General features: G+C 41.0%; 50 protein-coding genes and 1 other annotated feature. Of the genes, 31 read left to right on the top strand and 19 right to left on the bottom strand.

Annotation, left to right across the window (positions count from 1 at the left end):
* The first annotated feature begins 188 nt into the window (after positions 1-188).
* On the top strand, positions 189-644 hold the full coding sequence (locus tag J2Z81_RS08565; RefSeq protein ID WP_029269988.1) for a MarR family winged helix-turn-helix transcriptional regulator: 456 nt from the start codon (positions 189-191) through the stop codon (positions 642-644).
* 124 nt (positions 645-768) lie between these two features.
* On the opposite strand, the gene J2Z81_RS08560 is transcribed toward J2Z81_RS08565, so the two are convergent.
* The 3 genes from J2Z81_RS08560 to J2Z81_RS08550 all read right to left on the bottom strand — a co-directional run bounded on the left by J2Z81_RS08560 (position 769) and on the right by J2Z81_RS08550 (position 5,793).
* Positions 769-1,740, bottom strand: coding sequence for a ring-cleaving dioxygenase (locus tag J2Z81_RS08560; protein WP_226371152.1), 972 nt, complete (start codon positions 1,738-1,740; stop codon positions 769-771).
* Between the two features lie 75 nt (positions 1,741-1,815).
* Positions 1,816-2,793: a ring-cleaving dioxygenase gene (locus tag J2Z81_RS08555; RefSeq protein ID WP_226371151.1), complete on the bottom strand. Its 978-nt coding sequence runs from the start codon at positions 2,791-2,793 to the stop codon at positions 1,816-1,818.
* Between the two features lie 1,362 nt (positions 2,794-4,155).
* On the bottom strand, positions 4,156-5,793 hold the full coding sequence (locus J2Z81_RS08550) for a ribulokinase (RefSeq protein WP_226371150.1): 1,638 nt from the start codon (positions 5,791-5,793) through the stop codon (positions 4,156-4,158).
* A 194-nt stretch (positions 5,794-5,987) separates the two neighbouring features.
* Here J2Z81_RS08550 and J2Z81_RS08545 point away from each other — a divergent pair, with 194 nt between their 5' ends.
* From J2Z81_RS08545 to J2Z81_RS08505, 9 genes are all read left to right on the top strand, one after another.
* Positions 5,988-7,109 (top strand): alcohol dehydrogenase catalytic domain-containing protein, encoded by a 1,122-nt coding sequence (locus tag J2Z81_RS08545; protein ID WP_226371149.1) that lies wholly within the window; start codon positions 5,988-5,990, stop codon positions 7,107-7,109.
* Positions 7,110-7,129: 20 nt separating this feature from the next.
* The gene (locus J2Z81_RS08540; protein WP_038221245.1) at positions 7,130-8,389 is read left to right on the top strand and encodes an MFS transporter; all 1,260 of its coding nucleotides are present in this window, start codon (positions 7,130-7,132) and stop codon (positions 8,387-8,389) included.
* Positions 8,390-8,479: 90 nt separating this feature from the next.
* On the top strand, positions 8,480-9,238 hold the full coding sequence (locus tag J2Z81_RS08535) for a DeoR/GlpR family DNA-binding transcription regulator (RefSeq protein WP_226371148.1): 759 nt from the start codon (positions 8,480-8,482) through the stop codon (positions 9,236-9,238).
* A 233-nt stretch (positions 9,239-9,471) separates the two neighbouring features.
* Positions 9,472-9,984 (top strand): hypothetical protein, encoded by a 513-nt coding sequence (locus J2Z81_RS08530; RefSeq protein WP_226371147.1) that lies wholly within the window; start codon positions 9,472-9,474, stop codon positions 9,982-9,984.
* Positions 9,985-10,333: 349 nt separating this feature from the next.
* The gene (locus J2Z81_RS08525) at positions 10,334-10,783 is read left to right on the top strand and encodes a PTS sugar transporter subunit IIA (protein ID WP_226371146.1); all 450 of its coding nucleotides are present in this window, start codon (positions 10,334-10,336) and stop codon (positions 10,781-10,783) included.
* A 45-nt stretch (positions 10,784-10,828) separates the two neighbouring features.
* On the top strand, positions 10,829-12,163 hold the full coding sequence (locus J2Z81_RS08520; protein ID WP_226371145.1) for a PTS galactitol transporter subunit IIC: 1,335 nt from the start codon (positions 10,829-10,831) through the stop codon (positions 12,161-12,163).
* Between the two features lie 47 nt (positions 12,164-12,210).
* A complete protein-coding gene (locus J2Z81_RS08515; protein ID WP_226371144.1) occupies positions 12,211-12,498 on the top strand; it encodes a PTS sugar transporter subunit IIB in 288 nt (95 codons plus the stop codon).
* A gap of 409 nt (positions 12,499-12,907) precedes the next feature.
* A complete protein-coding gene (locus J2Z81_RS08510) occupies positions 12,908-14,260 on the top strand; it encodes an MFS transporter (protein ID WP_029270983.1) in 1,353 nt (450 codons plus the stop codon).
* 73 nt (positions 14,261-14,333) lie between these two features.
* Positions 14,334-14,489, top strand: coding sequence for a hypothetical protein (locus tag J2Z81_RS08505; RefSeq protein ID WP_226371143.1), 156 nt, complete (start codon positions 14,334-14,336; stop codon positions 14,487-14,489).
* Here J2Z81_RS08505 and J2Z81_RS08500 read toward each other — a convergent pair.
* The 3 genes from J2Z81_RS08500 to J2Z81_RS08490 are packed head-to-tail and all read right to left on the bottom strand — an operon-like array spanning position 14,458 to position 18,134.
* The gene (locus J2Z81_RS08500; RefSeq protein WP_226371142.1) at positions 14,458-15,162 is read right to left on the bottom strand and encodes a FadR/GntR family transcriptional regulator; all 705 of its coding nucleotides are present in this window, start codon (positions 15,160-15,162) and stop codon (positions 14,458-14,460) included. The genes J2Z81_RS08505 and J2Z81_RS08500 overlap by 32 nt on opposite strands.
* A complete protein-coding gene (locus J2Z81_RS08495) occupies positions 15,159-17,120 on the bottom strand; it encodes a TRAP transporter permease (protein WP_226371141.1) in 1,962 nt (653 codons plus the stop codon). Before J2Z81_RS08495 ends, J2Z81_RS08500 begins: the two co-directional genes overlap by 4 nt.
* Positions 17,121-17,126: 6 nt before the next feature.
* Positions 17,127-18,134, bottom strand: coding sequence for a TAXI family TRAP transporter solute-binding subunit (locus tag J2Z81_RS08490; RefSeq protein WP_226371140.1), 1,008 nt, complete (start codon positions 18,132-18,134; stop codon positions 17,127-17,129).
* Between the two features lie 238 nt (positions 18,135-18,372).
* Positions 18,373-18,613: a binding site (T-box leader), on the top strand.
* Positions 18,614-18,672: 59 nt separating this feature from the next.
* On the opposite strand from J2Z81_RS08490, the gene J2Z81_RS08485 reads away from it, so the two are divergent.
* The 7 genes from J2Z81_RS08485 to J2Z81_RS08455 all read left to right on the top strand — a co-directional run bounded on the left by J2Z81_RS08485 (position 18,673) and on the right by J2Z81_RS08455 (position 26,157).
* Positions 18,673-20,268, top strand: coding sequence for a 2-isopropylmalate synthase (locus tag J2Z81_RS08485; RefSeq protein ID WP_029270979.1), 1,596 nt, complete (start codon positions 18,673-18,675; stop codon positions 20,266-20,268).
* Between the two features lie 658 nt (positions 20,269-20,926).
* Positions 20,927-21,646, top strand: a complete 720-nt coding sequence (locus J2Z81_RS08480; RefSeq protein ID WP_029270977.1) for a 3-ketoacyl-ACP reductase — start codon at positions 20,927-20,929, stop codon at positions 21,644-21,646.
* Between the two features lie 131 nt (positions 21,647-21,777).
* Positions 21,778-23,241, top strand: coding sequence for an alkaline phosphatase family protein (locus J2Z81_RS08475; RefSeq protein WP_226371139.1), 1,464 nt, complete (start codon positions 21,778-21,780; stop codon positions 23,239-23,241).
* A gap of 127 nt (positions 23,242-23,368) precedes the next feature.
* Positions 23,369-23,707: a PadR family transcriptional regulator gene (locus J2Z81_RS08470; protein ID WP_226371138.1), complete on the top strand. Its 339-nt coding sequence runs from the start codon at positions 23,369-23,371 to the stop codon at positions 23,705-23,707.
* The gene (locus J2Z81_RS08465) at positions 23,704-24,246 is read left to right on the top strand and encodes a DUF2812 domain-containing protein (RefSeq protein WP_226371137.1); all 543 of its coding nucleotides are present in this window, start codon (positions 23,704-23,706) and stop codon (positions 24,244-24,246) included. The genes J2Z81_RS08470 and J2Z81_RS08465 overlap by 4 nt, the downstream gene beginning before the upstream one ends.
* A gap of 130 nt (positions 24,247-24,376) precedes the next feature.
* A complete protein-coding gene (locus J2Z81_RS08460) occupies positions 24,377-24,850 on the top strand; it encodes a helix-turn-helix transcriptional regulator (RefSeq protein ID WP_226371136.1) in 474 nt (157 codons plus the stop codon).
* Positions 24,851-25,203: 353 nt separating this feature from the next.
* Positions 25,204-26,157: a bile acid:sodium symporter family protein gene (locus tag J2Z81_RS08455; RefSeq protein ID WP_226371135.1), complete on the top strand. Its 954-nt coding sequence runs from the start codon at positions 25,204-25,206 to the stop codon at positions 26,155-26,157.
* A 213-nt stretch (positions 26,158-26,370) separates the two neighbouring features.
* On the opposite strand, the gene J2Z81_RS08450 is transcribed toward J2Z81_RS08455, so the two are convergent.
* From J2Z81_RS08450 to thpD, 3 genes are all read right to left on the bottom strand, one after another.
* Positions 26,371-26,748 carry a DnaJ family domain-containing protein gene (locus J2Z81_RS08450; protein WP_029265970.1) on the bottom strand — a complete coding sequence of 126 codons (378 nt, stop codon included), beginning with the start codon at positions 26,746-26,748 and terminating at the stop codon, positions 26,371-26,373.
* Between the two features lie 42 nt (positions 26,749-26,790).
* Positions 26,791-28,470, bottom strand: coding sequence for an ABC1 kinase family protein (locus tag J2Z81_RS08445; RefSeq protein ID WP_390337646.1), 1,680 nt, complete (start codon positions 28,468-28,470; stop codon positions 26,791-26,793).
* 408 nt (positions 28,471-28,878) lie between these two features.
* Positions 28,879-29,781: an ectoine hydroxylase gene (gene thpD / locus J2Z81_RS08440; RefSeq protein WP_029265966.1), complete on the bottom strand. Its 903-nt coding sequence runs from the start codon at positions 29,779-29,781 to the stop codon at positions 28,879-28,881.
* 290 nt (positions 29,782-30,071) lie between these two features.
* Here thpD and J2Z81_RS08435 point away from each other — a divergent pair, with 290 nt between their 5' ends.
* From J2Z81_RS08435 to J2Z81_RS08420, 4 genes are all read left to right on the top strand, one after another.
* On the top strand, positions 30,072-31,178 hold the full coding sequence (locus J2Z81_RS08435) for a CdaR family transcriptional regulator (protein WP_226371134.1): 1,107 nt from the start codon (positions 30,072-30,074) through the stop codon (positions 31,176-31,178).
* 109 nt (positions 31,179-31,287) lie between these two features.
* Positions 31,288-32,688, top strand: a complete 1,401-nt coding sequence (gene glcD / locus J2Z81_RS08430) for a glycolate oxidase subunit GlcD (RefSeq protein WP_029265963.1) — start codon at positions 31,288-31,290, stop codon at positions 32,686-32,688.
* On the top strand, positions 32,685-34,061 hold the full coding sequence (locus J2Z81_RS08425) for a (Fe-S)-binding protein (protein WP_226371133.1): 1,377 nt from the start codon (positions 32,685-32,687) through the stop codon (positions 34,059-34,061). Before glcD ends, J2Z81_RS08425 begins: the two co-directional genes overlap by 4 nt.
* Before the next feature lie 418 nt (positions 34,062-34,479).
* Complete coding sequence (locus tag J2Z81_RS08420) at positions 34,480-35,139, top strand: LiaF transmembrane domain-containing protein (protein WP_029265959.1); 660 nt, start codon at positions 34,480-34,482, stop codon at positions 35,137-35,139.
* An 830-nt stretch (positions 35,140-35,969) separates the two neighbouring features.
* Here J2Z81_RS08420 and J2Z81_RS08415 read toward each other — a convergent pair.
* From J2Z81_RS08415 to J2Z81_RS08405, 3 genes are read right to left on the bottom strand one after another with little or no spacing between them, the layout of a single operon-like run.
* Positions 35,970-37,280: a serine hydrolase gene (locus tag J2Z81_RS08415; RefSeq protein ID WP_226371132.1), complete on the bottom strand. Its 1,311-nt coding sequence runs from the start codon at positions 37,278-37,280 to the stop codon at positions 35,970-35,972.
* A gap of 25 nt (positions 37,281-37,305) precedes the next feature.
* A complete protein-coding gene (locus J2Z81_RS08410) occupies positions 37,306-37,608 on the bottom strand; it encodes a hypothetical protein (RefSeq protein WP_156947759.1) in 303 nt (100 codons plus the stop codon).
* 3 nt (positions 37,609-37,611) lie between these two features.
* Positions 37,612-37,839 carry a helix-turn-helix transcriptional regulator gene (locus J2Z81_RS08405; protein ID WP_226371131.1) on the bottom strand — a complete coding sequence of 76 codons (228 nt, stop codon included), beginning with the start codon at positions 37,837-37,839 and terminating at the stop codon, positions 37,612-37,614.
* Between the two features lie 122 nt (positions 37,840-37,961).
* On the opposite strand from J2Z81_RS08405, the gene J2Z81_RS08400 reads away from it, so the two are divergent.
* The 7 genes from J2Z81_RS08400 to J2Z81_RS08370 all read left to right on the top strand — a co-directional run bounded on the left by J2Z81_RS08400 (position 37,962) and on the right by J2Z81_RS08370 (position 42,290).
* Positions 37,962-39,239: a cytochrome P450 gene (locus J2Z81_RS08400; protein ID WP_319023833.1), complete on the top strand. Its 1,278-nt coding sequence runs from the start codon at positions 37,962-37,964 to the stop codon at positions 39,237-39,239.
* Positions 39,240-39,372: 133 nt separating this feature from the next.
* The gene (locus J2Z81_RS08395) at positions 39,373-39,600 is read left to right on the top strand and encodes a DUF1659 domain-containing protein (protein ID WP_029271236.1); all 228 of its coding nucleotides are present in this window, start codon (positions 39,373-39,375) and stop codon (positions 39,598-39,600) included.
* 34 nt (positions 39,601-39,634) lie between these two features.
* A complete protein-coding gene (locus J2Z81_RS08390) occupies positions 39,635-39,850 on the top strand; it encodes a DUF2922 domain-containing protein (protein ID WP_029271234.1) in 216 nt (71 codons plus the stop codon).
* Positions 39,851-39,924: 74 nt separating this feature from the next.
* Positions 39,925-40,059, top strand: coding sequence for a YvrJ family protein (locus tag J2Z81_RS08385; RefSeq protein ID WP_084179376.1), 135 nt, complete (start codon positions 39,925-39,927; stop codon positions 40,057-40,059).
* Between the two features lie 272 nt (positions 40,060-40,331).
* Complete coding sequence (locus J2Z81_RS08380) at positions 40,332-40,859, top strand: GrpB family protein (protein ID WP_319023832.1); 528 nt, start codon at positions 40,332-40,334, stop codon at positions 40,857-40,859.
* 32 nt (positions 40,860-40,891) lie between these two features.
* The gene (locus tag J2Z81_RS08375) at positions 40,892-41,860 is read left to right on the top strand and encodes a nuclease-related domain-containing protein (protein ID WP_226371130.1); all 969 of its coding nucleotides are present in this window, start codon (positions 40,892-40,894) and stop codon (positions 41,858-41,860) included.
* 100 nt (positions 41,861-41,960) lie between these two features.
* Complete coding sequence (locus J2Z81_RS08370; protein ID WP_226371129.1) at positions 41,961-42,290, top strand: hypothetical protein; 330 nt, start codon at positions 41,961-41,963, stop codon at positions 42,288-42,290.
* 1,056 nt (positions 42,291-43,346) lie between these two features.
* Here the strand turns inward: J2Z81_RS08370 and J2Z81_RS08365 are convergent.
* From J2Z81_RS08365 to J2Z81_RS08345, 5 genes are all read right to left on the bottom strand, one after another.
* Positions 43,347-44,462 carry a C40 family peptidase gene (locus J2Z81_RS08365; RefSeq protein ID WP_319023831.1) on the bottom strand — a complete coding sequence of 372 codons (1,116 nt, stop codon included), beginning with the start codon at positions 44,460-44,462 and terminating at the stop codon, positions 43,347-43,349.
* A gap of 493 nt (positions 44,463-44,955) precedes the next feature.
* Entirely contained in the window at positions 44,956-46,242 is a 1,287-nt protein-coding gene (locus tag J2Z81_RS08360) for a S8 family peptidase (protein ID WP_226371128.1), read from the bottom strand.
* A 102-nt stretch (positions 46,243-46,344) separates the two neighbouring features.
* Entirely contained in the window at positions 46,345-47,685 is a 1,341-nt protein-coding gene (locus J2Z81_RS08355; protein ID WP_226371127.1) for an N-acetylmuramoyl-L-alanine amidase, read from the bottom strand.
* Positions 47,686-48,065: 380 nt separating this feature from the next.
* Complete coding sequence (locus J2Z81_RS08350) at positions 48,066-48,716, bottom strand: lysoplasmalogenase (RefSeq protein ID WP_226371126.1); 651 nt, start codon at positions 48,714-48,716, stop codon at positions 48,066-48,068.
* A gap of 16 nt (positions 48,717-48,732) precedes the next feature.
* Positions 48,733-49,137 carry a hypothetical protein gene (locus tag J2Z81_RS08345; RefSeq protein ID WP_226371125.1) on the bottom strand — a complete coding sequence of 135 codons (405 nt, stop codon included), beginning with the start codon at positions 49,135-49,137 and terminating at the stop codon, positions 48,733-48,735.
* A gap of 166 nt (positions 49,138-49,303) precedes the next feature.
* Here J2Z81_RS08345 and J2Z81_RS08340 point away from each other — a divergent pair, with 166 nt between their 5' ends.
* Positions 49,304-49,618, top strand: a complete 315-nt coding sequence (locus J2Z81_RS08340) for a DUF3784 domain-containing protein (protein ID WP_226371124.1) — start codon at positions 49,304-49,306, stop codon at positions 49,616-49,618.
* Positions 49,619-49,773: 155 nt separating this feature from the next.
* Here the strand turns inward: J2Z81_RS08340 and J2Z81_RS16205 are convergent, their stop codons facing one another.
* Positions 49,774-49,854, bottom strand: a complete 81-nt coding sequence (locus J2Z81_RS16205; RefSeq protein ID WP_226374415.1) for a putative holin-like toxin — start codon at positions 49,852-49,854, stop codon at positions 49,774-49,776.
* A 500-nt stretch (positions 49,855-50,354) separates the two neighbouring features.
* On the opposite strand from J2Z81_RS16205, the gene J2Z81_RS08335 reads away from it, so the two are divergent.
* Positions 50,355-51,170 (top strand): MOSC domain-containing protein, encoded by an 816-nt coding sequence (locus tag J2Z81_RS08335; RefSeq protein ID WP_226371123.1) that lies wholly within the window; start codon positions 50,355-50,357, stop codon positions 51,168-51,170.
* A 77-nt stretch (positions 51,171-51,247) separates the two neighbouring features.
* Here the strand turns inward: J2Z81_RS08335 and J2Z81_RS08330 are convergent, their stop codons facing one another.
* Positions 51,248-52,684: an HTH domain-containing protein gene (locus tag J2Z81_RS08330; RefSeq protein WP_226371122.1), complete on the bottom strand. Its 1,437-nt coding sequence runs from the start codon at positions 52,682-52,684 to the stop codon at positions 51,248-51,250.
* A 200-nt stretch (positions 52,685-52,884) separates the two neighbouring features.
* On the opposite strand from J2Z81_RS08330, the gene J2Z81_RS08325 reads away from it, so the two are divergent.
* The coding region (locus tag J2Z81_RS08325; RefSeq protein ID WP_226371121.1) for a collagen binding domain-containing protein at positions 52,885-57,671 on the top strand (4,787 nt) is incomplete at its 3' end.

Here is a 57,671-nt window from a genome sequence, read left to right as displayed (position 1 = left end):
GCCGTTCTCCTTCATCCGTCCATCCAGTCCATTTCCTATTCTCCTTTCTCCACATGTAAGTTTTCATTTCATCGAATATCGTTTACAATGAAATTAATTCAAAATTTTCAAATTACATGTATATACATGTATCCTATAAAGAATTTCAATTTTTGTCAATGACAAACTTGGAGAAAGGAAGGTTGGCGATGGAAAAACATGAAGTTGAAAATATTTTGCAAGCGTGTGCTTGTGCTAATTTGCGAACGGTCTCACGTTCATTAACCCAGCTGTATAATCAATTACTTCAGGCAACGGATTTAAAAATTACGCAATATTATATGCTCGTTAATATTTATCAGTATAAAAAATTGTCGATTAGCGAATTGGGTGAAGTCATGATGTTGGAGCAAACGACAATCACTCGCAATGTGAATGTGCTAATAAAAAATAATTTTGTCCATGTTGAAAAAGACGAACGAGACTCCCGATCAAAATGCGTCTCTTTAACTTCGGTAGGAATTGAAAAATTGTACGAAGCGACACCGATATGGATGCAAGTGCAGGGGAAAATCGAGCGTGAAATCGGCACAAGTAATTATCATCACCTTTTGCGCACATTGAAACAAGTGCAAAAAATTATTACGCATTATGAAGATATGTAAGCATGGATGTAGTAATACGCGATCATCCATTGCTGCTGCATGATCTTCATCAAGCGTTTAATGACAACATTTTTAGATAGAAAAAAACCACCTCTTGCTTCAGAGATGGTTAGCTATTTCTAGTTTAATCGCGTATATTCAATGGTTTTAATTTTGCTTCTATTTCCGCGCGTCTCGGTTCTAAAAATGGCGGAAGTGCCAATTTTTCACCTAAGTGTTCCACTTCTTCATCGGTGTCGAACCCTGGACCGTCTGTTGCTAATTCAAATAAAATTCCATTTGGTTCTTTAAAATAGAAAGAGCGGAAGTAATATCGATCGACAAATCCGGAATTCTGGAATTTCGCATCTTGGATCTTTTGAATCCATTGCCTTAGTTCTGCTTCGGTTTCAACCCGAAATGCCACGTGATGTACCCCGCCTCTGCCTTGTCGCTCAGGAGGTAAATCTTTTCTTTCCTCCACATGGATTTCGGCGCCATTTCCACCCTCGCCAGTTTCAAATACTAGGATGTCCGGCTGTCCTTCGATCGTTGAAGCGTACTGTCCTTTTTTGCGAAAACCTAATTGACCTGTGAGGACGCCGTTCGTAGCTTCGGCGTGTTGAACCGTCAGTTTTACCGGGCCCAGTCCTTTTATTCCTTTATCTGGCGGAACCGGGCTCTTGTTCCAAGGAATACCGGCGGAAACACCCTTATTTTGTTCATCGGAAATCAGGGATAGGCGCTGTCCTTCAAAGTCCTCAAAAGGAAGTGTCTGATGTCCAGCGCACTCGGATATTCCACCATGCTTGACATTCAATTCCTCAAATCGATCCTTCCAATACGTTAGTGCTTGGTCATCAGCGACACGCAGGGATATACCGGAAATGCTGTTGGTTCCTTCATGGTTCTTAGCAAGCATTGGGATATCAAAAAATGTTAATTCTGTTCCGGGACTGCCTTGTTCATCCGCGTAAAAGAGATGGTAGAATGATGGATTATCCTGATTTACTGTTTTCTTGACCATACGCATACCGAGTGTATTCGTATAAAAATCGACATTCTCGAATGCTTTTGCCGTTAATGCGGAGACGTGATGGATTCCTTTTAGTTCCATGCCTTTTCCTCCTTTTTATCGAAAGCGTGCTCCTATGCCTGTTCCTTTTCATCGCGGTTTTCAACCGAGTGTTTCTTATTCTTTCGTCAACTGTTTTGTACTTCTTACAGTGTCGATTGGACGCACATATGCTTCAATGGTTGCACGTTTTGACTCCAGTTTAGGCGGCAGGGACAATTTTTCACCAAGTGTTTCATAAGGTTCATCGCCCATAAATCCCGGGCCATCTGTTGCAATTTCAAATAAAATATGTGGTGAAATTTTTGTATATAAGGACTCGAAGTAGTGGCGATTGACGTAACCGGAGTTTGGCAGCCGCAAATCTTGCAGATGCTGTATCCAATCGTTCAACCCTTCATGATCCTCCACTCGGAAAGCCGCGTGGTGAACCGTTCCAAAACCTTGACGTGCTTGAGGTAGAGCTGTATTATGTTCGACAATGACTTGCGCGCCATTTCCGCCCTCGCCAACTTCAAATAAATGAAAGGATGCTTCCTGATCGATTTCTTTAAATAATAGGACTTTTTCCATCATCTCTTTGAAGTGCGTAACGTTATCGACACGCACAAAGATCGGTCCTAGTCCGGTAATGGCGTAGTCTAACGGAATTGGCCCTTTCTGCCATGGTGTTCCCGGCGCAACGCCACGATTTTTTTCATCTGAAATGAGTTGATATTGCTGATCATCAAAATCAACGAAAGAAAGTGTTTTCTTGCCAAACTGCTCCTTGATGCCTTCGTGCTTCACTTTTAGGCGTTCAAAACGTTCCATCCAATACTTTAGTGCTGCGTCACTTGAGACACGAAAAGACGTTTTTGCAATCTCATTTGTACCGTGCACCCCTTTAGGAATGCCGGGGAAATCAAAGAAAGTCATATCTGTACCTGGGCTGCCTGTATCGTCGGCGAAAAATAGGTGATACGTTTGAATGTCATCCTGGTTGACTGTTTTCTTTACTAAACGCATCCCTAGAACATACGTAAAAAATTCATAATTCTTTTCTGCACTGCTTGTAATAGCTGTAACATGGTGAATACCTTTTAATGATTTCATTGTCATCCTCCTTTAGTAATCAAGAAATGTGGGATGGAGCATACCATTTCCTTTAAAAAATGATGGCGTCAATCGAATAGGCTCCAGGGCCAATCAATGCGACTCCGACTCCGACAGCAATAAGCTCAGATATTTATCAAATGAACCTCCTAAATGAAAGTGATCGTTATTTTTTTGATTTTTAAGTACGTGTCGCGCAATAAAAGGATAGACTCGAGCGATATGGAATGGAACTCGAGCCATAGCCTGTTGAAATTGCGCAGTACCGTTCCAGCTTGATATTAAAAAAATATTATTTCTACGCTCTCATAGCGAGTATATCTGCCTTTATCATGCGAGTAAGTCTTTTTTTCTATCCGTTCCTTCTTCTCCAATTATCTTTAATTCGAGATATATTATATCAAGATAATAACTTTTGTCAAAAACAAATGCTCAGGAGAAATAGGCAAGTAAAAAAGGTTTGCCCCTTTAGGTCGTTCGCTTACCATGGAGAAAACTCAAAATACCCGTATTATGAAATAGCAACGTTTTTAGACCATTCGTAAAAAGTGAATGAACTTAGAAATGGACTCATTGTGTTATTAAAACTAAACAACTCCGTTCACATGTAACGGAGCTGTTTCTTTTTAATTATTTTCATTTGATTTTTGAACAATCGGCCCAGATGTCTTGAATCATTTTTATGGCTCACTAATTCCTACTGCTAGCAGAAGAAAAGAAGCAAATACCAATACTGCGCTATTCAGTATAATTCCTGTTATCATAAACCACAGCTTTTTAGATGTGATCGCGAAAATAATTCCAAATACGGAAAGCACCGTAAAGACGCTTATAATTAAAGTCAATTGTATTATTTTTTTGTAACTGGTATGTTTTGGATGAATCTTGTTCAATTTATCGTAATAATCATTCCAATGGTTTATCCAAAGTGGTGGGGTAGTTATGCAGGTTATACTTCAGATGGTTACAAGGCACTGAAATTTTTACAACGTGATAAGTATTTTATTTTAACATAAATATTCCGAATATCAGGTTCAATTTAAAAATGCATCTCTCTCTTTTTGGACCATATACGCTAAATAGCACTTTTATAAAAAAGGTATGTTAGCAAAGGAATGATTTTCTATTTTAGCAATACGTTTAGGGCACAGCCAATCCATATTGTCACTTTGTCATTCATGGTGTTATTACAAATGATAAAAGAGTAAATGATACATTCCAACGTTGTGATGTCAAGAAAAAATAGCGTACTAAATGTTAGGTGATTTAGTACGCTAAAATAGAATGTAATTTTATATCTTCTCCATCGTAAGTGAAACACTTAGCCTTACTTGCTTTTTTGCTTTTATTTTCATATGCGTATTAGTCGCGTGCAGCTAATTCATGCAGCCGCTTCATCATATTGATTCGCTCAAAGCCGTGAAAGTCATGCATTTCGTGGTATATTTCAAACAGCGATTGATAGATCTTTACGTTTTCTGAGATAGGGTAGACGGTTTTTAAAAAGGGCTGTTTCATCTTTTGGACAGCTTCTTCCATCGTGCGATGTCCTCCTCCTGCGACGGTGCCAAGAATTGCTGCTCCGATGGCAGGTGCATAGTCACTTGCTGAAATATGGATGGGTTTATTCAAAATATCTGCGTAAATTTGCATTAATAAGGCATTTTTTTGCGGCAGGCCGCCACATGCAAAGACTTCGTCAATTTGCATTCCCCAGTCTTCGTATGATCTCATAATCATTTTCGTTCCAAATGCTGTTGCTTCCATATACGCTCGGTAGATGTCTTCGATTTTCGTATGAAGGGTTAAGCCAAGCAGTAAACCGCTTAAATCACTGTCACTTAATACAGAGCGATTTCCGTTGTGCCAGTCAAGTGCAACCAATCCCGTTTCTCCTGCGCGCTTCTCAGCTGCTTTTTCCTCTAATAATTGATGAACAGATATATGACGGTTTGAGGCTTCCTCTGTGTATTCATTTGGAGCCTGTTTAACAGCATACGCAAATAGGTCACCAACAGCGGATTGACCTGCTTCATAGGCAAACAATCCCGGTATAATTGCATCTTTTACACTGCCTGAAATTCCTGGAATTTGTTTTTGTTCATCGTGCAGCATGAGATGACAGGTGGATGTCCCCATTACCATCGTTAGTTGGTTTTTACGTTCAGAGCCGACGCCAAGCAGTGCGGAATGTGCATCAATGATTGCCGGTGCAACAGGGAGACCTGCGGGAAGTCCTAAGGTTTTACTCATTTCGTTTGATAGTTCTCCTGCTTTCTCGCCTATTTTAACAAGCCTTCCTTCCAGTTTTTCTTTAATGATCGACGGAAGTTTCGGATGAAGCTGTTCATAATAATCGTAAAAGAACCCATCTTCTTCGTTCCAAAATGTTTTGAATCCTCTTGCACAATTACTCCGGACATTTTCCTGAATGAGGGTAGAGACAATCCAGTCACCTGCTTCCATAATATAGGCGGTTTCTTTTAAAATCTCCGGGGCGTTATTTAAGAGTTCCATTACTTTAGGAATCATCCACTCGCTACTTACATTATAACCGTAGTTGCCAAGCCATCTATTTTTATTCATACGGGCAACTTCGAACATATCCGCAGCTTCTTTGCTTGCTCCGTGGTGTTTCCATAGTTTTACGTAAGCATGCGGATTTGTTTTGAATTTTTCTTTCTCGCTTAACGGTGTTAATTGATCATCTGCAACCACTACGGTAGAGGAGGTGAAATCAACTCCCAGTCCAACGATTTGATCCGGATGGATACCGGCTTTTTTCACAGCCTCCGGAATCCCTGCCCTTAAAACATCCATATAATCCTTTGCATCTTGCAGTGCAAATGGATGTGGGATCGCTTTATCTGCTAGGGAAGACGTGATTGTACCACTTTTATATGGGACAACACGCATGCCGGCAACTTCACCGGTCTCTATATGAACGATAAGCACTCTTCCTGAAGCGGTGCCAAAGTCAATGCCGATTGCATACGTCATCTGCATTCTCTCCTTGAAAGCGTTTGAATTTCGATCTGTTTTCATGATAAACATAAATGAGCATAAAATCAAGCGAAATAAACATAATAATGCGTTCTCGAGTTGACATGAGCAAAAGAAAGCGTTATTATTAACTTAAATAAACATAAAAGAACATAAACGAGCATAAAATTTACAGCATGAGGAGGATTTCGATGCATGCAGATACAGAGACAAACATTACTTCAGCAGCATATCGATTGATCGAACCAGGTGTTTTCAAAAAGCAGACGATCGAACATGAAGTGAAAGAAAATGATGTGGTTGTTGAACCGTATATGGCTAGCGTCTGTCACGCGGATTTAAGATATTATACCGGCAATAGAAGAAAAGAGGCACTTGAAGCAAAATTACCAATGTCCCTCTTTCACGAAGCACTTGGCATTGTCAAAGAATCTTACCACCCCGACTTTAAGCAGGGGGATCGGGTTGTTGTTGTCCCGAGTATTCCAGGCTATGTCTTAAACAATCAATCGAAGAGCGATTGCTGTGATAATTGCAAGAATGACGGCTATGACAATTATTGTTTAAACGGAGCGTTTTTAGGAAGCGGTTATGATGGTGCTGGCCAAAGCAGGCTAGTTATTGGCGGGGAAAATGTCGTCCATGTGCCAGAAGATCTAGCGGATGATATCGCTATTTTGGCTGAATTATGTTCGGTTTCCTTATTCGCCATTAATTTAATTGAAGATTTAACAACGAAAACGTCAAATAAGGTAGCTGTTTTTGGAGATGGACCACTCGGGTATTTGACAGCTTCAGCACTTCATTTTATTTATCAAATACCAAAAGAAAACTTACTCGTTTTTGGAGCGATCCCAGAAAAGATAGCTCAATTTGACCGTTTTGCAACGACAGCATTAGTGCAGGAGTACGATTTTAATAGTGAAAAGGGCGTTAAAACGGTATTTGAATGTACAGGTGGAAAATTTAGTTCAAGTGCGATCAATCAAGCAATTGATTTGTTAGATGTACAAGGTAATCTGACGCTCATGGGCGTTACGGAAGATTTGGTACCAATGAACACAAGAGATATTCTCGAGAAGGGGATTCGTGTCCGCGGAAGCTCTAGAAGTACGGTAAAAGAATTTAAGCAGCTCATGGATGCATTTTTAAATGAAGATTATCAAAACGTACTAAGTAAGTTAATACCCAAAGAACATTTTGTCGTTCGCTCAACTAAAGATTTAACGGAAGCAATGGAAGCCGATGCAAAGGATAAAGGTTGGAAGAAAACATACCTTACATTTGATTGGAATCAAAAAGCATCATCATAAAGGAAGAGGGGGAAGGGAAAATGAATACGTCGGGCAATTTCTTGACAAAGATTGGTATTCCGCAAAAAATTGTTTGGGGATATCTGGGTATCCTCATTTTTATGATGGGGGACGGACTAGAGATTGGCTGGCTGAGTCCATGGCTAGTTGACCATGGATTTACAGTTCAGCAATCAAGTCTATTATTTACTGCCTATGGTGTAACCGTTGCCATCGGGGCATGGTTTAGTGGAGTACTTGCAGAAGCGCTTGGTGGGAAGCGTACCATGTTATTAGGATTCTTATTATATATTCTTGGAACTGTCGGTTTTATTAGCTTTGGTATTTCATCGATGAATTTATCCATCATGCTACCGACGTATGCGCTTCGAGGTTTTGGTTATCCACTTTTTGCATATTCTTTCTTAGTGTGGATTTCCTACCGGGCAGATAAGGACCATCTCGGTTCTGCTGTTGGCTGGTTTTGGTTTGTATTTACAGGTGGACTAAACGTCCTTGGTGCTTATTATTCTGTTTGGGCGATTGAGCAGTTTGGACATGTGAACACGTTATGGACATCGCTTTTTTGGGTGACGCTTGGAGCAATTATCGCATTAATCATTAATAAAGATACACTGCCATCAAATAAAGGATCCTCCAAGGAAAAACTAAAAGAAATTGGTAAAGGGATCACCATTATGAAAGAAGAACCGAAAGTACTGTTAGGCGGCATTGTTCGAATAATTAATACAACAGCACAGTTTGCCTTCCCCGTTTTCTTGCCTGTCTATTTAGCACAGCATGGCATCCCAACAAGTCAATGGCTTGCTATCTGGGGAGCAATCTTTACAAGTAATATTTTATTTAACCTTGTTTTTGGAATCGTTGGGGATAAACTCGGCTGGAGAAATACCATTATGTGGTTTGGCGGAATAGGTTGTGGAATCACCACACTTGGACTCGCATATATTCCATTATGGACATCAGGAAATATTTATTTAGTCGGTGCCATTGGCATTGTTTGGGGTGCTTGTCTAGCTGCATATGTACCATTATCTGCATTGGTACCTTCACTTGTTTCAAAAGATAAAGGTGCGGCACTAGCTGTATTAAACTTAGGTGCTGGACTTCCAGTGTTTATCGGTCCTGTCATCGTTGGTTTATTTATCGGGATCATCGGTGATATTGGCGTAATTTGGGTGCTTGCAGGATTATATTTCTTAAGTACGGTTTTAACATACTTTATCAAGTTACCAGAAGAAATGGCACCTGGAAATGGACATGTTTCAGAACCATCATAAGCAACTTAGAAAGGAAGCGGCGCATGCCGTTTCTTTTTTGGAATGAATACGATAGAATAATGATGAATCTAACATAAAGACGGTGATGTTGTGTTACCCGCAGAACGGAAACAAGAAATTTTAAGATATGTACAAGAAAAAAATGCAGCAACGATTAGGGATTTATCGACGCATTTTGATGTGCACGAAGCTACGATCAGACGGGATTTATCGGAACTGGAGAAGAGCAAAAAACTAAAGCGAACGCATGGCGGGGTTATTTTAAATGAAGAGGAAATTCATTCGGAACCGCATTTTGATATGAGGGAGGGCTCTTTTAGTGAGGAGAAGCAGAGAATTGGATTAAAGGCCGCATCCTTTATTGAGGATGGCGATACGATTATATTGGATTCCGGGACGACAACGACGAAAATAGCCGAGGCAATCAAAGACCGGGAAAATATTACGGTTATTACCAATGATATTCATATTGCGGCACTTCTCAGGCATTCACAGTTAAAGGTTATTGTTACAGGAGGAACGTTATTTCAGCAAAATTTTATTTTAAATGGGGAAATAACGAATCACACACTGGGTAACTTAAATGTAAAAAAAGCGTTTATTGCAACGCCTGCCCTGCATCATGAAAAAGGGTTGACGCATTTTGATGAGACATTAATATCTGCCAAAATAAGGATGGTTCGCGCAGCAAAGGAAATTTTTGTGGTGACCGATCATAGTAAAATGAGCAGGGTCTCTTTGTACACCTTTGCTAAAATGGAAGACATTGATTACATTATAACGGATTCGAAAATAAATAAACATATTGAAAAAAGATTAAAAGAAAGCTGTGATCTGATCATTGTGTGAGGGATTACGTAGAACGAAGGACCCCAAGTGCTGAGGTGATGCACTTGGGGTTTTTGGCTGGGTGAGATAAAGTGATTTGCTTAAAACTACTGTTGGGGACAATTAGGAAAGCAAAAGATAATTTGCGAGAAATAGAGCAGATTTATCTGCCTGTGGTGACTGCGAATGAACCAGAACAGGGAGGAAGGTAATGTTGCATATTTATTTTAAATTTGCACAAACTATAGGTGCTTATGTTCTGTTCGTTAACAGCTAAAACAGCTAGAGGTGAAATTATGTGGATTACTTTACTACAAGTTGCTGCGCTTGTCCTTCCTTGGTTTTCGTTACCGTTTTTAAAAGGTAATGCAATTAAACGCTATCTGCCTGTGACCGTTTTTGCCACATTACTTGTATCCATTCTTTTCCAAATTGCGGATACATATGAATGGTGGACGATGCATCGATATATTCTTCCGTGGGGATACTTAGTTGAAATTAGTGTTGTTTATGGAATTTTCCCAGTTGGGACCCTCTGGATTTTTTATTTATCCTATCGCCGTTTATGGATTTACATCGTCACTAATTTGGCCGTAAATACTATTTTCACCTTTATTGGTATTCCTCTTATTTTAGAGGGATTAGGGATTGTGTCATTTGTGAATTTAGAGCATTGGCAATGGTTTCTGATCGCAATGATTCTTTCTTTCGTTATCTATGGATATCAGATGTGGCAGGAGGGGATTTTTAAGGAGGAAAAGGCGTAGGTTGATTCAAGCATGATATGATAAAAAAATTACCAAAGTATATATAGACCCATCCCAGCCCTCAGCTTTCACGATGAAGTGTCTGTAATGGGGGATGGGTTTTTGGGTAGGATTGTCAAAAGAACCGAAGTAACATAACTTGGGTTCTTTATCATTGTGGGATCATCTATCATAGGGCCCCCGGAATTTTCTTTTGTGTAAATTAAAAATATCGTGCCATGGTATTATTATTTTAGTAAAACCGTATACAAAGGCCACCTAATCGAAGCAGCGCAATGGCCATTATGTTATTATACATACGAGCGATGATAGAATTTCATATCTAGTCTAGCGAAGAGGGAGAGTTCATATGAGATTCGAAGATGATTTGGTTCTACTTCAATTAGAATCAAAAACAAAAGAAGAAGTGATATCGAAACTAGGTAATCAACTGCAAAAAAATGCTTATGTTACGGAAGACTTTGTGAAAAGTGTATTACAAAGAGAAGAACATTTCCCCACTGGACTTCCCGCATCTCCATATGGAGTCGCCATTCCCCATACGGACCCTAACAAGGTAGTTCAGTCACAGATCGCCTTTGCTTCTTTGAAAAATCCAGTAATATTTTACACAATGGGGCCTGTGCAATATAAAATAGAAGTTAAAATGGTATTTCTGCTTGCTTTGAAAAAGTCAAATGAGCAATTGAACATGCTTCAAAATTTGACAGGAGTGCTTCAGCATGAAAATATGGTAAAAAAGCTTGGGGACGCAAAAAATGTTGAACAATTCAAGCAAACAATCAAGCGGATGATTTAATGCAGGTGTAGCTAATGATAAACGCTGTTTAAGGGGGAGGATCATATGGGGGTCTTACAATGGTTTGTTGATCTTGGGGCAAGCGTCATGTTACCAATTATTATTTTTATTTTCGCGTTGGTATTGGGGGCTAAGCCCGGTAAAGCTTTCCGATCAGGCATAACAGTTGGAATTGGTTTTATTGGATTAAATTTGGTAATCGATTTATTGACAAATAGTTTGGGTCCAGCTTCGCAATCGATGGTAGAGAACTTTGGATTTCAACTAAATACCATTGATGTGGGATGGCCTGCAGCTGCTGCTATTTCTTATGGAACTGCACTTGGAAGTTTGACAATACCAATTGGCATCGTAGTGAATATTATTTTATTAACATTCGGTCTCACAAGAACGCTAAATGTTGATATATGGAATTATTGGCATTGTGCTTTTACCGGATCTTTAGTTTACGCTTTAACAGGTGAGTTTGCATTAGGTTTATTTACGATTACAGTGCATTTACTTTTCATATTTTTCCTGGGCGATATCATAGCAAGACATGTTGAAAAATTTTATGGATATAAAAATATTACTTTTCCCCATGGAGGTTCTGCACCATCTTTTTTAGTTGCTTTGCCATTTAATTGGCTTTTTGACCGAATTCCTGGTTTCAATAAGCTGAAAGCAAACCCAGCATCTATTCAAAAAAGAATGGGAATTTTCGGTGATTCAACAGTGATGGGTGTCATCATTGGGATTGTTATTGGGATATTAGCCGGTTATCACGTATCAGAAGTGATGCAACTATCCATACAGACCGGTGCTGTCATGCTGCTTATGCCTAAAATGGTTGCTTTGTTAATGGAAGGATTATCACCTGTTTCAGAAGCAGCAGGGGATTTTGTTAAAAAACGTTTTTCGGGAAGGGGCTTATACATAGGGATGGATAGTGCATTATCTGTTGGACATCCTGCGGTATTATCTGCATCCTTGATCATTGTACCAATTACTTTATTTTTGGCAGTATTCCTGCCTGGAAATACAGTATTGCCTTTTGGAGATCTGGCTACCATTCCATTTTTAATCTGTTTAATGGTACCGGTATTTAGAGGAAACATTGTAAGGACGGTTATTGCTGGTTCATTCTATATTGCCATTGGTTTATATATAGCATCATGGGCAGCTCCATTGATTACGGATGCGGCCATAGCAGCAAATTTTGATATGGGATCAAATTCAAGTATTTCCGCATTGGTTGATGGGGCAGTATGGACTACTTTTATCTTTGTATGGCTGCCAAAAGTGATAAGTTGGTTCGGTATAGGGCTTTTTGGTCTATTGATCCTATTCGGTTTGGTATACGTGAATAAAATAAAGCCAAAGAAAGAAGTGGAAATGTAGGCAAGGAGATGACTTTGGAACATGTACTTGAAAAGGGGGAAAACGGAATGAAAAAGTTATTAATTATGTGTGGAACTGGAGTTGCTACATCCACTGTACTGATGGGGAAAATAAAAGATTGGCTGAAAGAAAATAAGTTGGAAAGCGAAGTGTCGTTGCATCAATCAAAAATAAGCGATGAATTAAACAGGATCGATGACTATGATGCTGTTATATCCACAACATTGGTGCCCGATAATATAAAAGAAAAAGTGATAGATGGAGTTCCTTTGTTAACAGGAGTTGGCACGGAAGAAATGTATACACGATTAAAAGATCAATTAACCAGTGAATAACTGACTAAATTTCCACGCTTTTTTAAAGTGTGGAAATTTATTTTTTAGTGAAAAGCATCGTCTTTTACTTTTGCTGTTGCGCGAGTGGGATGCTTTGTCGCTCGAGTTGCCCCGGTTGTTGCGCGAGTGGGAGACTTTGTCGCTCGAGTTGCCCCGGTTGTTGCGCGAGTAGGATGCTTTGTCGCTCGAGTTGCCCCGGTTGTTGCGCGAGTGGGATGCTTTGTCGCTCGAGTGGGATAGGTTATCGCTCGAGTTTACGCTATTCTTGCTCGACCTGCAGGAGGGAGCTAGAAAATTAGCCTTATCTAAGTTCCAGCCATGCCTTTATATTGAGTGAATTTCTCTGGAATGTTAAAATGTACTCTTATATCATTTTAGGTTTTTACAGCAGGAAAGGATGTGATGACGTGTGAAGAAACAGTTGAAATTTTTAATAGCGACAACATGGTTTATTACCTTGTTTGCTTCCTTAAATATTAATATGTTTAATCTTGGTATTCCACAAATTGCGAATACGTTTGATTTGAATTCTTCAGAAGCAAGCTGGATTACTTCAGGATTTATCCTATTTACCGGAATTTCCGCGATTACGTTTGGTAAGTTGGCAGATATCTACCCGACGCGTTGGCTCATGATGATCGGGATTGGGATACTTACGGCTGGATCACTGATTGGCATTTTGAGCCAAAACTTTTGGATGATTGTCATCGCTCGCATGATCCAAGGTGCTGGTGCCGGAGCATTTCCGTCGGTCAGCATGGTAATGGCTGCAAAATTTTACCCTCCACATAAACGAGGATTATTAATTGGAATTATCATGTCGAGTATTACGTTTGGGGCTGGTTTTGGTCCTTTAGTTGGAGGATATCTGACGCATTTATTAGGATGGAGAATTTTATTTGGACTTTCTTTGTTTAGTGTTGTTGGATTGCCCTTGCTGTGGCGCTTTACACCAAAGGAAACAACCTCCAGTGGCCATATCGATGTTGTCGGAGCTTTTTTATGCGTTTTAACTGCGCTGTTTCTGCTCCTCAGTGTGCAAATTCACCTATCATTCCTTGTCTTGGCAGCTATATTTGGCTTGATGATGGCATGGCAAAGTAAGCGAAGTAAAGATCCTTTCTTTCGGATTGAAATATTTAAAAATATTCCATACAGTATGTCAGCGTTAATGGTTTTTATGGTAAATTTATGCCATATCGCTGCTTATTTTGTTCTTCCGCTTATGCTGATCCATGTGAATGGCTTAAATGAAGCATGGGCAGGACTTATTATTTTCCCTGGTGCTGTATTATCAGCCTTTGCCGGCGGTCCAATTGGGAATATGACAGATAAATATGGCCCTTCGATGATGGTGCGCTGGGCAACGCTTATCATGGCCGCTGTTTTCCTATTGATTTCAACGGTTGTTGGACATTCCTATATTTGGGTGATGTTTGCGATTTTCTTTGAATATGTCAGTTACTCCATCAATCAAGTAGCCATTACAAGTTTTGCAAGTAAATCATTGGATATGGAAGAAGTCGGGGCTGGCATGGGCATGTTAAATTTACTCTTGTATGTAGGCATGGCAATTGGAACAGCTATATTCGGCCGTGTATTAACATTGGATATGGGAAAATGGAATCCGCTTAGCGATAGTCCTTTCCATGCGTATAGCAATGCGTTTTTAATCTTAGGCATTCTCATTTTAACCGTGATCGTGTTCTCAGCTATTGCCAAGCAGGCATCTGGGAAAAAGGAGCGGGTGAATGCTCCATAGGATAATATAAAGTAAGATCCACCATGTGTGATGAGCGTTTGATAAATGGTGGATTTTTTTATGGGAATGTACAGTGGAGGTTGAGCCAGGTATGGTGCCTGCGCGACTTGGAGTACGTATTGCGCGGGCTGGAGAAGAAAAAGATAAGGTTTTCTGCGGGGCAGAAAACCACTTTCGTGTTCGAAAGGAAAACCAAATTATTTATATCGTGTTTCAAGCTTTATTTTAACGTTCGTTAAGTGTTCTTTCATGTATTTTTTAGTAGCTTCTATGTCTCTTGCGCAAAAAGCTTCGTATATCTTCAAATGCTCGTGATAAACCTCTTTTCTTTTTCTGGGTTTTCCTATGTTTTTGGATAGAGAAAATTGTAATGAGTTTTCAAGAACAGTTCGTATATTCATAAATGTTTGTTCTAAAAAAGGATTTTTGGAAGCTTTGATTAGCGTGAGGTGGAATTCATAATCTGCCTCAGAACCGACACTTTCTTTATCCAGCATGCTGTTTTTAAAGCGATTTAGCACGTCGAAAAGTTTCCGCTCATCTTGTTTGTTATGGCGCTCAGCTGCCAGTGCCGAAGCTTCCACTTCAATGATCATACGCATCTCGAGTAAATCAATAATTTCATCAACTTCTATGAATGCATATGGAAGGACTTCTAACATATTGACAAGATTCACTTCATTTACTTGACGTCCTCCTCCTTGAAGGACAGTGATGACTCCACTAGCGGATAAAATATTTAATGCTTCACGGATGGAAGTACGGCTGACTCCGAATTGTTTCGCTAACTCCATTTCAGGGGGGAGTTTATCACCAGGTGCATACTCCCCTGACTTCATTTTCTGTTGAAGTAACTCTAACACTTGGGTAGAAACCTTTTTACGGTAAAGTGATTGCATCATCCATTTAATTCTCCTTCATAAGACGCCTTATAGGGCCTTTTTGATAATTGATATTGATACAAATGTATAGCTATCGTAACTCCTATTAATACGAATCCAGTAATTAAGAAAATATAATTAGAAAACATCAATAGCACTGCTGAGAATAAAAAGAGTACTTGTTCCCACCATGTTAAAGGTTTTAGGAAAAACTGAGAGAATTCAACCGTTAATGCAAATATGATACAGGTGGTAGTAAGTAAAGCGAATAGGATACTAATAAAGTTAACATTGCTTCCTTGAATCACGATAGTTGGGTTAAAAGTGATCATAAAAGGAATAACAAACCCTGGAAGCGCTAAGCGTAGTGCACTCCAAGAAGTTTTCATGGCGTCAGATTTAGCTAAACCAGAGGCAGTATAAGAAGCTAAAGCCACTGGCGGAGTAATACTAGAAAGAGCGCCAAACCAAAAGACAAAGAAATGCGCTGCGACGTCATTTACGCCCATTTCGATAAGAGCTGGAGCTACTGTCACAGCTACCACAATATATAAAGCAGTCGATGGGAGGCCCATACTTAATACGATACAAGTTACCATAACTAATAACAAAGCGACGAATAAATGGCCGTTTGAGATGCTTAAAATATTAGTAGCAATCGCTTCTCCTATTCCTGTCATAGATACTACAGCAATCATAATACCAACCGATGCGCAAGCCATGGTAACTTGTACGGATCCCTTAGCTCCCTCATGGAGCGCCTTTAATATCTTTTTAGGTGTTACACGTGTAGCTGGGTCACGTGTGAGCCAGCTTGCAATAATGACACTAAGAATTCCAATGAATCCAGAAAACAATGGTGTAAATCCCGCTAATAATAAACCAATAACGATTAATAAAGGAAGAAGTAATAAACCGCGTTCTTTCAAAACGTTAAAAACTTGTGGGATCGATTCTTTACTAATACCTTCTAATCCTTGCTTTCTTGATTCAATATTAATAGCGAAAATAAGTGAGCTATAATATAAAAAAGTTGGCATAATAGCAGCTAATACGATTACTGGATAAGGCAAACCAAGGAAGCCTGCCATAATAAATGCTGCTGCACCCATAATAGGGGGCATCATCATACCGCCGGTGGAAGCTGTGGCTTCGACTGCGCCAGCGAAGCGAGATTTAAACCCGACAGACTTCATTAATGGGATCGTAAATGTACCAGTAGTTGCGACATTGGCTACAGCGCTTCCGCTTAATGATCCTGTTAGCGAACTTGTTAATACAGACACTTGGGCTGGACCACCCCGATATCTCCCGGCAACTGCTAACGCTAAGTCATTAAACAATTTCGATGCACCACTAACGCTAAGAAACGCTCCGAATATAATAAATATGACAATATATGTGGCAGCTATCGATAAAGTCATCCCAAATATACCTTCCGTAGTCATATAGATACGATAAAGCAAGCGTTCCATACTGAAGCCAGCATGTCCAAACATACCGGAAAGATACGGACCAATAATAGCATATAGCATTGCAGATAGGATGAGCATGGGAATAAATAATCCCAGTGCACGACGGGTTCCCTCTAATAATAGGATGACTGCTACGGCCGCAAAAATATAGTCAATCGTCACTGCTTGAGATAAACGTTCAACATGAATACTTGTATAGCCGAATAATATGTATCCTACAAAAATAGCACTCAAGATGGCTAGAGAAAGATCTGTTAAAGAAAAATGGCTGTTAGCTTTTTCTTTTGACGGTGAGTATAAGAGAAACGCTAAAAATAACGCCAACATTAAAAATATACTATTTTGGTGTATTGTTTGTATATTTAAAAAGCTATTAGCCAATAACGCAAATACAGATAGAATAATAGAAACGCCTACTACGATAAACTTCCGCCAATTGTCGGGATACCTGTCTGAAGGTTGAATCATATTGTTATTATTCGTATTTTCTTTACCATTTAGCATCTATATTCATCCTTTCTTTTCTTCTGGAGGGATTAAATCTGCCGGTATATCTAACCCTCTTTCTTTGTAGTACCTATAAGCTCCCGGGTGTAATGGGACAGTTAATCCTTCTATTGAATGTTCCAGGGTTATATTTTTTGTCACCGAGTGTATTCCGTGTACTTGTTCTAGATTTTCATAGAGAATTTTCGTTAATTGGTAGACTGCTTCCTCATCAAAATTTTTATCTGTAGCCATAAAATTACCTTGGGCAACAGTGTGAATTTCTTTCGTTTGTTTCGGATACGTCTCTGGAGGTAAAGTGTATCGATAAAAAACGTCTGAGCTTTCATTAATTTGCTTTAATTGATCATCCGTTACCTCAAGTAAGGAGGCATCTACACCGCTTGCATACATATCCGTAAGGGAAGTGGCCGGTAATCCTGCAGAAATCGCTCCTCCATCAATGGTTCCATCTCGCATAGCTGAAATTGTGTCGCTAAAACCGAGGTGTTCTTTGTCGATATCATTTTTTGTGATTTGAAGACTATTCATGATAATGCGTGTTGTATGCTCCGTCCCACTACCTTGAGACCCCATCGAAAAGTTTTTTCCTTTAATATCTTCAATCGTGCCAGTTTTCATTTGACTATCCTTTAATGGAAAGTGCTCGATATTCGGCCAGAGCATCGTAACGGCACGCAAATCTTCATAAGTTTTATTTTTATATATATCATTCCCGTGGTAAGCAAAATCCCCAATGACTCCTTGTACCGTTGCTAATTGTGCTTCGCCTTTTCTGAGTAAATCTATATTTTCCACGGAACCGCCTGACGATTGCCCCGTCACTCTAATGTCGTTTCCACTTAATTTTTCTGTGTATAAATTTGCTAAACCAACGCCTACGGGGTAATAAGTGCCACCTGTAGTGCCAGTAGCAATAGAGTAATATTCATATTCTTTACTTGAAAAAGCATTTAATAAAAGGAATGAAACCGGTATCAAAAATAATAATAGAAAAAGAATTCGTTTCATACTTGTTTGAGCTCCTTTCATCATAAAGATGTTATACTGTATAACAAATTATATATTGAATGCGTTTTCAATTCAATACAATTTTCACAAAAATGTATAAGTTTCCATTTTTGTGATTGTTTCTGTCTGATTGGCAACGATAGCGTGCAGAGATAAGTCGAAAAAAATAATATAAATTTCTGATATTTTTTGTTGACAACGGATTAGAATTCAGATATGATTGCAAATAATTAAATAATTATGAGCGAAGATTGGAACTAGTAGAAGTTTAGTAATCTTTCAGGGAGCCGGTGGGTAGTGCGAATCGGCAGTTACTTCCTTTGAACTCATCCAAGAGCTACTCCCTGAAAGAAAAGTAGGGGATGTCGGAATTCTCCCGTTATGAAGATAGGTGGTGATGGCCACCGAAAATGAAGTGGATTAATGATCAATTTATTAATCAATTAGAGTGGTACCGCGAGTAACGCCTCGTCTCTATATAGCTATAGAGACGGGGCTTTTTTAATTCTATAAATAGTTTAAAAAGGAGTGCTTATACATGAGTCGAAAAATATGGACGTTTGATACAACATTGCGTGATGGAGAGCAAGTACCAGGGGCGAAGCTGAATAAATTTGAAAAATTGGAGGTGGCTAAACAATTAAAAAAGCTACAGGTAGATATCATTGAAGCAGGGTTTCCGTCCTCATCTGTTGGTGACTTTGAGGCGGTGCAAGATATTGCAAGGAAGGTTGGAAATACAGACGATATCATGATTACCGCTCTTGCCCGAGCAGTACAGGGTGATATTGATGCGGTGTATGAAAGTGTGAAAGATGCAGAAAACCCATTAATCCATATTGTGCTGGGTGCTTCGGATATTCACGTGGAAAAGAAGTTTGGTAAATCAAAGGATAAGATATTAGATATCGGTGTGGAGGCAGTGAAATACGCAAAAACACTTTTGCCGGAGGTGCAATACTCCACGGAGGATGCTTCTCGTGCTGATTTTGAATATTTATGGCAAACGATTGAAGCGGTTGTTAAGGCTGGGGCGACGATGATTAATGTTCCCGATACGGTTGGTTACGCAGAACCGGAGGAATTTGGTGAATTAATTTTTAAACTGAATGATCGCCTGAAAAACGTCAATGATCAGGTGTTATTAAGTGTTCATTGTCATAATGATTTGGGGATGGCGACTGCGAATACGTTAGCTGCAGTAAAAAATGGTGCAGATAAAGTGGAATGTACGATTAATGGGATTGGCGAGCGTGCAGGTAATGCGGCGCTGGAGGAAATTGTCATGGCAATGAATACACGACCGACTGCATTTCAGGCGCATACGAAAATTAATACGAAAGAAATTATGAACACGTCAAGGCTTATCAGCAGTTTGATGGGGCTTGATGTACAGGTGAATAAAGCAATTACCGGGGAAAATGCGTTTGCACATTCATCCGGAATCCACCAAGATGGGCTGCTGAAATCCAGGGATGCGTATGAAATTATTAGTCCTAAGGAAGTGGGCATGGACGATATGGACCTTGTGCTAACTGCAAGATCTGGCCGTCACGCTGTGAAAAATACGCTTGAAAAATTAGGATTTACAAACTTAACGGAAGCGCAGTTCGAAGGAATTTTTGAAGGATTTATTGAACTAGCGGATACAAAGAAGGAAGTGTATGATCATGATCTGTACGTGATCATTGAAAATTATTTCAGGGAGCAGAGCACGCAGGATCAAGGTTTAACCAACTTCAGTCAATATTTTTATGAACTGGTGGATCTGCAAGTGATCAGTAATAATCATTTTCCTTCTGCTAGTGTAAAGGTAAAAAAAGATGGCGAAGTTTTGGAAAGCAGCGCAGTGGGTACAGGTCCAGTCGATGCCGTGTATTCTGCGATCAAAGCAGTTAGCGGATTGGATATGAAGTTGATTGAATACCATATTAATAGTGTATCAAGAGGGATAGATGCACAAGGTAAAGTTAAAATTCAAGTGGAATATGAAGGGGAAAGGTATACGACAAAAGCGACCGATACAAACATTATGAAAGCAAGTGCACTCGCTTATATCAATGCGATTAACAGTATTGTCGTGGATCAATTAAGAGAAGGAAATATCAAAGTCGCAGAAGGAGTGACCATGTGACAAAAGGTTCAGCCATTGGAACTGACAGGTGCAAGGCAATTTTAGCGAAATAAGCTATTTTAAGTGACAGGCGAAGCGGCTTTTTACATGGATAAAAGTCGCTTCGCTTTCATTATGTTAGAGCGGGAAATTTCATCATTTCCCGGGAAATAACGTCAAATTTTTTTGGAAATGAAATGGAAGATTGTCGAGGTTTGTGAAAATATTGGCTTTGTCTGTGCAGAAATCGGGGCTAAGGGAATGTGCATTTGCCAGGCATGTTGATCTCACGCAGGGGCTTCGATGCTTTATGTTCAAGTCGTACCGTGATATGTATTGGTTAGTGCGCGAGTTTTCTGCTATATCACTCGAGTAGCTCCTCTTGTTGCGCGACTCACACGTGTTATCGCTCGGCCTACCTCCCTTATTGCGCGAGCATGCCTTCCTGTTGCTCGACTGTTTGTCGTTGCTGCTCGCGCACGCATGATTATTGCGCACCATTATGTGAAAATTGCTCGTCCGAGAGAGCAGCTCGCTCGATTTCTGCTGTAGTTTGCGCGACTAGGAGTTAGAAAATCAGCAATGTTAATTTTGCCTAAATTCAGTATAAGTCTATTTGCTTTCTTCTTAAATAAAAAATTGTATAATGGGGGTTGATTAATGTTAAGGGAGTGTTCTTATGTCACAATCATTACAAGGAAAAACAGCAATCATCACCGGTGCTGGCAAGGGGATTGGTCGTGCGACTGCACTTGCTTTAGCTAAAGAAGGTGTTCATTTAGGGTTGTTGGCACGTACACAAGCGGATTTAGAAAAAGTAGCAGAGGAAGCAAAGCAAGAAGGTGTTACGGTTTCCATTGGTACCGCGGATGTATCCTCCAATGAAGAGGTTAAACAAACGATTGATCAATTAAAAAATAGTTTAGGGAAAATAGATATTTTAATCAATAATGCAGGTATTGCTAAGTTCGGAAGCTTTATGGAGCTTGATCCTGCTGAGTGGGAAAAAATCATTCAAGTCAATTTACTCGGTATGTACTATGTCACCCGTGCAGTATTTCCAACAATGGTAGAACAAAAATCCGGTGATATTATCAATATTTCTTCTACTGCTGGGCAAAAAGGTGGTCCTGTAACGAGCGCTTATAGTGCGTCAAAAGCCGGTGTGCTTGGGCTGACGGAATCACTTGCAATGGAAGCGCGCAAGCATGATATTCGTGTTACTGCATTAACACCAAGTACCGTTGTTACCGATCTAGCCATCAAAGAAGGCTTAGTAAAAGGGAATGAAGACAATGTGCTTCAGGCGGAAGATATGGCGGAACTTATTGTTTCACAACTGAAGTTAAATAAACGTGTATTTGTAAAAACAGCAGGACTTTGGACAACCAATCCATAAAAATACCACTGCTTTTTCACCTATATATAAAAACTGTCATACGTAGGGATGGCAGTTTTTTCTATTTTTTGTGTATATAACTGCTTCTTTTGTATAAGTTAAAGGTATATGTATGGAGGTAGGTGAAAAAGATGAAGCAATATCCATTACATAAGCCAATTATAATGCTCAATATGGATTCCTTGATGTCCATGCCACTGGAAACGGATGCTCAGACTGGACGTGCACCGGCTCTGCAGTTTTTGATGGAGAGAGGAAATTATTTTTCCGATATGGTTACGTCCTTTCCCACGATGTCTGTTACGATTGACAGCAGTCTTTTGACTGGGACGTATGCGGATCAACACAAGGTACCAGGCTTAAATTGGTTTGATGTTTCCAAGAAACAGTTTATTAATTACGGAACCGGGTTTCGCGAAACACTTCGAATGGGGATGCGTCGCTCCATTCATAACATGCTTTATCAATTAAATAATGAACACTTGAGTGGAGAAGTGACGACGATTTATGAGGACTTAGCGCATATGGGAATTCCTTCCGCATCCATTAATTCATTTGTTTACCGTGGAAATACACCGAAAAAACTTCAAGTTCCGCGCTTGCTGAGTACCTTAACACGATTTGAAGATGGTGAATGGACAAGCAAAACAACACCGATTTTCTCACTAGGTGTATTTTCCAAGCTTCGCCCGCGAGGCATCCCGACACAAATAGCAGCGGGCAATTATAAGTATACAGCGAAAGAACTTCGCTATTTAATGAAGAAAAATAAGCTTCCGGGCTTTACGTTTTGTATTTTTCAGGATATGGACGCGCGTATTCATTTTAAAGGGCCTTTGGATATAAAAGGGATTACGAAAATTGACAAGGAAATTCAAAAGATACTCAATGTGTATCCAAGCTGGGAAGAGGCACTCCATCAAAATATATGGATCGTGATTGGTGATAACGGCCATTCTCCTACAGGCTCGAAATATAAGAAGGTCATGATTGATTTACGTAAAATTTTGAAAAAACATCGGATCGCGCGTGTGGAGCGACCGGTTCGCAGGAAAGATCAGCTTGCGATTACTGTTAATCAGCGGATGGCCTATATTTATGTGCTGGATGATCAACTTCCTCTGTCTCAGGTGGTCCAACAACTAAAGAAAGATCAACGTATCGATGTGATCGCCTGGAAAGAGGAAGGGATGATTCATGTGGAATCTGGCAAGCATGAAAATTCCCTAACGTACAGATCAGGTGGAGATTATATGGATTTATATGAGCAAACGTGGCACTTAGAAGGAGAGCAGGATCTTCTTGATTTGCATGTGACCAAGGATAAAAAGGTAACATACGGGGATTATCCTGATGCACTTGCTCGTTTGCGCGGGGTACTGCATTCGCATTCCGGCCGTTTTATTGTTGTGAATGCTAAACCGGGATGTGAATTTAAAGCGCAATCCACACCCTTTCATCTTGCGGGAGCGGCACATGGCTCGTTGCACAGACAGGAATCCCTTGTCCCACTGATCATTGCCGGAACAGAGGCGAAACCAGCGTTCGCTCGTATGGTTGATTTGAAAGATTTTATTCTCCGGTTACGGAAATGAATGAAAGGCACAATTCTCTTTTGCAGAATTGTGCTTTTTCTTTTTCATATTGTTTACATTTATATCATATGATGATATATTATACATAACGATATATCATCATATGATATAAGAAAGGATAATTGCGATGGCACGATATACAACAGAAATGGAGGAACTCACAGATACGCCGTTTTATATATTGCTGTCTTTAATGGAAGCAAAACATGGATACTTCATTATGAAATCAATTGAAACCATGACAAATGGCAATTTTATTGTAGGACCGGCGTCAATGTATACAACGATCCAAAAGTTACTTTCCGCAGAATTAATCGAACTGGTTGATGAAGGCGATCGACGCAAAAAAACATATATCACAACCAAAAAAGGTGTGCAGCTTTTGAAAAAGGAAGTGAAGCGCAGACAAGAGATGGTGCGCCATGCGGAGAAAATGTTCAAAGAGAAGGGAGAGCCATTAGCATGAAACAGACAAAATATGTTTCCAGTGGTGGGTTGGCGTTTTCTGAAGAAAAGGATATGAAAAAGCTAAGTAAGTATGCCAAAAAGGGCTGGATATTAAAAGGCTTTGCCCCGTTTGGTTATCGATTACAAAAAGGAGAGCCGGCAACGATTCAATATTCCCTTGATTATCAAATGGATGCAGATGAAGATTACTTCGCGTATTTTGAAGCGGCTGGATGGTCGCATGTCTGCTCATCTGCAAACAGCATTCATCTTTTTTATGCACCAGTCGGGACAGCCCCCATTTATTCAGACAAAGAAACAATGATTGAAAAGTATGAAACGGAAAAGAAAAAAATGGGGAAGGCTGCTTTCATCATGCTGATCATTACATTCACCTTCATGTTCCTTGGCGCGTTAGGCAGTTATGGATGGGTTCCTGCACTGATTAGAAATGGCAGCCTGATTCTTGGTTATTTGTCACTAATCGCTCTTATTTTTACGGGGATGCCATATTTTGGGTATCGAAATAAATTGAATAAATTACTGAAACGTTCCTGATCGAATGGATGGAGATCCAGCGGAAATAAAGGAAGTATGCGGGTTGTAAACCCTACGTTTACATTTTTTTACGACACGTTTATTCCACAATCAAAGGGATTGGTGTAGGCTTTTTGGAGGAGGTGGTGATTTGGGTGATGCATTTGGTGATAAGTTAAAGCGGCTAAGGGAAGAAAGTGGCATGTCCCAAGAGGCATTAGCGAAGGAATTAAATGTCTCACGTCAAGCCGTGTATAAATGGGAGTCTAATAAGGGTTATCCGGATATTGAAAATCTAATTCAAATGAGTGATCTATTTGCTGTAACCATAGACGAACTGATCAGGAGCGATAAAAAGTTGCAAAATAAAATGAAGATGGATGACGTGGAATCCCTTGCGTTTTCTGATCCAGGATTTTATATCGGAATTGTATTGGTTTTGCTTGGGGTAACCATTTTTGATGACACTTTGTCCTATACGATGACCATTATCGGACTTTTAACGATTTTATTCTTTACGGATATCCTTCGATCCTTCCAATCGATGTTTAAAAAATATATAAAAATAGCATGTGCATCCTCTTTTGAGTGCACATGCTATTTTTATGCTCCTTTAAGCTTTTGACAGCTTCAAAGAGGAGCGGGACGTTTTTTAGGTCATTTTGGACGAGCGATAGAGGGCTAAAGTCGCGCGATGCAGAGCTGAAGTCGCGCGAAAAGGAGAGTGGGTCGAGCGATACAGTGTTGAACTCGTGCGATAGAGGGCTGAAGTCGAGCGACGCGGTCAGGAACTCGAGCGATACAGGGTTGAACTCGCGCGATGCAGAGCTGAAGTCGCGCGACGCGGTCAGGAACTCGCGTGATAGAGCCCGGAACTGCACCCCGAATTTTTAAGGATTGATTAATTCCCAAATTTTTGACATTTTGTGTTACACTCGTCTGTATTATATCCATTGAAGCTTATTAGAGGTGTTAAGCATGCGTTTGAATGATCATATTTCAAAATTTCTTCCTTTATACATTGCCTTAGGAGCGGTGATTGCATATATGGTACCGGGGCCTTTTGCAGTGTTTGAGGGGAGTACGGATTTTTTGCTTGGGTTTGTGATATTTTTGGCGGGGCTTTCGATGGCGATGGAGGATTTAGCCATTCTTAAAAAGTCATTCTTTATTATCAGTACGGGGCTGTTTTTGAAGTGGACGCTGACAGTAGCGCTTTCTGTTGTTTTGGCGGTCGTGTTTTTTTCCAATTTGCCTGAAATTGCGGATGGGCTGATTTTAACAGGGAGTGTACCGAGCGGGACGGCTGCGACATTGTATACGTTTTTGGCTGGCGGGAATGCTTCGCTGATCGTGGCGATGGGAATTTTGGATGTGTTTATCAGTCCTGTGCTGACGCCGGCAATCATGGATTTCTTTGCTAGCGGGAGTGTGGTGGTTTCCTTTTTTCAGCTTGCGAAAAAGATGTTTTTCATCGTCATTTTACCTATCGTGCTTGGAATGGCCGCCCGCCATCTGTTTCAAAATGCGATTCATAAGATAACGGAGTACCGGAGATTTGCTTCTTCTTTTACGATCGTTTTCATTGTGGTGACCGTTGTTGCGAGTGTTTCGAGTCAGATGAAGCTTGGTGCTGGGCTATTGGTCGGCTTGACGATTGCTGTATTTGTGCAGGTGCTGCTGCCGATGCTCGCGGGTTATAAGATTGCCCTGCTTGCTGGAATCAAGCGGGAGAGTGCGATAGCGATTTTATTTGAGGTAGGCCTATGCAATTCGGCACTTGCTGCGATTTTGGCACTGGAGTTTTTTGGCGTAACGGCGGCGATACCGGCTGTGATCAATATGATTATCAATTTGTCGCTTGGTGCTTATTTTTCCAATTATTTAGGAAGGGAATCTGAGTTGTTATTAAAAAGGGAAGAAAGTTCATAAAAATTTTCTGAATCAATTGACAACTGGAAGAGGAAATTATTACATTTATATTTAGGCTATTAGTTTAACTTGTAGCAAGAATGTGAAACTCGCGCCACAACCGGCGCAACTCGCGCAACGCGGGCTGGAAGTCGAGCGACAGAAGAAGCAAGTCGCGCGATAACAAGCAGGTTCAGAAGGCTGGTTTTCTGCTTTAGCAGAAAACCTTCCGTATTAACTACCTTTCCTCATTCTTTTGCCAGGAAACAGTTTGCGGTATATTTTATGAGCATAGCTGGTGAATTTTTTATTTTTATGCAGTTTTCGTTCATGCACAAATTGATCCAATTTGTGCTGATCGCGGGCTATCGGTTGGCCTTCTTTTCCGGTGGCAGTGGTAATGAGGTCATTGATGGTTAGCCGCTCTTTATTTTTGTCGGTGTTCTCTGAAAGATATCCAGCATTTTTTAGCAATTTATATCCCATTCGGAGTTCCGGAGACAACCCCTGTAATTCATCTCGTAGATCCAGTGGTTTTCCTTTTCCGGGTAAATTTTCAAAATCCCCATTGTCGATTGATTCCTGAATACGCTCTTCAACAAACTGGTACATGTATGTTCACTCCTTTTGCTGATTTCGATCATCTCTTGCACTCTAAAATCGCCCAGACCGAAAGATGGAAAACAGTAGCCAAAGAAACATGAGTAACGCTACGACAAATCCGATTTCGATTGCCGGGATGTCCCATAAGATTGAGGATTGCCCGCCTAACGCTGAACCAATAATCAATCCAACCATAATAATGCTGAAGGAAAGCAGAACAATGCTGAATGAAATTCGGTTACTGATTCGGTCCAGTTTATTTAAGAAATTCTCCGCTTTGGAAAATGATAATTCAATCGGTAGCTTTTTCTGCTTAATCATTGTTTTCAAATCACGGATCGTTTCCGGAACATCAGCCAACGTCTCGCTGACTTCGCTCCATTCATTCACTACGTTTTCCGCGATGTTTTTCGGACGGAAACGCTCGAAAAGCAATTGGCGTCCAAATGGTTCGGCTAGTTTGATGATACTTATTTCTGGATCCAGCTTTACAACCATACTCTCCAGCGTTGCCAATGTTTTTCCGAGTAATGTTAAGTCTGCTGGGATATGAATTTGATGCTTGTGGGAAACTTGAAGTAGATCGTCTACAGCAGAACCGATACTTACTTGGCGTAAAGGAACATCATAATATTTTTCCCTCAAGTCGTCAATATCCGCTCTTAATTGCTCCATATTCACGTCGTCAGGAACCATTCCCATTCGAGTAATTGCCTTGATCACGCCTTCCGTATGTTGTCGCATCATCGAAATGACTAACGTCGAAAAGTTCTTTTTCATATCACGTGTAAGCCGTCCCATCATGCCAAAGTCCATGAGAACAACCTTTTCCCCTGGTAATGCGGAAATATTCCCTGGATGTGGATCCCCATGGAAAAATCCCTCGATAAAAATTTGATGAAATATGGCATTTGTGATCCGTTTTGCTAAAATCTTTGTATCATAGCCAGCTTGCTGAAGTTGATCCATCTGGTTTAGTTTTGTTCCAGCAACATATTCCATTATTAAAACATTTCTTGTGGTATAGTCCCAATAAATAGTTGGAATATGAATGTTCGGATCATCTGTAAATTGTTTGGCAATTCGGTCCGCATTCCTTCCTTCTACTGTATAATCCAGTTCATGGAGGAGAGCTTTCGCAAATTCATCAACCATATTCTCTATCTGATACCTCTTTGCCCATTCCAACCGATGTTCTGCCATAACTGCCAGTTGCTTAAGAATTTCTAAATCCGTTTTAATGTTCTTTTTAATATTCGGTCGCTGCACCTTCACTGCAACCGCTTCTCCCGTCTGTAACACCGCATAATGCACCTGTCCGATCGAAGCAGCACCAAGCGGTTCATCATGAAATTGACTAAAAATTTGTTCGATCGGCATCTTTAGTTCCTTCTCGATAACTTCTTTCATTTCTTTCGCTTCATTCGCAGGGACTTGATCCTGGAGTTTTTCCAATTCTTGAATGATATGATCTGGTATCAAATCAGAACGGGTACTTGCAAATTGTCCTAACTTCACAAACGTCGGACCCAGCTCCTCTAAAAACAGTCGGATCCGCTCGCCGATCGTCTTTGCGTGATGTTTCTGGCTCCGTTTTACACTGAAACGTCTTGGCAGGGGAATCAACTCATGTAGCCCAAGCTCCCTCACCATATACCCAAATCCATTTTTAGAAAAAGCAACAGCTATCTCCCTGTAGCGCTTCAAATGGCGAAAACTCTTTTCAAAAATAGAAACCCCTCCTTCACTGCCAGCTTGATAAAAAAATCCTTCGAATAGGGATGTATTTCATTTCTTCTGGTTATCTATTATTTTACTGTTCCCTTCTTGTTCATGCAAAGGAATGTGGCTTACGAACAAATTGAGGGGGGATTCGAGCGATAATGTGTTGTGCTCGAGTGACAAAGGAGGAAAGTCGAGCGACAGAGGGGAAGACTCGCGCCATAAGGCAAGAAAGTCGCGCGTTAGCGGGCTAAAGTAGCGCGAGGTGCATCTGCTTTGAGTGGTCTCGACGCAGGGAGGAGGTTGGTTTTCTGCTGAGGCAGAAAACTTTCTGGAAAAAAACTGGCCCAGAAGAGGTGCTCTCTTCTGGGCCAGTTTGTGATTGCTGTAGGAAAGTTTCCCGGGTAGTTTATGGTTTTATTTTGCGCTGGTTAAAGTACGGATGCCTTCGCGCACAGCGATGTATTCAGGACGTGGTTTGCTTCCTGAGAATGGTTCGACCAGTGCATTTTCCACGCTATTGTATACCATAAATAGATTGTTGCGCGGATATGGTGTCATGTTGCTGGTTGAACCATGCATGGTATTACTTTCAAATAAGGTGATCGATCCTGCTTTTCCGGTTGGCACGGAGATTCCCCCGCCTTGTTCAGTAAGCCAGCGCAGGCTGTCTTCATCTGGCACACCGAATTTCTGCTTTTTCAATGATTCTTTATAGTTATCCTCTGGTGTCGCGCCTACACAACTAACATAGTAGTTTTGGGATCCCGGTATCAACATTAAGGGTCCGTTAAAAGTGTAATTGTCCGATAGAGCAATGGACAAGCTGACTGCTCTCATCCGTGGCATGCCGTCTTCTGTATGCCATGTTTCAAAGTCCGAATGCCAGTCGAATTCTTTTCCTTTAAACCCTGGCTTATAGTTGATGCGGGATTGATGAATGTAGACATCGCTACCCAGCAGGTGATTGACAATATCCATAATGCGTTGGTCATATGCTACTTCTTTAAAATAATTGTCATCGTTATGAACGTGGAAAATGGAACGGATGTCCTCACTTTCCGGTTCGCGTATTACTTTGTCTGATGTTACATCCCGATTGGCGTCCTGTAATTCAAAAATGGCCTTCTGCATGTTGACGACTTCTTCTTTTGAGAAGAAATTTTCGATTTGCAAAAACCCATTTTTTTCGTATGAATCAAGTTGTTCTTTTGATAGAGGAGCTTGATCATCTTGTGATCGCTCTGTATGAATTACCGGATCCTTCCGATCTAAAATTTCCGGTTGGTCATTTTTTCTTGAAGGATAAAGGTCTTTCACTCAAAAACACTCCTTAACAAATATTTACTTTATTCATTTCCGTATTTTCTTTGTATTCCTCGTAGTGAAGTAGAGGGAAAACTTTCCTACACAACTTCACTATAACATAGATTGAATGGAATCAACACGAAAGTAACCTAATATTAGGAAAACTCCTTTATCGACATTTTTTTAACGCGTGTATGCGCACCGGGAGAAGCTGCATCTTGCATAGAAGAATGTCAGCCACGCTCAACCATTTCTAAACGTCCCATTTCGTCTTATAATAATAGAAGAAAGGGGTGGGGGATTTGCGATTGTTGCCGGAACTTGCGAGTAAGATTATTGATGAGGTGCAGACGATTATTGATGAGGATTTGATTATCGTCAATGAAAATGGAAACATCATTGCTTCTACGGATAAGGACCGAGTTGGGAGTTTTCATGAAGGCGCGAAGATGGTGATGCAGACGGAGCGGAAATATGATATTACAACGGAAAAGGCGGCGGTTTTAAAAGGGGTAAAGCCCGGGATTAATTTGCCTATCTTTTTTGAGGGGAAAGTGATCGGGGTGATTGGGATCACGGGGATTCCAAGTCATGTGGAGCCTTATGCGGATTTGCTAAGGAAGATGACGGAATTGATGATTAAAGAAGCCTATCATATAGAACAAAAGGAATGGGAGATGCGCGGGCTTGAGGCATTTTTCCAGGAATGGCTTTACGCGAAAGAGGTGGATGATGCATTTATCCGGCGTGGGCAGATGCTGGGTATTTCGCTAGGAAGTCCTTATTTATGTGCATTCCTGCAAATGGATATGAAGCCATCAATCGATCATCAGCAGCGCATGCAGTCAGAGGTGATGGACTTACTCAAGCGACGCCTGTCCAGTGATTATATGATCCGCTGGGGAAATGGAAGGTTTCTTTTATTAAAAAATCAGCGGAATAAGAATTCCAAAAACTTTTTACATATGACGTTAAAAAAGTGGAAGGCGTATGTGGAGGAAAATTATCCGATCTATCTTTCGATTGGGATGAGCAAGTCGACGGTGACGTATCAGCTCGATGAGGCCTACCGGGAGGCGGTGAAGGCTGCGAAAGTGGCACGAGCAAAGGGTGACATTATTTTTTATGATGATTTATTGATGGATTTGATTGTAGAAGAAATTGGTCCTGAAACGAGGCGGGAGTTTATCCACCGGGTTTTAGGCGGGATCGAAGCGGAAAAGGAATTGCTCGCAACATTGAAATGTTATTTTAACCATCGCCAGTCCATCAAAGATACGGCAAGTGTGATGCACATCCATACGAATACACTCCATTACAGGCTGCGGCAGATAAAAGAAATGACCGACGTCGATCCAAAAGAAGCGGAAGGCATTGCTTTATTTTACCTGGCGCTTCAGATGTGTTGATACAACCAAAAAAGATACAGTAAAACGCTTGATTATTGTGTGATTGCATATATATTTGCTCGGGTCTTTTCTATTAAAATAGGAAAAAAGGGATCAGAGGAGAATGTCTATGCTTCAGGAAAATATCATACGTCGGTTGGAATCGATGGTGGGAGAAGAAAATGTAGAGAACAGCAATGCTAGTTTGCTAGCGTATTCCTATGATTCGACGCCACAGTTTCAAGCGATGCCAGATGCGGTGGTCTCACCCCGGAATACGGAAGAAGTCGCAGCAGTGGTTCGTTTGTGCAATGAGGAAAAGATTCCGATTGTGCCACGCGGATCAGGAACGAATTTATGCGGTGGTACGGCGCCACTGGAAGGTGGGATTGTGCTTCTGTTTAAACAGATGAGCAAGATCCTCGAAATCGATGAGGAAAACTTAACAATGACGGTGCAGCCAGGTGTTTATACACAAGATGTACATAAGGCGGCAGAGGAAGTGGGATTGTTTTACCCACCTGACCCCGGCTCCATGCATATTTCGCAAATTGGCGGAAATATTAGTGAAAATTCAGGCGGCCTGCGCGGTCTGAAGTATGGCGTAACAAGGGATTATGTGCTCGGACTGGAAATTGTCCTGCCGAGTGGCGAGATCATTCGCACTGGCGGAAAGCTGGCGAAAGACGTGGCCGGTTATGACTTAACACGGCTTTATGTCGGTGCGGAAGGGACGCTTGGCGTGGTGACGGAGGCTACGTTGAAACTAATTCCAATGCCGGAGATGAAAAAAACGATGCTTGCGCTTTATCATGATATCGAAGCGGCGGCTGAAACGGTATCGGCCATGATCACGAACCGGATTATTCCGGCGACACTGGAATTTTTAGACCAGGCTACAGTCAAAGTCGTGGAAGATTTTGCGAAAATTGGACTCCCGACAGATGCCAAGGCGGTACTCCTTATTGAGCAGGACGGAGCACCCGAGATCGTGGAACGGGACGTGGAAAAAATCGAAACGTTATGCAGGGAAAATGGCGCATTTGAGGTGACGGTGGCTGCGACCGAAGTGGAGGCAGAAGCACTCACGACCGCAAGAAGGGCGGCGTTATCCGCATTATCGAGACTCAGGCCGACAACGATCTTAGAAGATGCGACGGTACCAAGGTCGGAGATCGCCCCGATGGTCAAGGCGATTCGTGAAATTGCGGAAAAATATGAGTTGAACATTTGTACGTTTGGCCATGCAGGTGACGGAAACCTACATCCAACCTGTTTGACTGATATTCGCGATAAAGAGGAAATTGCGCTCGTTGAACAAGCGTTTGATGAAATTTTCAAGAAAGCGGTGGAACTTGGCGGTACCATCACAGGGGAACATGGTGTCGGCGCGATGAAACTACCGTACTTGCACTTAAAAGCAGGGGAAGCTGGGATTGAAGCAATGCGGAGTATTAAGCAGGCACTGGATCCAAATAACATCATGAATCCAGAGAAGATTTTTACCAAAAGTGTGGTGATTGACAAATGATGGACGCAAAGGAAAAAGAGCGGATTCAAAATAATTTTAAGGAAAAAATGGACTATGAGGAAATCTTGAATTGTACGCGCTGCGGCTTTTGCCTCCCAAGCTGTCCAACGTATATCGAAACCGATAAAGATGAGGTGCACTCCCCGAGAGGCAGAATCGCGCTTATGAAGGGACTCGTGGACGGAGACATTGAACCGAGTGAAGAAGTGAAACGGTCCATTGATCTTTGCCTGGGCTGCCGGGCTTGTGAAACGGCCTGCCCGTCCGGCGTGAATTTTGGGCATTTGCTGGAACAGGCAAGAGATGCGATTTACCAAACAAATGAAAAATCACTGCCAGAGAAAGTGGTGCGGAATGTAGCCTTTCATCACCTTTTTCCACATCAAAACCGTATGATCGGATTAACCGGGCTGCTTGGTATGTACCAGCGCTCCGGACTGCAGCGCGTTGCACGATCCATTGGCGTGATGAACCTTTTCCCGGAAACAATGCGGACGATGGAAAAGGTGCTACCGGAAGTGCCAAAGAAAAAAGAAATGAAACAGCGTCCACGCCATTATGCACCGCTGAAGAAGCAAACGAAAAAGGTCGCCTTTTTCTCCGGGTGCCTAATGGACACCGTTTTTAAAACGACGAATGATGCCACAACAAAACTACTCCAGTACGCTGGATGCGAAATTGTTGTTCCGGAATTGCAAGGGTGCTGCGGCGCACTCCACGGCCATAGCGGCGAAAGAGAGCAAGCAAAAGAAATGGCAAAACGCAACATCGCAGCATTTGAAGACGCTGGGGTCGATTATATCATCACAAATGCAGGTGGGTGCGGTGCGTTTCTCGTGGATTACGGTTATTTATTAAAAGATGATCCAGTGTGGCAAGAGCGTGCTGCAGCGTTCGCGGCGAAAATCAAGGATGTTACAAGCATTTTAGTAGCGCTTGATTTTCATAACATGCCACTGCAATTGGATGAGCAAATAGTCACCTATCAGGATTCCTGTCATTTGAAAAACGGACAAAAAACGTTCATGGAACCGCGCCAGCTGCTGGAATCGATTGAAGGTGTAACGTACGTCGAAATGCATGATGCGAGCAGGTGCTGCGGTTCCGCGGGGATTTACAATATCGTCGAATCGGAAATGGCGATGCAAATACTAGATCATAAGATGGAACAAGCGAAGAAAACAAACGCGAAAACCATTGTTACCGCCAACCCCGGATGCTTGCTGCAAATGAAACTTGGCATCGAGCGGGAAGGACTCGCAGATGAAATGGAAGCTGTCCATATTGTGGATTTATTACTCCGTGCGTATGAAGGCGGAAGGGAAAAGATGCGTTTTGAAGAAATGGACAGTGGCGGGCATGCTGGAGCATGAGCGATCTCCCGCCGCATGTTGAAACTTGTTTGATCGGAAAGCGTGCTTCATTGTAGGGTGTGACAGGCCACCCTACAATGGAGCGCTTTTTTTATGGTGATTGATGGAAACTCTTATGCGGTGAGCGCTGCATTCTGGCGGTGAATGCCGAATCATTGGAGCGAGCGTTGAATCTTTGGCGGAGAGCGCTGCATACCGCTCGGTAATCGCTGATACCAGATCGGACGAAAAACCATTGTAGCTCAAACAAACATTTCTACCACTCGTACGGCGGAAACTGCCACTTGCTCCAATTCAGGTTAGGAGTGGCGTAGCATGTGCTAACATATTTGTTAGAAAATTGTACAAATTTCATGTCTGCTACAGTATACTATAAAGTGTAGGGTCATTTATCCGTAAAAAAAGAGGGGGATATGAGATGTCTAGTAAATCTTGGGTTGGCCTGGTCCTACTTGTATTTGGTTTTGGGTATTTATTACAACAGGCAGATGTATGGGATTTTTCGGAAATAGTATCGACATGGTGGCCGCTGGTTTTGATCATCATTGGGGTCGTTCAGCTATTAAGCCGTTCGATAGCACCTTTTTCAGGGATCCTGTTTATTGCAATTGGTGGACTATTTCTCATCAATGAGCTGGTAGATGTTCATTTGGCTGCTTATATTTGGCCGCTGATCTTAATCATTGTCGGATTAACGTTTATTTTTTCAAGGGCAAAGCGTGACACACCACTTGATTCAAAGCGATCGATTCGTGTTTTTACACTATTTTCCGGTGCTGATGTCCGGAGTCAGTCGAAAGCTTTTGAAGGTGGAAATGTTACCTCGATCTTTGGCGGAGCGGAAATTGATTTGCGTGACGCTGTTCTTTCAGAAAAGGGCGCTTCCCTTGAGGTGACAACATTGTTTGGCGGCGCATCGATTCGTGTTCCAGAAAATGTACGCGTGGAAATTACCGGTATCCCGCTTTTTGGCGGATGGGAAGACAAAACCCGGAGATATGCAAGTGACAATGAGGATCTCCCGGTATTGAAAATGCATTGTCTTGCTGCTTTTGGCGGCGTGGAGATTCATAATTGAGCTCGTGGGAATAGGGTTAGGGAAATTTAAACAATATAAAAAAGCGGTTATCTATGTTGGGACAGTACGTTTGTTTCGTCGTGCTTACTCAGGAAGGAGGTTGGTTTTCTGCTGGGGCAGAAAACCTTCCATTATGAACAGCTTGTAAGCGGAGGTCGCGCAATAATCGAGCGAAGTCGAGCGATAAAGAGAGAAAGTCGCGCAGTAGCATCGCAAACTCGTGCGACAATCCTTCAAACCCGAGCAACAGCCACGTAAAGTTGAGCAATAACGCCTAAAACTCGCGCAAGGACTGCCTCGCTTCCACATCAATACTTAGTCAGGAAGGAGGTTGGTTTTCTGCTGGGGCAGAAAACCTTCCATATAAAAAGCTTGTAAGCGGGAGGTCGCGCAATAATCGAGTGAAGTCGAGCGATAAAGAGAGAAAGTCGCGCAGTAGCATCGCAAACTCGTGCGACAATCTTTCAAACCCGAGCAACAGCCACGTAAAGTTGAGCAATAACGCCTAAAACTCGCGCAAGGACTGCCTTGCTTTTACATCAATGCTTACTCAGCAAGGAGGTGGTTGGTTTTCTACTGGGGCAGAAAACCTTCCATTATGAACAGCTTGTAAGCGGGAGGTCGCGCAATAATCGAGTGAAGTCGAGCGATAAAGAGTATAAGTCGCGCAGTAGCATCGCAAACTCGTGCGACAATCTTTCAAACCCGAGCAACAGCCACGTAAAGTTGAGCAATAACGCCTTAAACTCGCGCAAGGACTGCCTCGCTTCCACATCAATACTTAGTCAGGAAGGAGGTTGGTTTTCTGCCCTAGCAGAAAACCTTCCTTCTCATGAGTCGGCTAACTCTTTTTGAACTTTTTTGCGGTAATCCGCATCGGTAAGGAGTTTTAATTCGAATGCATTCTGGCTATTTCGGACGCGCATGCCCTCAAAGGTGCTTAGGTCATCGATCAGGAGGGCGATTTCGATTTGGTCGCCTTCCTTTGTTTCTGCGTACATGGTATTGGTTGTGATGAATGCAGTCGAGCCTCCTTTTGCTCCAAGATGTGCAAAGGTTTCTTGGTTTTCTTCATGCATTTCCATTGGCCATTCCAGCAGGTCGCGTACGGTCGCATTTACTCCTTCGGGAAGTTGGTCGCTCGAAATGTTGTGTAAGAGTTTTCCGTATGCTTCTGCAGTGGATCCTGGCAGGCGGTCGGACCAGATTTTTTGTACGTCCAGAGATGAATCAAATGTGACGTCTCCAGCTTTTATTTTGCCGGCTTGCATGTCTTTGCTCAGTTGCTCGGCCATCAAACGGTATTCTTCCATTGGCATTTTCTCCAGTTTTTGGATGAGTGCTTCTTCTTCCATGGTTTCCGTTTTTACATGTTCCGGGATTAATAATGCGCTGACGATTGGATAGATTTTATCATGTTGCTTGATGCCGAGTTTGTCGATGCGTTTGTTGATTGCGTCGACTCCGAGCAGGTTGATTAAATATTCGGTGTTGGCGTTGGAACTGTTGGCGATCATGCCTCGCGCAACATCGTGCAATGCCACTTCACCGTTTTTGATTTTGTCTTCTTCTTTCATTGTCTCCAGCCAGTTTTCATGTGCATTTCCATCTGTATTTTCGATGTAAAAACGCTCCAGATCTTTAAGAGGAACGGGTTGGTCTTTTGCGAGTTTTTGATCCTCGATTTGCATCGCATATTCTATGGCGATGATTATTTTTACGGTGCTTGCCAATGGACGTATTTCATCCGCTTGATAAGCGCTTAATACATCGCCATTTTCCACAAGGTATAAAGAGGTCGATTCCGGATGTTCTTTTAAATAATCTAATACATAATCAGGATTTTCCCTGAGAAGAATAAAGAACGTAATGTTCAAAATAAGGATAATGGATCCATAGATGATGAGTCGCTTTTTCGTGTATGTTTTTTTATCGAATAAAATAATAAGCAGAAATCCAACGATAATGGCAAGCAGGTAATCAATGTGAAAGACTAGCACTGCGACGATTATGCCTAGCGCAATGCTTATCATAAACATGGACTTTCGAATATTTTCCTTTGTTCGATCTTCTTTTTGAATCAGGGAAATAAGGGAGAGAACAATAATTCCAATCACCCCAACCCAAGCATACATGTTCATCGTGCCTACTCCTTTCTATACGGTATTAATATTTTTTTCTCAGGACAGTGACCATAGAGGCCTGAAGGATGAAGGTTCCTGTTAGCAAATACCAGATTGCTAGTTTGTACGTTTCATAATCCATGCTGCTAATGAAGTCATCGTATAACGTAATGAACAGCCATCCAATTGGAAGGAAGGGAAAAGCGAACCGGTAAGAGGCGTTTGAGATACTTTGCCCCCGTTCATCTTTGTTCTCCTTGCTCCATTCAAATTTTAAAGAAATAAATACTGCGATAAAAAAGATAATAACATAACCAAGACGTAATAAGCTCCATATTATTTCCATCATTCAAGCCTCCTCTTCTTCATATTGAAAAACTTCCTGCAAAGCTACTCCGAAAAAAAGTGAAATTTCAAATGCCAATTTTAACGACGGATTGTATTTATTTTTTTCCAGGGAATGAATCGTTTGTCTGCTTACACCTAATTCCTCAGCAAGTTGCTTTTGAGATAAATTCCACTCAGCTCTTAATACGGCGATTCTGTTTCGTATTTTTCTGTCAGTGTTTAAGGACATGTTCCGTTCACCTCTTATCATTCAGAGTGTAATATATTTTTTACTTAAAGTCAAAAATAAATGACATGAAACTTGTTTGTTTAGTTGTCTTTAAAATAGGTAACACTAAGGGAGATTATTGTTTGGAAAGGGGTATAATGCAAGTGGAAAATCAATCATGGACACCGAAAGAAAAGGGGTTCGATCATACACTTGGTGTGATGAGGGAAGGATATATGTATATTCCAAACCGCATGCAAAGTTTTCAAACGGATATTTTCAAAACGCGGCTGCTGGGGGAGCAGGTGATTTGCTTAAGCGGGAAAGAAGCAGCAGAATTATTTTATGATATTGATAAATTTAAGCGGCACAAAGCGGCGCCGAAGAAGGCAATGAAAACCTTATTTGGACAGGGCGGCTTGCAAACGTTGGATGGGGTAAAACATCAGCATCGCAAGGAAATGTTTATGTCTTTGATGTCAAACGAACGTTTGAACAAATTAAAGGCGATTACGGAAAAACATTGGGAACAGGCGCTTCATGCATGGACGGGTAAAGGAAAGATTCAGCTTTATGATGAAGCGAAAGAAATGATGACACGAATTGCCAGTGAATGGGCTGGCCTGCCAGCACCGGATGACAAATTCGAGGAACACGTGAAGAAAGTGAGCAGTCTGTTTGAATCGCCTACGAAGCTAGGTTTGAAATATAAAAAAGCAGTCAATCATCGAAAAGAATTGGAACAATGGATTCGAGGACTCATCACACAAGTCAGAGACGGGAAAATGCATCCAGAAACCGGTTCAGCGCTTGACGTGATATCCTGGCACCGCGATTTGAATGAAAATTTACTTGATTCCCAAACGGCAGCGGTGGAAATTGTCAATATCCTGCGGCCAATTGTAGCGATCTCCATTTATATTAATTTTACCGCACTCGCTGTTTACCAATTTCCGAATGAAACGGTTAAACTGGTCAGTGGCAACGAACAGCTCATGCAGCAATTTGTACAGGAGGTACGGCGCTTTTATCCGTTTTTCCCATTTTTGCCGGCACGAGTAAAACAAGATTTTACATGGAAAAATCACACCTTTCCAAAAGGAACGCTTACACTGCTTGATTTATATGGTACGAATCATGATCCGAAGTATTGGGACAACCCGAACCTATTTAAACCGGATCGTTTTGCCGACTGGTCAGGAAGCCCATTTGATTTTATCCCGCAAGGCGGGGGCGATTACTGGATGGGGCACCGCTGTCCAGGTGAGTGGATGACCGTTGACGTGATGAAAGTAGCGCTTGATTACCTCGTCAATAAAATGGATTACACCGTGCCAAAGCAGGATTTGAGCTATCGTTTGGTTCATATGCCAAGCATCCCGCCAAGTCATGTGATTCTAGAAAATATACAGCGTAAATAAAAGGAAGCTGATTCGCATTTGTGCGTTTCAGCTTTTTTTGGGTATGTGCGTTTAATCTTTTAAAAAAGTGCTCAGTCGATGCCCCCTTTTGCAAGCTACCTTCGATTGTAGTGGTGAAAGGGAGGTGAGACACATGGCAATCGCAGAGAAAATGAATTCACAGATGCGCTTGGTGCTCTATGATGGAGAGGATTTAGAAACAGGAAAATCCATCTATAAAACGAAAAGCTTCAATAATGTAAAAACGAGCGCGAATGCGGATCAGTTGTACGCAATTGCACAAGCTTTTGCACCGTTGCAGGAACGCAGACTGCACAAGGTCGAACGGAATGACAGCTTTGAGATCCAAAAAGAGGCGTAACTTTGTAACAAAATAATAGAAGGGAGGGTGCACGATGAAAAAGTTAGAACTTAAATTCGAAAACGAAGACGGTAAAACAGTAACGTACTCCTTGGATAAGCCGGTTGAACCGGTCGATCCGGAGGCAGTGAAAAGTGCGATGGATGAAGTGATTGCACAAAATGCGTTCACTTCATCTGGCGGCGATTTAATCGCGAAACATAGCGCACGCATCGTAGAACGAAACGTAGAAGAAATTGATTTAGCTTAAGAGTCAGGCAACCAGACCAGCGACAATACCTCGCTGGTCCTGTTTTTTTAAAAAGAAAAAGGAGGGATGATGCAATGGAGACTTGGATTTCATTCGTGACGGAGATTGGTTTTCCTGTGGTGGTGACCTTTTATTTGCTGCACCGGATCGAGGATAAGCTCAACACCCTGATCGAATCCATCCACGCATTGCCGGAAAAAATGAAATAGAAGTTTATGAAAAGGAACACCAGGGCTTGTTTAGGCTGGTGTTCCTTTTTATGGTACGAAAAAGCCGACTGATTTTTAAGTGAACAGTCGGCTTTATTTAATTTTGAGAAGCACTCGACCGGCTGTGCAATCAACACTTCACCCCACCTTTGATAGATGAATTTCAGGCCTCCTTTTTTAAAATCTCGCTGTTTATGATGAAATAGGTGTTCTTTTTTATTACTAAAAGAAAGAAAATTGTGATAAAATAAATGCCGAGGAGGTGATCGTTGGTGGTGGATGGCACGAGGCGTATTATCGTTACCGACCATGATGCAAGCTGGGTTCGAATGTTCGAGGAAGAAGCAGAAAAGATACGTGCTATGTTTAAAGACGAAGTAGTGGCGATTCATCATATCGGGAGTACGGCCGTACCGAATTTAAAGGCGAAACCGATCATTGATATCCTATCGGTTGTCAAAAATATTGCGGATGTAGATGCGCATCAGGGAAAAATGAAGGAATTAGGATATGAAGCGCTTGGAGAATTTGGGCTCCGAGGGAGAAGGTTTTTCCGAAAAGGCGGAGTGAGTCGAACACATCACGTACATATCTATCAATCTGACCATGAACGTGAAATCGAGCGTCACGTAGCTGTTCGTGATTATTTAAGAGCCCATCGTCAAGCAGCGATGGAATATGGAAATTTAAAGGAAAAGCTTGCAGAAAAATTTCCTCAAGACAGCGAAGGATATCGTAATGGCAAAGCAGCATTTGTTCAGAATCTGGAACACCGAGCCATGGAATGGAAGTTTTCTTAGCAAAATCAATACATGAAGGAGCATGCCATGTCATGATATTAAAAAATCGAACGAAACCGATCGTTTTGGAAAAATTAGATGCCGCAATCGGACGGCTCCCCACCAATTTTCCAGCCTTATCGGATATGCAGAGCGAAGCGGCCACCCGGTATAAAGGCTATATTGGCGAGCAAAAAGTGGATTATCATTTAGAGCAGTTCGCTCGTGAATATACGATGTTTCAAGGTATATGTCTTCAAGTCGATGGAAAGACCGTTCAATTTGACACCGTTCTCATAACGAAGCAAGCCATCTACCTCATCGAAATAAAAAACTTCAGTGACAAAATCACCTTCGATACGATCCTCCATCAATTCACCCGTAGCGATGGCCAGAAAGAAACAGGATTCCGTGATCCCCTCATCCAAGCGGAAAATCAGAAAAACAAACTCCAACAATGGCTCCGCGCACATCATCTTATAAACATTCCCATCTATTATTTTATTGCTATTAGCGATCCTAGTACGATTATTGACGTCATTGGTGATCAGGAGGCAGTCTCAAAAGTAGTAGCACATGGTGAGCATATTCCAAGGAAAATTATCCAGAAAGAAGAAGTATTACGAAAAAAAGCGCCTGGTAGCTTTAATCACTCTAAAATCGGACAAGCCATCTTAGGCGCATGCAAAGCGCATGATTTTGATATTTTATCAAGGTACGGGGTTAAAAAAAGGCATTTGCTGACGGGTGTGCACTGTCCGGCGTGTGGAAAATTAGGGATGGAGCGTTTGTATGGCACGTGGCAATGCAAAGCATGCAGCAAAAGGGCGAAGCTGGCCCATCTGCGGGCGTTCTCGGATTACTTCCTGCTTATCAGCCCGTGGATCAATAATAAGGAATGTATGCGATATTTACGGATTCAATCGAGGAACGTTGCAACAAGACTGATGAAAACAAGCAATATGAAATATCAAAAGGAATATAAACGATGGATTAAGGCGGATAGAAGAAGGGCTTTGTAGAGAAGAAGGAGGGTTGGTTTTCTGCGTATGCAGAAAACCTTCCTTTTGATGAAAGGGGAGGGAGATTTTCTGCTTAAGGCAGAAAATAGGGTTGATAGAGGTGATCTTTCTTGATGGTAGATTTGATTGGAATGGAAGATGTTGCTTTTCAGGAGAAAGTCGAGCGACAGGAAGGTATTCTCGCGCAATAAGGGAGGTAGGTCGAGCGATAACACGTGCGAGTCGCGCAACAAGAGGAGCTACTCGCGCAATAAAGCAAGAAAGTCGCGCGACAGCAACGTGCAGCACGACAGCTTTACCAAGTAAAGAGCACTTACTTCGGGAGAGCGTTGGTTTTCTGCGTATGCAGAAAACCTTCCTTTTGATGAAAGGGGAGGGAGATTTTCTGCTTAAGGCAGAAAATGGGGTTGATGGAGGTGATCTTCCTTGATGGTAGATTTGATTGGAATGGAAGATGTTGCTTTTCAGGAGGAAGTCGAGCAATAGGAGGAGAAAGTCGAGCGATAGGAAGGTATTCTCGCGCAATAAGGGAGGTAGGTCGAGCGATAACACGTGCGAGTCGCGCAACAAGAGGAGCTACTCGAGCAATAAAGCAAGAAAGTCGAGCGACAGCAGACAGCAACACAAGGAACGACAGCTTCACCAAGTAATCAGCATTTGCTTCGGGAGAGCGTTGGTTTTCTGCGTATGCAGAAAACCTTCCTTTTGATGAAAGGGAAGGGAGATTTTCTGCTTAAGGCAGAAAATGGGGTTGATGAAGGTGATTTTTCTTAATGGTAAATTTGATTGGAATGGAAGATGCTGCTTTTCAGGAGGAAGTCGAGCAATAGGAGGAGAAAGTCGAGCGATAGGAAGGTATTCTCGCGCAATAAGGGAGGCAGGTCGAGCGACAACACGCGCGAGTCGCGCAACAAGAGGAGCTACTCGCGCAATAAAGCAAGAAAGTCGCGCGACAGCAGACAGCAACACAAGGCACGACAGCTTCACCAAGTAAAGAGCACTTGCTTCGGGAGAGGGTTGGTTTTCTGCGTATGCAGAAAACCTTCCTTTTGATGAGGGGAGGGAGATTTTCTGCTTAAGGCAGAAAATGGGGTTGATGGAGGTGATTTTTCTTGATGGTAGATTTGGGTGGAATGGAAGGTGCGGCTTTTCAGGAGGAAGTCGAGCGATAGGAAGGTATTCTCGCGCAATAAGGGAGGCAGGTCGAGCGATAACACGTGCGAGTCGCGCAACAAGAGGAGCTACTCGCGCAATAAAGCAAGAAAGTCGCGCAACAGCAGACAGCAACACAAGGCACGACAGCTTTACCAAGTAAGGAACACTTGCTTAGAAAGGAGTCGAGCGAGCTCCAACACACATCAAGACATCCTCACCAAGTAATCAGCACTCCCCGGAAGACAGGTGGTTTTCTGCCACGCAGGAAACCTTCCCCCTTCAACATAAAAAAATCCCTCAGTCGCATCATGCGAACAAGGGATTATTTAGATTAATAGAATCGTTTATAGCTGTCAAAGTGCTTGCTCCAGTATGGGTTGTTGATGTTGGCGATTTTTACGCCGGAGCTTCCTGCTTGGATAAAGTCGCCGCCGCCAAGATAGATTCCCATATGGGAGATGCCTGCTTTGTACGTATTTTTAAAGAATACGAGGTCGCCAGGCTTTGGGTTATTGACATAATGAGAGCGGTTGAAGTATCCGCTTGTTGATAGGCGTGGCATACCTTTTCCTGATTGATTATAGGTATAATAGATAAAACCACTGCAATCAAATCCGCTTGGTGAGGTACCGCCCCATACGTAAGGTGTGTTTTGCAGGCTTTTCGCTTTGCTGATCAGGCTATTTACGTTGTAATCAGCATTTGACGACGTTCCGCTTCCTTGATTGCTGCTTCCGCTACTGCTGTTACTTCCATTATTATTATTATTACTACTACCGCTGCTTGATTTTCCGTTGATGCTCAATTTATCTCCGACGTAGATCATATGTGAATTTAGGTTATTCCAGCTTTTTAGTTTCGAGACGGTTACACCGTAACGTGAGGCGATCTTGCTTAATGTATCACCGGATTTGACGGTATATACTTTCGATGAGCCTGTTGACCCGGAATTACCACTGGAACTTGAGTTAGAACCGGAGCTTGCGCTTGATCCGGAGGAGCTTGTACCGGATTTATTTACTTTAAGCTTATTTCCAGGATAAATCAATGTCGTGTTTAAGTTATTCCACTTCATTAATTTAGATAAGGAAATATTATGTTTATAAGCGATGCCGCTTAGCGTGTCACCGCGTTTGACGGTATATGTACCGGAGCTGCTATTTCCGCCTGAACTTGAACTGGAGCTAGAGCTTGAATTTGATGAAGATCCGTTTGAGGAGGATCCTTTACTTGTTTTTATCACTTGATTCGGGAAAATAAGACTCCCTGACAAGTTATTGATTTTTTTTAAATGGGAAACGCTTGTGTTGTATTGCTGAGCGATTTTCCACAGAGAATCTCCGCTTTTCACTTTATATGATGCTGCTTCTGCCTTATCTGCGCCGACTAATCCTCCTGCGATCGCTGCCGTGGCAGTGACGGACATAATCATTTTTTTGTTAGCCAAAAAAAATCCCCCTTTTTCTATGCTTTTATCCCATTTAGTAAAAAAATATAATATGGTAATTAAAGCAATAATATCATACTATTAACCTATTTTTCATAAATTGCCAGATTTGTAATGTAATTGTAAAATAAAGGCGTTTTGTGTCTTAGCCGCAATCCAATTAAAAAAGCTAAACAAGACCTGTAAACCTAATTTCTATAAAAAAATTCCCCGAAAAGTCTCTCTTTTTGTCCGACTGTTCGGGGAATTTCCTTCCTGAAAGAGAACGCCGTGCCCCGTGTAGGAACCGTGCAGGGGTGAGCAATAACACGGAAGAAGAAACTGCTTGAACGAGAAAGGGGAACGCAGCAGTAACACACGACGTGTCATTCCACTTGCAAAACATAAACGGTAAAAAGTCTTATTTTTTCATTCACGAGCATCTTTGTCATGCTTAAAGTTTCATGGTGTGGAAAGGATCATACCTCCAGTAAATCCTGCATCCAAAAGCTACCTAGCTGTCGATTAAATTGGCAGCATTTAGATAGCCGCTTCCTTGGGCATTGGATGGTTGTCCCAAATCTTCGCTTGCGTCCATCAGTTGTTCTTTTACTTGGTCGGGGGTGAGATCAGGATTATTTTGGAGCAACTGTGCAACGACTCCCGCGCAAATTGGTGTGGCCATGGAGGTTCCGGATAATGAAACATAATTGGAATCGACACGCGCAGCTTTATTCGTCTTATCGAGAAACGAATTAGGTGATCGTAGGGAAACAATGTCTACCCCAGGTGTTAAAAGGTCTGGTTTTGGCAGACCATCAATCGTTGGACCACGACTGGAGAAATCAGCTACCGTTTCATCGGAACGATCTGTGTTATTGTGATCATCCGCTGCACCAACGGTAATAACTTTCGGACTGGTGCCAGGGCTTCCAATCGACTGTTCCTCAGGGCCTGAGTTACCAGCGGCTACGCAAACAACCATCCCTTCATCCCACGCGGCATCTACTGCCTTTACGACCGGATCATCTTCTGCTGGTTGTGTTGCTTCGGAACCTAGGGATAGGGAAAGAACATTGATAGCGTGTTCGGCTTGATTTTGGATACACCATTCAATCCCATCAATGACGGTAGACAGGGAACCAGAACCCATTTTATTTAACACCTTCACACCAACTACGTTAGCGTCAGGTGCCGGTCCTTTATATTTTCCGTCTGATGCAGCGCCGTTTCCCGCCGCATCACCAGCACAGTGGGTACCATGTCCATTATCGTCATATGACTGATCTTGATCGCCTACCAAATCTTTAAATGCTTTGATTCGGCCTTCCAAATCCGCATGTGGGTGGATCCCCGTATCAATGACCGCGATGGTTACATCTTCCCCAGTTAATCCATTTTCTTGTAATTGATCGGAGTTCATGGAGGGTGTGGCAGTATCAAGTAAGGTGGTAACTTTTCTGTCGTAGTGGATTTTTTTGATGTGGCTACAGGTATCCATTAATTTTTCCATATTTTTTACGGATAGATTAGCAGAGCAACATGAAATAGAGGGAAATTCGCGTAAATGCCGACATTTCGCTTTTTTTACATCATTTAAGCCATTCACATAGTAGCCATCCTCAAACTCGATGATGATCGGAAGCCGCTTCATTCTTTTACGGATATTTTCAAGTGGTTGGTGTAAAAAGCACGGAACGGAGCGAAATGGTTTATAAAAGTCGATAATTTGTCGTCTTAATTCTTTGTCGATTTTTCGCCCCTTTCGTCGTATTAACTCAATCATGGAAAAGTTTAACAATGTGTTATCCTCCTTTCATTGATTTACAATAGCTTACGTAAATAGTCAGAAAAGAGGGTAGACAGGTTGTTTAGAAAATAGAAAAAGAGGCTTCAAACCAGCTTATTGCTTGATAGCGTTAAGGACTTTTTCCAGGTTTTCGATACTAGCATCAATCATTTTTTCATATAAATTTAATATGCTTTGTCCGTATTGATCCCCAGGAACAGCCCATTTTCCGTTTAAATCTGTCCAGTTTTTCGCCGAACCTCGTGTTACAAGATCAAAACGGGGATCTACAAGCGGATATTCATCTGGCAAGGAATCCTCCGATGCATAGGCAAACAAGTGCTGCAGGTGCGCAAGAACACCTTCCCTTGGCGTATCAAAACTTGCCCCCGGATTATCCGGACCAGTTGCACCGATTCCGGCAAAATTATTTTGATCCGGCTGCACGATCCCAGTAAAACGGAGGTAGTCTGTTTCATGCATTGCTTGAGCAAAGGCGATATCTCCTCGAATGCCGTAATACGCCCCAAATGTGGAATAATATTTTCCTAATGCAAGTGCATCCTCGTTAATGTCTTGAACGAATTGATTCATGTGTTCCGGAGAAAGAAAGGTCTTGCCTAAAATTGCGTAGCTTGAAGAATCCTCACCTACGTCATCGGGATTCTCTGTTAAAATATAAACATCCGCAATGCCAGCATTTTTAACCTTATTTAATTGCCTTTCTGCATTGGACCGTTTAGAAAAAGCTCCAGCTTGCACACGATACCATTGCTTCCCGGATATAGTAGTAGGAGATACAAAGGAGTCGATCCCTTTTGAATCGAGTAGAGCTACCCGTTTATTCGCATTTTTTCGTGACTGAAAGGAACCAGCGATCACTTTATACAGTGTTTCACCATCCTGTTTTCGCTTTAAGCCAAATGCCTTTTCCAATCCATTGACATGCCCTTGCGCGACCTTCCTGCGCCATGATGCTTGCTCCATTAAGTTTGCATCATGCTCGTTATCGATGAACCCATTTTCCGTTAACAGGGCCGGCATTGTCGTCTCACGAAGCACATGGAAATTTGCCTTTTTCTTGCCGCGATTACTTAACGCATTTACCTTTGTGATTGCTTCATGCATCGTATCCTGATAGTTGGCCGTTTTAGAAGAATCAGATAAACTGCTGTGAATATAATCCTCATACCCTTTCGCTGATCCGTTGAAAGAATTACAGTGGATACTCAGGAAATAATCAGCACCCCAGCTATTCGCCTCATTCGTCCGCTCATCTAGACTGACAGTGCTATCGTCTGTGCGACTCATGCGCACGTTCACATTTTCATAGTCGTTGTTTAAAATCGAACGGATCTTGAGGGCAATATCCAGGTTAATCGCCTTTTCCTTTAATCCATTACCACTCGCACCATTATCAGACCCACCATGCCCTGGATCTAAATAAAGCTTCATTAATCAACATCCTCCTTTTCATCAAAAATGGTACTGCCATTCCATACTATGAAAAAGGTAAAACTTGAGCTGGACAAAGTGTTTATTTTTGAAAAAATTGAGGAAATCATGGAGGAAGTCGAGCGACAAACAGTCCGGGTCGCGCAATAAAGCAGGAAAGTCGAGTAATAACATGATTAAGTCGCGCGATACAAGGGGAGGGTCGCGCGATACACAGGAGAACTCGAAAGGTAGTAAATGGAACTTGAAGAAGGCTGGTTTTCTGCTCCCGCAGAAAACCTTCGTTTATACGATACGATGGAAACAATTCCTTTTTAATAGAAATGATTCATTCTCTCAAACTACCAGCCCCTTGAGGCGCTACTGGTAAACAATTCAGGTCATGTTGTTCGCTCCTTTTTTTGTGCAATGGTCATGAGGCTATGGGCGATGAAAAATTGTGCGGCATAATACGTCATCATAACGAGTACATCTTCATACGCGACTTGCGCAACAAATTTATTCCAAGCTAGGATGGAATCGGAAATGACAAATAAAATACTACCAATCATTGCCCAAATGTTACGTGTCATCATCGCAAGCCAGCACATCATCATAATCGCAAGTATGTAAAAAATAACTGGAATAATTAATTCCTGGTTACCACTCTGTTTGAGGCCATCCACGAATTGACTACCAATCATTGCACTAAAAATAAGGAGTGGGATAAGTGACGTTGCACGTTGCCAAGAAAATTGAAACTGTTTCCAAAAAGCACCAATATAACATAAATGACCAATTAAAAAGGCGGATAATCCAACGATGAACCAATGTAATGTCCCATCCCCAACCATCGAAAATCCTAGTCCAATTAAAAGAAGAGAATGGGTCATCTCCCGGTGTTGCGGTACTTGCCGACATGCATAATAAATAATTAGTACCATTGGAATGATTTTAAAAACTAATTTCACAAACATTGGTTCTGCTGGAACGATGAAAATATAGATAAGTACCATCAGTAAAATGCTTATACGTAATAGATGTAGCTGCATGATTTCACCTCAGTTATTAATATATTTTGCGATCGACTGCTAAAAATCCTGCAAAAAGGAAATCATTAAAACCGGTTTGGGTTCTCAGCCAGACTCGCGCAACAAAGCCCTGAACTCGAGCAATAATGCCTAAAAGTCGAGCAAGAGCCGTCTGAACACGAGCGATAATGCCTAAAGGTCGAGCGAGAGCTGTCCGAACACGAGCAATAATGCCTAAAGGTCGAGCGAGAGCTGTCCGAACACGAGCGATAATGCCTAAAGGTCGAGCGAAAGCTGTCCGAACACGAGCGATAATGCTAAAAAGTCGAGCGAAAGCCTCCCAAACTCGAGCGAGACCCCGCCTAACACGAGCAACAAAGCCACGAACTCGAGCGAAATCCCGCCAAACTCGCGCCCCGCACACACAGCCCGACTCGTGCAACTCCCATACTCCCACCTGCTGTCAAGCCACCCTAAATTGAACTTTTTTTAAAAAAACAACATAAACTAAAGGAGGATATGCATCAGTCCATATAGCTGGTGTACCATGAATGTAGTAGGAGGAGCACGACTGAACGATAGCACCATGTCTTTTTAGGGGGGTCAACATGCTTATATCCATTATCATTATTGGAGCTTTTATCATTCTAGGCATCATCCTATTAAATGGGAAAGGTGCCTTCTTGATTGCAGGCTTTAACACGATGCCGGAAGAAGAAAAGGAAAAATATGATACGGCTTTGATGTGCAAATTTATGGGGAAAATGATGTTTGCTTTGGCATTTAGTATGGCGCTAATGGCGCTTAGTGAAGCACTTGGAATCAAGTCGCTATTCGCTGTTAGTTTTGTCTTGTTTATCGGTATTACACTATTTATCGTTATTTACATGAATACAGGGGATCGGTTTAAAAAAACCAAATAAGCGCGAAAACGTCAAGTATTTCCACACCTAATAAAATAAGGCTGAACGGGGCGCAGGGCACCATTCAGCCGAGGTGTAATTGACCCACAAAAGGGGCAGCTCCCATATAGGACTAAAATAATCATCACCCTAGATGTTAGCAAGGCAAAGGATGGTTATTTGTTTTTGGTTGACAGTATTGTGACAACTAGCGCGCCGAAAGTGACCATAAGCATCATCGATTCAAATACTGTCATGAGACATCACCCCATTTCTGGTTAGGGTTGAGCCACCACCCATGAAAGCCTTATTACACTATTAGTTTATACAAGCTTCTGGCATTTTGACTGTGATATTGATTTAATATTCAGTGAAATGGGCCATGCTAGGTCACTCGCGTCAAAGCATGTCCTAGGCACGCAACATGGCCATGAACGCGCGCCATATCAAGATCAACTCGCGCCAGAGCGTAAGATAGTCGAGCGATAGAGCCATAGACTTGCGCGGTAACCCAAGAAAGTCGAGCAATCAAACCATCAACGCGCGTAAGCCTGCATCTACTACCGCGCACATCCAGTCCGCTTCCCCGCATGAAGCCCGCACCTTACGCGCGCCACAACTCTCCTCCCTGAAGAAGCTCTCTCCAATCCTGCTTCCACCAAGTTCCACACCCTCATCTTGCGCATTGCTTATCATCTTCAGAAAATTGTGTTATATTAAGCGGTACATATCCAAAAAGAGGAAGGTGATGCATTGTATGGGAAGCGTTGCGTCTATTCGAAGGTATCCTGTTAAATCGATGATGGGGGAGGAACTCACGGCCATCGACATTACGAAAAAAGGCTTGCTCGGTGACCGGGCGTATGGGGTTATCGACATGTCCACCGGCAAACTGGCCAATGCCAAGAATCCAATCAAGTGGCCGGAGATGTTTTCTTTTCATGCCAATTATCTTAAAGCACCCGAGCTGGATGCGCCGATTCCGCCTATTCGTATTACACTGCCAGGCGGCGCGACAGTAAGCAGTACCGATGAAAAAATACACACCACACTGACGGAAAGTTTGAAGCGCGAGGTAAAACTTGCCAGTCCATCCGGCTTAGACGTTCAGTTTGAAGGATACATCCCGGAAAATGTCGAAGGGCTAGAGGATCCAGGCACCATTTTTACACGTACGTCCCCACCGGGAACATTTTTTGACATTGCCATGGTGCATATCATCACAATCTCCACGATCAACTACCTTCGAAAAATACTGCCGGACAGTGACATCGAAGCAGCACGTTTTAGGCCGAATATGATCCTTGACGTTCCAGATGAAGATGGTTTCATCGAAAATAGCTGGGTCGATAAAGTGCTTCAGATTGGCGAAAACGTTCAACTGAAAATTTTACAGCCAACGAAGCGGTGCGTCATGACCACACTTGCACAAGGCGATTTGCCAAAAGATCCGAACGTCCTCAAATCGATTGTAAAAAATAATAACGGCAATTTCGGCGTCTATGCCGAAGTGATTCAAGCAGGAAAAATCCATCACGGGGATAAGGTGAAAATAAGGGAATTTGTTTCATAGAAAGCCCATCAAAAAAGCGTGGCGGTAGGATATACATAGCGCCACGCTTTTTTGATGGGCTATTTTTTGCCTATCTATTACGTGAAATTTACTACCCTTTTGGATTGTTCTAATTTCTTTCTAATGACTGCTATATTTTGTTTAGTGGGAATTTTTTCAATGACGATAAATTTATCATTCGACTTATTCAATGGTATATCTGAGAGCACAAGATCAAATGTTTCGTGGAGGTTATATTCCCACTTATGTAATGGGATGGATGTAAAATGTTCATTAAAATGTTCTTTCAATACCAATTCAGCTAAACTCTTTAATTCAATAGTTTCTGAATAGACGTACGCAATATTTTCCTTATATTGGTCATTTTCTATTTGATATCGCTGTATAATTAACGTAAGTGTACTAATTGCATCCATCGTGAATGGAGGTAAACTGTTAATTGTAGCCCAATCATCGCAGATTTTTTCTAGCTTACTATATAAGCTTTGAAATTGATTTTTAATTTTGAGACTGTATGATCTACCCTGTATCTTTTGGTACAAATGGTTTAAATTACGCAGTTGCATTCTCTTTGTGAGATTATACATAGCTAAAACAACATTGTCATTCACTAGAAGACGAACATTTAGGTTGTTTTCTAATAACTGAATGAATCCTATTAAAAGTGAGTAGTTCTCAGGAGTATGCCTGATTGCTTTCAGCACTTTCTCAGGAGTTTCAACCACTTCCAAAAAATAAAAATCACTATATATAAATGCAAAAAAAAGGTTGATTCTTTCTTCTTCACGACATTTGATATGGAACTCTTTTTCTATTAAGGCAAACAGAGGTGTGATTTTTTTATATATTGTTTGTTGTTTAATATGGTTTTTGTTTATAGGAGTTTCAATGACATGTCCCTCTTTATAGCGTTCAATACTTATTTTCATAAACGCTAATGCATGGATAAGCGATTGCGGATAGATTTTAATGCCCATATCTTTTAATCGATTTTTGATATTTAAGATACAATCCATATGTTTGTAATAATGGGTATAAAACAAAGGAGCTTCTCCGCGAACATCGTTAATAAGGTTAAATAATAGTATCCGTTTCATTAATTCGGTTCCATGTATTCGTAAAGGATTATGTTTTAATTCTAATTGATGTTTATCAAGAACGATTTCAACCTCTTTAAGTAGTTGACGCGTATAAAATAGCTCTTCACTTAAAGATTCAATCGTATATGCATTTTTTTTCATTATTTTGTCGATGATTGTGTGGATGATGTCCGCATCTTTTTCAATTTGGAATAGTATATCAAGCTTCATATCACTCGGTTTTTGTAGCTTAATCCCTTTTCCCCGTTTACGGACTATTTCCCAGTCACTTGGTAACATCTTTCTTAATGACTTCATTTCATTTTGAATCGTTTTAGCAGAAGCTCCAATCTTGTTAGCAAGGTAACTATAAGTGATCCAATTCGTACTTTCTTCTAAAACTTCGATAATTTTAGCCTGCCTTCTTGAAATCATTACAAATCACCTCTCTTTTCATCATACAAGGTATTTGAAAAAATACCACTTTTTGCTATTGACAATGGTAAAAGTGTTCCTTTTATTTCGGTAACGCTTCGTATAGGATATGGCTTGTATTACTATATATTTCATTGATTGCATTCAGAAGAGAAATTACAACTAGAAAAAATAAGACAAATGAAGGGGGATAAAATAAGTTGACTAAAAGAATGAGCATGTTATTTGCAGTTGTATTACTTTTCCAAACAATTGCTAGTAGTTTATTTCTACCACAACAAGCATTTGCGGAAAGTCATACAGAAAATGACATGGAGGAAACGATTTTTAATCATCTTTCAGTGGTAGATATGGAAGGGGATCAGGTAACAGAAGATACTGAAGATGGGTCAAATGTTCAGGTAAACATTAACTGGGACACAAAAAATAAAAATGTAAAGCCTGGAGATACGTATCTGATTTCTTTACCGGATTCAGTTCAAATTTCTGACCAACAAGAAGGAAAACTTCTTCAAGAAGAAATCACAGTGGGTGAATACGAAGTTTCCCCTCAAGGTGAAGTATTAGCCGAAATGACAGATGCAGTAGAATCGTATCCCGAAGCAAATGGGGAAATTACTGTTAATGCGGTGTATGTGAATAATCAAACAAAAGATGAGGAAGTTTCTAAAGAAAAAGAGAACAGTGAAGTCGAGAACAACAATGAAGTAGATGAAAAGGACAAAGAAGTATCGGAAGAAAAGAATGAAGCAACAGAAATCACGAAGAATATTATTACGGATGTCAGCCTGAAACAACAATTAGAAGATGGAACAGAAAAGGATCTACAACCAGGAGAAGAAATTGTTGTTGACAGTCCTTATGATGCATTCAAGGTTTCTATTCAATACAATCTTGAATTACCGAAAGATCATGAATATGGTGCAGGTTCAACATATGCAATCGATGTGCCAGCGTACTTTGATTTAAAAGGATTGCCACAAGGACCACATGATTTAGTTCATGAAAAGGAAGAAAAATTTGGTGAATATGTAATCAAAAATGGAAAAGTTGTTATTACATTTAACGAAGAAATTGAAAGCAACGCAGACATTCGTGGTTCTATTAACCTAGATACAAAGTTTGACGCACATTATGAAGGTCCAGCTGATGGGGAAACCATTTCGTTCCCTGTAAAAGATGACCAATCTATTGATTTTCCAGTTCAATTTAAACCAGAAAAAGAAAATAATAAATCAAAAGATGAGGAAGTTTCGAAGGAAAAAGAGAACAATGAAGTTGAGAACAACAATAAAATAGATGAAAACGACAAAAAAGCATCTGAAGAAAAAAACCAAGAAAACAAAAAGAAACAAGATAAAAAAGCAGAAACTAAACAAAATAAAGCAAGTGAAGCAACAGAAATTACGAAGAACATTATTACAGATGTAAACATGAAACAACAATTAGAAGATGGAACAGAAAAGGATCTACAACCAGGAGAAGAAATTGTTGTTGATAGTCCTTATGATAAATTCAAGGTTTCTATTCAATATGATTTTGCATTACCGAATGATCATGAGTATGGTGCAGGTTCAACATACGCAATCGATGTGCCAGCGTACTTTAATTTAAAAGGATTGCCGCAAGGACCACATGACTTAGTTAATGGAAGCGGAGTAAAATTTGGTGAATATGTAATCAAAGATGGAAAAGTTGTTATTACATTTAACGAAGAAATCGAAAGAAACTCAGACATTCGTGGTTATATTAAGCTAGATACGAAACTCGACGCGCATTATAAAGGTCCAGCTGATGGGGAAACCATTTCATTCCCGGTAGAAGATGACCAGTCGATTGATTTTCCAATTAAATTCAAACCAAAAGGAAAAGAAATTGACAAAAAAGGTGTGCCAAATCAAGCTTATAACACGAAAGAGATTACATGGACGGTAGATTTCAATAAGAGTCTAGAACAAATAGACCATGCCGTTCTCAAAGATCAAACAAGTGGTTCACAAGCGTTTGTTGATGGTTCTTTAGAAGTATACAAAATATACATGAATGCTGATGGAACAATTGACGAAAGTAGAACAGAGAAATTCGCCGATCATGACTTTGGTGAAGATTTTCCATTGCAATTAGGTAACATCGATTCTGCTTATCGTGTGGTATATAAAACAAAAATCACAGATGATGAAGGGAAAAAATATACGAACACGGCAACCCTTGATGGTGATAACACTGATCCAGTAGAAGCTAGTGCTGAGGTGAATGTACGTCGCGGTTCGGCCTTAGAGAAAAAATCGATCGGTTATGTTGGGGAAGACCAACTCATTACTTGGGAAGTAAAATACAACTATAATGAGAAAAGTATTACAAAAGATAAAGCGATTCTAACGGATATACTAGGGAATAATCAGAAACTAGTTGATGAAAGTTTTGAAGTCTATGAGGTGAATATTGATCCAAAGACAGGAAAAGAAAAACAAGGGGATCAGATTGAAGATTATAAAGTTGAAAAAACAACAGATGGTTTCCAATTAAAATTCGATGATGATATCGATAAGGCCTATAAAATCATCTATCAAACAAAAGCAAAAGATCGTGTTGAAGCTGGGGATACTATTGAAAACACGATAAAAGATGAGAATGGCCATGAAAAGAATGGGAAACAGAATGTCAATCAACAAATCTTAGTGAAAAAAAACTTTGGTTCAAACTACAAGGATAAGTTTACGAAATGGAGAGTTACCATCAACCAAGATGAATACTTGATGCAAAATGTTTCCTTAGTAGATAAGCTGCCAGTTGGGTTTACACCAAGAGACATTAAAATCACACATGGTGGACAAGACTTAACAAATGATACAGATTTTAATTGGAATTTTGACGAACGTACACATGAATTAAAGGTTCATTTCAATAAAGCTATTGATAAGAAACTAGTCATTGAATATACAACAGATATTGACTTCGACAAAGCTGAACCAAATCACAAAAAGAATCAGTTTAAGAACCATGTCAATATGAAATGGACGACAGAAGATGGGGATTCTAAAGAAAAGCAAGGCTCAGCAGTTTTCAATCCTGGCAACTATACAAAAGATAATGGTTTCAAAAACGGCTCTTATAATCCAACTACGAAGGAAATCACATGGAGCATTGGAGTAAATTATAATAAGAAAAAACTTGACAATGCTGTGGTGGAAGACTTTATCCAAGGAAATCAGAATTTTAATATTGATTCTGTCCGAGTATTCCATATGAACCTAAAATCAGGAAATAATGGAATTGAGATAGGGAAAGAACTAACAAAAGATGAATATGCCATTCATGAAGCAGAAAATGAAAAAGGGGAAAAAGGCTTCCGAGTTGAACTTGGCGATATTAACACACCATACTATATTACTTTTACTACTGACTTAAATGACACATTAGTATATAAGAATTATGAAAATATGGCTACAGTAAAAAGTGATAACAACGGAAGCTATAACCTTAAAGCTTCTGTACAACCTACGAATGGTGGAAGCTATACCGATAAAAGTGTGCAACAAGATAAGGAAAACGGAAGAATTGCACATTGGAACTTAAATATAAACTTTGCACAATCAACTGTTTCAAATGTATCCGTGACAGATACCCCGAGTTCGAATCAAAAGATTTTAACAGAAACAATTAAATTGTATCCGACAAAGGTTTCTGCAGATCCAAATAAAGTAGAGATTGATAAGGGATCTGGTCCACTAAAAGAAGGGGAAGACTATACACTAACATTTGAGAAAAATGAATTTAATGATATCGTTTCGTTTACGCTTAAGTTTACGGACAAGAAGATTAGCGAAGCATATGTTTTACAGTATGATACTTACATCGTTTCCAACGGTGGCGATGGAAAAATAAAGAACCAAGCTAACTTTGAAGGCGACGAAACAAAAGAAGTGAAAACAGATGACTCTGTAAACAAGAAGATTGATGTGTCAAATATCGAAGGTGGCATTGACGGGAAAACAGGCAACTTAGAGATCTTGAAAGTTGATGCAGAAACGGATGACCCTTTAAGTGATGCTGTATTCGAACTATACAATAAAACAAAAAATGGTACGTTCCTCATATCAGCAAAATCTACTGATCAAGATGGAAAGGTAGTATTTACGAACTTACAATATGGGGACTACATCCTAAAAGAGAAAGCAGCACCAGACGGATATGTTGTTGGAATTAACGATCAAAAAACAGTTAACGTTGATGACAAGGTATCCGAAGTAACGATTAAAAACCATCAAATCATTTATGAAGCACAATTAACAAAAGTAGATGCTGAAGAAAATAAGACGTTAAAAGGTGCAACATTTGAACTGCAACAAAAAGTAGATGGTAAATTTAAAACAATGAAAAAAGGCTTAAAAACAGATGATAAAGGTGTCATTCATGTAGAAGACCTAGAACCTGGTGAATATCAGTTTGTAGAAACAAAAGCACCAGAAGGTTATCTATTAGATGGCGAACCTATTCCATTTACGATTGGCGAAAAAGAAATTGAACCAGTTAAAGTAACTGCTAAAAACAATGCAATTGAAACAACGGCAATTAAAGGTGAAAAACACTGGAAGGACGGCAATTCAAAAGACCGCCCAGAAATGATTAAAGTTGACTTGCTTCAAGATGATAAAGTATATAAAACGACGGAAGTAACTGCTGAAGACAATTGGAAGTATAGCTTTTCTGATTTACCAAAAACCGATGCTTCAGGTAATGCATATGAGTACTCTGTTCAAGAGCAAGCCGTAGAAGGTTATGAAACAACAATAGAGGGGTCTGACATCACCAACGTCCGTACTGGCGAAACAAACGTATCTGTCACCAAGACATGGAAAGATGACAACGCCAAAGATCGTCCAGCTTCGATTACTGTGGAGCTGGTTCAAAACGGAAAAGTCATCGATTCTAAAGAAGTAACAGCAGAAACTGACTGGAAATACAGTTTCAAAGATTTAGAGAAATA

This window comes from Virgibacillus alimentarius (assembly GCF_017874635.1).
Lineage (GTDB): Bacteria > Bacillota > Bacilli > Bacillales > Amphibacillaceae > Virgibacillus_B > Virgibacillus_B alimentarius.
This window is presented reverse-complemented; position numbering and strand designations above follow the sequence as displayed.

Excerpts from the sequence above, each read along its gene's own strand:
- J2Z81_RS08565 (WP_029269988.1), top strand. The coding sequence starts at position 189 with ATGGAAAAACATGAAGTTGAAAATATTTTGCAAGCGTGTGCTTGTGCT.
- J2Z81_RS08560 (WP_226371152.1), bottom strand. The coding sequence starts at position 1,740 with ATGGAACTAAAAGGAATCCATCACGTCTCCGCATTAACGGCAAAAGCA.
- J2Z81_RS08555 (WP_226371151.1), bottom strand. The coding sequence starts at position 2,793 with ATGAAATCATTAAAAGGTATTCACCATGTTACAGCTATTACAAGCAGT.
- J2Z81_RS08550 (WP_226371150.1), bottom strand. The coding sequence starts at position 5,793 with ATGACGTATGCAATCGGCATTGACTTTGGCACCGCTTCAGGAAGAGTG.
- J2Z81_RS08545 (WP_226371149.1), top strand. The coding sequence starts at position 5,988 with ATGCATGCAGATACAGAGACAAACATTACTTCAGCAGCATATCGATTG.
- J2Z81_RS08540 (WP_038221245.1), top strand. The coding sequence starts at position 7,130 with ATGAATACGTCGGGCAATTTCTTGACAAAGATTGGTATTCCGCAAAAA.
- J2Z81_RS08530 (WP_226371147.1), top strand. The coding sequence starts at position 9,472 with ATGTTCTGTTCGTTAACAGCTAAAACAGCTAGAGGTGAAATTATGTGG.
- J2Z81_RS08525 (WP_226371146.1), top strand. The coding sequence starts at position 10,334 with ATGAGATTCGAAGATGATTTGGTTCTACTTCAATTAGAATCAAAAACA.
- J2Z81_RS08520 (WP_226371145.1), top strand. The coding sequence starts at position 10,829 with ATGGGGGTCTTACAATGGTTTGTTGATCTTGGGGCAAGCGTCATGTTA.
- J2Z81_RS08515 (WP_226371144.1), top strand. The coding sequence starts at position 12,211 with ATGAAAAAGTTATTAATTATGTGTGGAACTGGAGTTGCTACATCCACT.
- J2Z81_RS08500 (WP_226371142.1), bottom strand. The coding sequence starts at position 15,162 with ATGATGCAATCACTTTACCGTAAAAAGGTTTCTACCCAAGTGTTAGAG.
- J2Z81_RS08495 (WP_226371141.1), bottom strand. The coding sequence starts at position 17,120 with ATGCTAAATGGTAAAGAAAATACGAATAATAACAATATGATTCAACCT.
- J2Z81_RS08490 (WP_226371140.1), bottom strand. The coding sequence starts at position 18,134 with ATGAAACGAATTCTTTTTCTATTATTATTTTTGATACCGGTTTCATTC.
- J2Z81_RS08485 (WP_029270979.1), top strand. The coding sequence starts at position 18,673 with ATGAGTCGAAAAATATGGACGTTTGATACAACATTGCGTGATGGAGAG.
- J2Z81_RS08480 (WP_029270977.1), top strand. The coding sequence starts at position 20,927 with ATGTCACAATCATTACAAGGAAAAACAGCAATCATCACCGGTGCTGGC.
- J2Z81_RS08475 (WP_226371139.1), top strand. The coding sequence starts at position 21,778 with ATGAAGCAATATCCATTACATAAGCCAATTATAATGCTCAATATGGAT.
- J2Z81_RS08470 (WP_226371138.1), top strand. The coding sequence starts at position 23,369 with ATGGCACGATATACAACAGAAATGGAGGAACTCACAGATACGCCGTTT.
- J2Z81_RS08465 (WP_226371137.1), top strand. The coding sequence starts at position 23,704 with ATGAAACAGACAAAATATGTTTCCAGTGGTGGGTTGGCGTTTTCTGAA.
- J2Z81_RS08455 (WP_226371135.1), top strand. The coding sequence starts at position 25,204 with ATGCGTTTGAATGATCATATTTCAAAATTTCTTCCTTTATACATTGCC.
- J2Z81_RS08450 (WP_029265970.1), bottom strand. The coding sequence starts at position 26,748 with ATGTACCAGTTTGTTGAAGAGCGTATTCAGGAATCAATCGACAATGGG.
- glcD (WP_029265963.1), top strand. The coding sequence starts at position 31,288 with ATGCTTCAGGAAAATATCATACGTCGGTTGGAATCGATGGTGGGAGAA.
- J2Z81_RS08425 (WP_226371133.1), top strand. The coding sequence starts at position 32,685 with ATGATGGACGCAAAGGAAAAAGAGCGGATTCAAAATAATTTTAAGGAA.
- J2Z81_RS08420 (WP_029265959.1), top strand. The coding sequence starts at position 34,480 with ATGTCTAGTAAATCTTGGGTTGGCCTGGTCCTACTTGTATTTGGTTTT.
- J2Z81_RS08415 (WP_226371132.1), bottom strand. The coding sequence starts at position 37,280 with ATGAACATGTATGCTTGGGTTGGGGTGATTGGAATTATTGTTCTCTCC.
- J2Z81_RS08410 (WP_156947759.1), bottom strand. The coding sequence starts at position 37,608 with ATGGAAATAATATGGAGCTTATTACGTCTTGGTTATGTTATTATCTTT.
- J2Z81_RS08405 (WP_226371131.1), bottom strand. The coding sequence starts at position 37,839 with ATGTCCTTAAACACTGACAGAAAAATACGAAACAGAATCGCCGTATTA.
- J2Z81_RS08395 (WP_029271236.1), top strand. The coding sequence starts at position 39,373 with ATGGCAATCGCAGAGAAAATGAATTCACAGATGCGCTTGGTGCTCTAT.
- J2Z81_RS08390 (WP_029271234.1), top strand. The coding sequence starts at position 39,635 with ATGAAAAAGTTAGAACTTAAATTCGAAAACGAAGACGGTAAAACAGTA.
- J2Z81_RS08385 (WP_084179376.1), top strand. The coding sequence starts at position 39,925 with ATGGAGACTTGGATTTCATTCGTGACGGAGATTGGTTTTCCTGTGGTG.
- J2Z81_RS08375 (WP_226371130.1), top strand. The coding sequence starts at position 40,892 with ATGATATTAAAAAATCGAACGAAACCGATCGTTTTGGAAAAATTAGAT.
- J2Z81_RS08355 (WP_226371127.1), bottom strand. The coding sequence starts at position 47,685 with ATGAAGCTTTATTTAGATCCAGGGCATGGTGGGTCTGATAATGGTGCG.
- J2Z81_RS08350 (WP_226371126.1), bottom strand. The coding sequence starts at position 48,716 with ATGCAGCTACATCTATTACGTATAAGCATTTTACTGATGGTACTTATC.
- J2Z81_RS08340 (WP_226371124.1), top strand. The coding sequence starts at position 49,304 with ATGCTTATATCCATTATCATTATTGGAGCTTTTATCATTCTAGGCATC.
- J2Z81_RS16205 (WP_226374415.1), bottom strand. The coding sequence starts at position 49,854 with ATGACAGTATTTGAATCGATGATGCTTATGGTCACTTTCGGCGCGCTA.
- J2Z81_RS08335 (WP_226371123.1), top strand. The coding sequence starts at position 50,355 with ATGGGAAGCGTTGCGTCTATTCGAAGGTATCCTGTTAAATCGATGATG.
- J2Z81_RS08330 (WP_226371122.1), bottom strand. The coding sequence starts at position 52,684 with ATGATTTCAAGAAGGCAGGCTAAAATTATCGAAGTTTTAGAAGAAAGT.